This window comes from Enterobacteriaceae endosymbiont of Neohaemonia nigricornis (genome assembly GCF_012571795.1).
Lineage (GTDB): Bacteria > Pseudomonadota > Gammaproteobacteria > Enterobacterales > Enterobacteriaceae.
On sequence record NZ_CP046222.1, the window covers coordinates 58490 to 116160 of the forward strand.

The 57671-nt window shown below is 20.4% G+C and carries 57 protein-coding genes, 3 tRNA genes and 1 pseudogene (2 of these 61 running past the window's edge); 37 read left to right on the plus strand and 24 right to left on the minus strand.

Annotated features, from left to right (window positions below; all coding sequences use genetic code 11):
* Nucleotides 1-385 carry the start of an isoleucine--tRNA ligase gene (ileS, locus tag GJT85_RS00290; RefSeq protein ID WP_208754245.1) on the minus strand. Its footprint begins 2390 nt before the window's first position, so only the first 385 of its 2775 coding nucleotides appear in the window; it begins with the start codon at nt 383-385; the stop codon falls past the left edge of the window.
* 204 nt (nt 386-589) lie between these two features.
* On the opposite strand from ileS, the gene rpsT reads away from it, so the two are divergent.
* The 3 genes from rpsT to gpmA are packed head-to-tail and all read left to right on the plus strand — an operon-like array spanning nt 590 to nt 1947.
* Nucleotides 590-853 (plus strand): 30S ribosomal protein S20, encoded by a 264-nt coding sequence (rpsT, locus tag GJT85_RS00295; RefSeq protein WP_208754246.1) that lies wholly within the window; start codon nt 590-592, stop codon nt 851-853.
* Nucleotides 854-862: 9 nt separating this feature from the next.
* Nucleotides 863-1213 (plus strand): iron-sulfur cluster insertion protein ErpA, encoded by a 351-nt coding sequence (gene erpA, locus GJT85_RS00300; RefSeq protein ID WP_246212280.1) that lies wholly within the window; start codon nt 863-865, stop codon nt 1211-1213.
* A gap of 32 nt (nt 1214-1245) precedes the next feature.
* Nucleotides 1246-1947 carry a 2,3-diphosphoglycerate-dependent phosphoglycerate mutase gene (gene gpmA, locus GJT85_RS00305; RefSeq protein ID WP_208754596.1) on the plus strand — a complete coding sequence of 234 codons (702 nt, stop codon included), beginning with the start codon at nt 1246-1248 and terminating at the stop codon, nt 1945-1947.
* An 11-nt stretch (nt 1948-1958) separates the two neighbouring features.
* Here gpmA and pta read toward each other — a convergent pair whose 3' ends face one another.
* Both pta and GJT85_RS00315 read right to left on the minus strand, forming a co-directional pair.
* Complete coding sequence (gene pta / locus GJT85_RS00310) at nt 1959-4058, minus strand: phosphate acetyltransferase (RefSeq protein ID WP_211080549.1); 2100 nt, start codon at nt 4056-4058, stop codon at nt 1959-1961.
* Nucleotides 4059-4109: 51 nt separating this feature from the next.
* On the minus strand, nt 4110-5312 hold the full coding sequence (locus GJT85_RS00315) for an acetate kinase (protein ID WP_208754248.1): 1203 nt from the start codon (nt 5310-5312) through the stop codon (nt 4110-4112).
* A gap of 188 nt (nt 5313-5500) precedes the next feature.
* On the opposite strand from GJT85_RS00315, the gene GJT85_RS00320 reads away from it, so the two are divergent.
* A tRNA-Cys gene (locus GJT85_RS00320) sits at nt 5501-5571 on the plus strand.
* 21 nt (nt 5572-5592) lie between these two features.
* Nucleotides 5593-5679, plus strand: a tRNA-Leu gene (locus GJT85_RS00325).
* An 8-nt stretch (nt 5680-5687) separates the two neighbouring features.
* On the opposite strand, the gene truA is transcribed toward GJT85_RS00325, so the two are convergent.
* The gene (truA, locus tag GJT85_RS00330; protein WP_208754249.1) at nt 5688-6491 is read right to left on the minus strand and encodes a tRNA pseudouridine(38-40) synthase TruA; all 804 of its coding nucleotides are present in this window, start codon (nt 6489-6491) and stop codon (nt 5688-5690) included.
* 150 nt (nt 6492-6641) lie between these two features.
* Between truA and GJT85_RS00335 the strand changes: the two genes are divergently transcribed.
* The 3 genes from GJT85_RS00335 to lipA all read left to right on the plus strand — a co-directional run bounded on the left by GJT85_RS00335 (nt 6642) and on the right by lipA (nt 9454).
* Entirely contained in the window at nt 6642-7862 is a 1221-nt protein-coding gene (locus GJT85_RS00335) for a serine hydrolase (protein WP_208754250.1), read from the plus strand.
* A gap of 16 nt (nt 7863-7878) precedes the next feature.
* On the plus strand, nt 7879-8505 hold the full coding sequence (gene lipB, locus GJT85_RS00340; RefSeq protein WP_208754251.1) for a lipoyl(octanoyl) transferase LipB: 627 nt from the start codon (nt 7879-7881) through the stop codon (nt 8503-8505).
* 82 nt (nt 8506-8587) lie between these two features.
* Nucleotides 8588-9454: a lipoyl synthase gene (gene lipA / locus GJT85_RS00345; protein ID WP_208754252.1), complete on the plus strand. Its 867-nt coding sequence runs from the start codon at nt 8588-8590 to the stop codon at nt 9452-9454.
* A 185-nt stretch (nt 9455-9639) separates the two neighbouring features.
* Here lipA and cspE read toward each other — a convergent pair whose 3' ends face one another.
* Nucleotides 9640-9849 (minus strand): transcription antiterminator/RNA stability regulator CspE, encoded by a 210-nt coding sequence (gene cspE, locus GJT85_RS00350; RefSeq protein ID WP_208754253.1) that lies wholly within the window; start codon nt 9847-9849, stop codon nt 9640-9642.
* 193 nt (nt 9850-10042) lie between these two features.
* Between cspE and GJT85_RS00355 the strand changes: the two genes are divergently transcribed.
* From GJT85_RS00355 to GJT85_RS00365, 3 genes are all read left to right on the plus strand, one after another.
* Complete coding sequence (locus GJT85_RS00355) at nt 10043-10813, plus strand: enoyl-ACP reductase FabI (protein ID WP_208754254.1); 771 nt, start codon at nt 10043-10045, stop codon at nt 10811-10813.
* Nucleotides 10814-10920: 107 nt separating this feature from the next.
* Complete coding sequence (locus tag GJT85_RS00360) at nt 10921-12459, plus strand: Re/Si-specific NAD(P)(+) transhydrogenase subunit alpha (RefSeq protein ID WP_208754255.1); 1539 nt, start codon at nt 10921-10923, stop codon at nt 12457-12459.
* Nucleotides 12460-12474: 15 nt separating this feature from the next.
* Entirely contained in the window at nt 12475-13863 is a 1389-nt protein-coding gene (locus GJT85_RS00365; RefSeq protein WP_208754256.1) for an NAD(P)(+) transhydrogenase (Re/Si-specific) subunit beta, read from the plus strand.
* Nucleotides 13864-13921: 58 nt separating this feature from the next.
* Here the strand turns inward: GJT85_RS00365 and GJT85_RS00370 are convergent, their stop codons facing one another.
* Both GJT85_RS00370 and GJT85_RS02305 read right to left on the minus strand, forming a co-directional pair.
* Nucleotides 13922-14656, minus strand: a complete 735-nt coding sequence (locus GJT85_RS00370) for a helix-turn-helix domain-containing protein (RefSeq protein ID WP_208754257.1) — start codon at nt 14654-14656, stop codon at nt 13922-13924.
* 955 nt (nt 14657-15611) lie between these two features.
* Nucleotides 15612-17162: pseudogene (locus tag GJT85_RS02305) on the minus strand (Rne/Rng family ribonuclease); the annotation flags it as partial.
* A gap of 203 nt (nt 17163-17365) precedes the next feature.
* On the opposite strand from GJT85_RS02305, the gene GJT85_RS00380 reads away from it, so the two are divergent.
* The 12 genes from GJT85_RS00380 (at nt 17366) to GJT85_RS00435 (ending at nt 26626) form a co-directional block, all read left to right on the plus strand.
* The gene (locus GJT85_RS00380) at nt 17366-18328 is read left to right on the plus strand and encodes an RluA family pseudouridine synthase (RefSeq protein WP_208754259.1); all 963 of its coding nucleotides are present in this window, start codon (nt 17366-17368) and stop codon (nt 18326-18328) included.
* 81 nt (nt 18329-18409) lie between these two features.
* Entirely contained in the window at nt 18410-18589 is a 180-nt protein-coding gene (rpmF, locus tag GJT85_RS00385) for a 50S ribosomal protein L32 (protein ID WP_208754260.1), read from the plus strand.
* Between the two features lie 77 nt (nt 18590-18666).
* A complete protein-coding gene (locus GJT85_RS00390) occupies nt 18667-19110 on the plus strand; it encodes an ACP S-malonyltransferase (protein WP_208754261.1) in 444 nt (147 codons plus the stop codon).
* Entirely contained in the window at nt 19071-19625 is a 555-nt protein-coding gene (locus GJT85_RS00395; protein ID WP_211080550.1) for an ACP S-malonyltransferase, read from the plus strand. Before GJT85_RS00390 ends, GJT85_RS00395 begins: the two co-directional genes overlap by 40 nt.
* 16 nt (nt 19626-19641) lie before the next feature.
* The gene (fabG, locus tag GJT85_RS00400) at nt 19642-20379 is read left to right on the plus strand and encodes a 3-oxoacyl-ACP reductase FabG (RefSeq protein WP_208754263.1); all 738 of its coding nucleotides are present in this window, start codon (nt 19642-19644) and stop codon (nt 20377-20379) included.
* A 123-nt stretch (nt 20380-20502) separates the two neighbouring features.
* Nucleotides 20503-20739: an acyl carrier protein gene (gene acpP, locus GJT85_RS00405; protein WP_208754264.1), complete on the plus strand. Its 237-nt coding sequence runs from the start codon at nt 20503-20505 to the stop codon at nt 20737-20739.
* 72 nt (nt 20740-20811) lie between these two features.
* Nucleotides 20812-22056 (plus strand): beta-ketoacyl-ACP synthase II, encoded by a 1245-nt coding sequence (fabF, locus tag GJT85_RS00410; RefSeq protein WP_208754265.1) that lies wholly within the window; start codon nt 20812-20814, stop codon nt 22054-22056.
* A 70-nt stretch (nt 22057-22126) separates the two neighbouring features.
* Nucleotides 22127-23143 (plus strand): endolytic transglycosylase MltG, encoded by a 1017-nt coding sequence (gene mltG / locus GJT85_RS00415; RefSeq protein WP_208754266.1) that lies wholly within the window; start codon nt 22127-22129, stop codon nt 23141-23143.
* Nucleotide 23144: 1 nt separating this feature from the next.
* Entirely contained in the window at nt 23145-23765 is a 621-nt protein-coding gene (tmk, locus tag GJT85_RS00420) for a dTMP kinase (protein WP_208754267.1), read from the plus strand.
* 16 nt (nt 23766-23781) lie between these two features.
* Complete coding sequence (locus GJT85_RS00425; RefSeq protein ID WP_208754268.1) at nt 23782-24786, plus strand: DNA polymerase III subunit delta' C-terminal domain-containing protein; 1005 nt, start codon at nt 23782-23784, stop codon at nt 24784-24786.
* 38 nt (nt 24787-24824) lie between these two features.
* Nucleotides 24825-26279 (plus strand): PTS glucose transporter subunit IIBC, encoded by a 1455-nt coding sequence (ptsG, locus tag GJT85_RS00430; protein WP_208754269.1) that lies wholly within the window; start codon nt 24825-24827, stop codon nt 26277-26279.
* Nucleotides 26280-26287: 8 nt separating this feature from the next.
* The gene (locus tag GJT85_RS00435) at nt 26288-26626 is read left to right on the plus strand and encodes an HIT domain-containing protein (RefSeq protein WP_208754270.1); all 339 of its coding nucleotides are present in this window, start codon (nt 26288-26290) and stop codon (nt 26624-26626) included.
* On the opposite strand, the gene GJT85_RS00440 is transcribed toward GJT85_RS00435, so the two are convergent.
* The 13 genes from GJT85_RS00440 to GJT85_RS00500 form a co-directional block, all read right to left on the minus strand.
* Nucleotides 26623-28377 (minus strand): potassium/proton antiporter, encoded by a 1755-nt coding sequence (locus GJT85_RS00440; protein WP_208754271.1) that lies wholly within the window; start codon nt 28375-28377, stop codon nt 26623-26625. The genes GJT85_RS00435 and GJT85_RS00440 overlap by 4 nt on opposite strands.
* A gap of 240 nt (nt 28378-28617) precedes the next feature.
* Nucleotides 28618-29619 carry a type I glyceraldehyde-3-phosphate dehydrogenase gene (gene gap, locus GJT85_RS00445; RefSeq protein ID WP_208754272.1) on the minus strand — a complete coding sequence of 334 codons (1002 nt, stop codon included), beginning with the start codon at nt 29617-29619 and terminating at the stop codon, nt 28618-28620.
* A 44-nt stretch (nt 29620-29663) separates the two neighbouring features.
* Nucleotides 29664-31487: a signal peptide peptidase SppA gene (sppA, locus tag GJT85_RS00450; protein ID WP_208754273.1), complete on the minus strand. Its 1824-nt coding sequence runs from the start codon at nt 31485-31487 to the stop codon at nt 29664-29666.
* 40 nt (nt 31488-31527) lie between these two features.
* A complete protein-coding gene (gene xthA, locus GJT85_RS00455; protein ID WP_208754274.1) occupies nt 31528-32331 on the minus strand; it encodes an exodeoxyribonuclease III in 804 nt (267 codons plus the stop codon).
* Nucleotides 32332-32386: 55 nt separating this feature from the next.
* On the minus strand, nt 32387-33205 hold the full coding sequence (trpA, locus tag GJT85_RS00460) for a tryptophan synthase subunit alpha (protein ID WP_246212291.1): 819 nt from the start codon (nt 33203-33205) through the stop codon (nt 32387-32389).
* Between the two features lie 22 nt (nt 33206-33227).
* Nucleotides 33228-34406 (minus strand): tryptophan synthase subunit beta, encoded by a 1179-nt coding sequence (gene trpB / locus GJT85_RS00465; protein WP_208754275.1) that lies wholly within the window; start codon nt 34404-34406, stop codon nt 33228-33230.
* Nucleotides 34407-34442: 36 nt separating this feature from the next.
* Nucleotides 34443-35822, minus strand: a complete 1380-nt coding sequence (trpCF, locus tag GJT85_RS00470) for a bifunctional indole-3-glycerol-phosphate synthase TrpC/phosphoribosylanthranilate isomerase TrpF (protein WP_208754276.1) — start codon at nt 35820-35822, stop codon at nt 34443-34445.
* A complete protein-coding gene (gene trpD / locus GJT85_RS00475) occupies nt 35815-36858 on the minus strand; it encodes an anthranilate phosphoribosyltransferase (protein WP_208754277.1) in 1044 nt (347 codons plus the stop codon). Before trpD ends, trpCF begins: the two co-directional genes overlap by 8 nt.
* Before the next feature lie 22 nt (nt 36859-36880).
* The gene (locus GJT85_RS00480) at nt 36881-37459 is read right to left on the minus strand and encodes a glutamine amidotransferase-related protein (protein ID WP_208754278.1); all 579 of its coding nucleotides are present in this window, start codon (nt 37457-37459) and stop codon (nt 36881-36883) included.
* A 25-nt stretch (nt 37460-37484) separates the two neighbouring features.
* On the minus strand, nt 37485-39038 hold the full coding sequence (locus tag GJT85_RS00485) for an anthranilate synthase component 1 (protein ID WP_208754279.1): 1554 nt from the start codon (nt 39036-39038) through the stop codon (nt 37485-37487).
* A 173-nt stretch (nt 39039-39211) separates the two neighbouring features.
* On the minus strand, nt 39212-40255 hold the full coding sequence (ychF, locus tag GJT85_RS00490) for a redox-regulated ATPase YchF (protein ID WP_208754280.1): 1044 nt from the start codon (nt 40253-40255) through the stop codon (nt 39212-39214).
* A 3-nt stretch (nt 40256-40258) separates the two neighbouring features.
* Nucleotides 40259-40843, minus strand: a complete 585-nt coding sequence (gene pth, locus GJT85_RS00495) for an aminoacyl-tRNA hydrolase (RefSeq protein ID WP_208754281.1) — start codon at nt 40841-40843, stop codon at nt 40259-40261.
* 26 nt (nt 40844-40869) lie between these two features.
* Nucleotides 40870-41832, minus strand: coding sequence for a ribose-phosphate pyrophosphokinase (locus GJT85_RS00500; protein ID WP_208754282.1), 963 nt, complete (start codon nt 41830-41832; stop codon nt 40870-40872).
* 196 nt (nt 41833-42028) lie between these two features.
* Between GJT85_RS00500 and prfA the strand changes: the two genes are divergently transcribed.
* From prfA to tyrS, 10 genes are all read left to right on the plus strand, one after another.
* Nucleotides 42029-43105, plus strand: coding sequence for a peptide chain release factor 1 (gene prfA / locus GJT85_RS00505; protein WP_208754283.1), 1077 nt, complete (start codon nt 42029-42031; stop codon nt 43103-43105).
* A 9-nt stretch (nt 43106-43114) separates the two neighbouring features.
* Nucleotides 43115-43966, plus strand: coding sequence for a peptide chain release factor N(5)-glutamine methyltransferase (gene prmC / locus GJT85_RS00510; RefSeq protein WP_208754284.1), 852 nt, complete (start codon nt 43115-43117; stop codon nt 43964-43966).
* A gap of 105 nt (nt 43967-44071) precedes the next feature.
* On the plus strand, nt 44072-45316 hold the full coding sequence (thrS, locus tag GJT85_RS00515; RefSeq protein ID WP_208754285.1) for a threonine--tRNA ligase: 1245 nt from the start codon (nt 44072-44074) through the stop codon (nt 45314-45316).
* 41 nt (nt 45317-45357) lie between these two features.
* Nucleotides 45358-45873 (plus strand): translation initiation factor IF-3, encoded by a 516-nt coding sequence (infC, locus tag GJT85_RS00520; RefSeq protein ID WP_208754286.1) that lies wholly within the window; start codon nt 45358-45360, stop codon nt 45871-45873.
* 70 nt (nt 45874-45943) lie between these two features.
* Nucleotides 45944-46141 carry a 50S ribosomal protein L35 gene (rpmI, locus tag GJT85_RS00525; protein WP_208754287.1) on the plus strand — a complete coding sequence of 66 codons (198 nt, stop codon included), beginning with the start codon at nt 45944-45946 and terminating at the stop codon, nt 46139-46141.
* A 43-nt stretch (nt 46142-46184) separates the two neighbouring features.
* On the plus strand, nt 46185-46553 hold the full coding sequence (gene rplT, locus GJT85_RS00530) for a 50S ribosomal protein L20 (RefSeq protein WP_208754288.1): 369 nt from the start codon (nt 46185-46187) through the stop codon (nt 46551-46553).
* A 77-nt stretch (nt 46554-46630) separates the two neighbouring features.
* The gene (gene pheS / locus GJT85_RS00535) at nt 46631-47638 is read left to right on the plus strand and encodes a phenylalanine--tRNA ligase subunit alpha (RefSeq protein WP_208754289.1); all 1008 of its coding nucleotides are present in this window, start codon (nt 46631-46633) and stop codon (nt 47636-47638) included.
* A complete protein-coding gene (pheT, locus tag GJT85_RS00540; protein ID WP_208754290.1) occupies nt 47625-50090 on the plus strand; it encodes a phenylalanine--tRNA ligase subunit beta in 2466 nt (821 codons plus the stop codon). Before pheS ends, pheT begins: the two co-directional genes overlap by 14 nt.
* 58 nt (nt 50091-50148) lie before the next feature.
* Nucleotides 50149-50766: a riboflavin synthase gene (ribE, locus tag GJT85_RS00545; RefSeq protein WP_208754291.1), complete on the plus strand. Its 618-nt coding sequence runs from the start codon at nt 50149-50151 to the stop codon at nt 50764-50766.
* A 22-nt stretch (nt 50767-50788) separates the two neighbouring features.
* Nucleotides 50789-52081, plus strand: coding sequence for a tyrosine--tRNA ligase (gene tyrS, locus GJT85_RS00550; RefSeq protein ID WP_208754292.1), 1293 nt, complete (start codon nt 50789-50791; stop codon nt 52079-52081).
* A gap of 48 nt (nt 52082-52129) precedes the next feature.
* On the opposite strand, the gene GJT85_RS00555 is transcribed toward tyrS, so the two are convergent.
* Together GJT85_RS00555 and GJT85_RS00560 are read right to left on the minus strand one after the other, a co-directional pair.
* Nucleotides 52130-52203: transfer RNA gene (locus GJT85_RS00555), tRNA-Val, on the minus strand.
* Between the two features lie 40 nt (nt 52204-52243).
* A complete protein-coding gene (locus GJT85_RS00560) occupies nt 52244-53593 on the minus strand; it encodes an MATE family efflux transporter (protein WP_208754293.1) in 1350 nt (449 codons plus the stop codon).
* Between the two features lie 98 nt (nt 53594-53691).
* Here GJT85_RS00560 and grxD point away from each other — a divergent pair, with 98 nt between their 5' ends.
* Entirely contained in the window at nt 53692-54006 is a 315-nt protein-coding gene (gene grxD, locus GJT85_RS00565; protein WP_208754294.1) for a Grx4 family monothiol glutaredoxin, read from the plus strand.
* Nucleotides 54007-54010: 4 nt separating this feature from the next.
* Here the strand turns inward: grxD and rnt are convergent, their stop codons facing one another.
* Nucleotides 54011-54667, minus strand: a complete 657-nt coding sequence (gene rnt, locus GJT85_RS00570) for a ribonuclease T (RefSeq protein WP_208754295.1) — start codon at nt 54665-54667, stop codon at nt 54011-54013.
* 485 nt (nt 54668-55152) lie between these two features.
* On the opposite strand from rnt, the gene minC reads away from it, so the two are divergent.
* Together minC and minD are read left to right on the plus strand one after the other, a co-directional pair.
* Nucleotides 55153-55569, plus strand: a complete 417-nt coding sequence (minC, locus tag GJT85_RS00575; protein WP_208754296.1) for a septum site-determining protein MinC — start codon at nt 55153-55155, stop codon at nt 55567-55569.
* A gap of 34 nt (nt 55570-55603) precedes the next feature.
* Nucleotides 55604-56416, plus strand: coding sequence for a septum site-determining protein MinD (gene minD / locus GJT85_RS00580; protein WP_208754297.1), 813 nt, complete (start codon nt 55604-55606; stop codon nt 56414-56416).
* Nucleotides 56417-56628: 212 nt separating this feature from the next.
* Here the strand turns inward: minD and tsaB are convergent, their stop codons facing one another.
* Nucleotides 56629-57315, minus strand: coding sequence for a tRNA (adenosine(37)-N6)-threonylcarbamoyltransferase complex dimerization subunit type 1 TsaB (gene tsaB / locus GJT85_RS00585; RefSeq protein WP_208754298.1), 687 nt, complete (start codon nt 57313-57315; stop codon nt 56629-56631).
* A gap of 277 nt (nt 57316-57592) precedes the next feature.
* Between tsaB and hslV the strand changes: the two genes are divergently transcribed.
* Nucleotides 57593-57671 carry the start of an ATP-dependent protease subunit HslV gene (gene hslV, locus GJT85_RS00590; RefSeq protein WP_208754299.1) on the plus strand. It continues 449 nt past the right edge of the window, so the window shows 79 of its 528 coding nt (coding positions 1-79); its start codon is at nt 57593-57595; its stop codon lies off the right edge, out of view.

Here is a 57671-nt window from a genome sequence, read left to right on the forward strand (position 1 = left end):
CATATTTTCTACATGCTAATCTAAATTCCATATCAGATAATAACATATTATTATTTTTATATTTTTGTTCTATTTTATGTTCAATAGGCAATCCATGACAATCCCATCCAGGAATAAAATTAGTAAAATAACCATCTAAATTTTTGGATTTAATAATAATATCTTTTAAAATTTTATTAAATGCATGACCAATATGTATATTGCCATTAGCATATGGTGGACCATCATGTAAAATAAATTTTTTTTTATGTTTTGACTGATTTAAAATTTTTTGATATAAATTGTTTGTTTCCCATTCTTTTAATATAACTAACTCATTTATAGGAAGATTAGCTTTCATAGGGAACATGGTATAAGGTAAATTTAATTTAAATTTATTTTTCATATTTATATTTTATTTAGATAATTAAATTATTTATTAATTATAATATTTATATTTTTTATACATTATATGTAATATTTATTATATTACTTTTATAATATTTTTTATAGAAAAAATATTATTATTCATATGAATTTTCTCTATAATTATTTTTATAATTATATTATATTAGTGTTTAAAATATTTAAATAATTATAAGAATAATTTATGGCTAATATTAAATCATCAAAAAAAAGAATTTTAAAAACTATTAAACAAAGAAAACATAATATGAGTTATCGATCTATGTTAAAAACATTTATCAAAAAAGTTAAACAGAATATTTTAGATAAAAATAAGGATTTATCATTTTTATCTTTTCAAAAAATGCAATCTATTATAGATAAACAAGTAAATAAAGGTCTAATACATAAAAATAAAGCTGCACGTTATAAATCTAAGTTTTATATGAAAATTAAAAATATGAATTAATTATAAATTATGAACTATTTAAAAAATAATCAATTAATTACATTCACTAAACAAGCTATTAATAAAATTAATTTTTTTATATTAAATAATAATAATTTTAAAACAAAATTCAGAATATTTATTGTAGGTGGTGGATGTAATGGTTTTCAATATAAATTTATGTTAGATAATAAAATTAATGAACAAGATGTAATTATTAAAATATATAAACAATTTTCTATTATTACAGATAAAATTAGTATCCAATATTTATTTGGTAGTTGTATTGATTATGTTGAAAATATAAATGAATCTAAATTTATAGTCAAAAATCCTCAAGCAAAAATTACTTGCAATTGTGGTTCTTCTTTTGATATTTAACATAAAATTATTTAAAATTTATGAGGTTATATATTATGTCTAATAAATTAGTTTTAATAAGACATGGACAAAGTCAATGGAATAAAGAAAATCTTTTTACAGGATGGCATGATGTTGATTTATCAGAAGAAGGGAAAATAGAAGCTATAGAAGCTGGTAAAATATTAAAAAATTATAATTTTACATTTGATTATGCATATACTTCTGTATTAAAAAGAGCAATATATACTTTATGGTTAACTTTAAAAGAATTAAATCAAATGTGGATACCTATAATAAAAACATGGCAACTCAATGAAAGACATTATGGTGCATTACAAGGTATGAATAAGGATCAGATTGCAGAAAAATATGGTATAAAACAAGTACAAAAATGGAGACGTAGTTTTAATATTAATCCACCAGAATTAACAATAGATGATCCTAGATGTCCAAGATATGATTCTAAATACTCTAAATTAGAAGATTATGAATTACCATTAACAGAAAGTTTAGCTACTACTTTAACAAGAGTAGTAAAAATATGGAATGATCACATTATTCATAAAATAAATAATGGTGAAAGAGTTTTAATTGTAGCACATGGTAATTCTTTACGAGCTTTAATTAAACATATCGAACAAATTAGTGATAATGATATTATTAATTTAAATATACCAACAGGTATACCTATAATTTGCGAGTTTAATAGTCATATGCAATTTAAAAAACGATTTTATTTAAATAATATATGAAAATAAATATATTATTTTTCTGATTGTATAACAGTAGCTGCTATTGTATAAATTATATCTTCAACAGATGCACCTCTTGAAAGATCATTAACTGGTTGTTGTATGCCTTGTAAGATAGGTCCAATAGAGATTATATTTGATGATCTTTGTACAGCTTTATAAGTTGTATTGCCAGTATTTAAATCAGGAAATATAATAACATTAGCTGTTCCAGCAATATTAGAATTTATAGCTTTATATTTTCCAATGTTTTTATCTACAGCTGCATCATATTGCAAAGGACCATCAATTAAAATATGAGGATATTTTTTATGTACTAATTGAGTTGCTTTATATACTTTTTCAACTTCAATGCCTCTACTAGAATTACCTGTAGCATATGAAATCATAGCAATTTTAGGTTGAATATTAAAATATCTTGCAGTTTGTTCAGATTGAATTGCTATTTCTGCTAATTGTTTATAATTAGGATTAGGATTAATAGCACAATCACTATATATTAATACTTTTGTTGGTAATAACATAAAAAATATAGATGATATTAAAGAATATTGTGTTGATGTCTTAATAATCTGTAATGCAGGTCTAATAGTATTAGCAGTAGTTGTACTAGCACCAGCTACAATACCATCTACTTGTTTTTCTTTTAACATCATAGTTGCTAAAACCATATTATCTAATAATAATTTTTTTGCATCATAAATATTTAATCCTTTATGTTTTCTGATATCAACTAAAGCTTCAATATAATTATTACGAATTTTTGCAGGATCAATAATTTTAATATTATCATTAATTAATAAATGGTTTTTATTAATAATATTCAAAATTTCTGTAACATTGCCTAATAATATACATTTTGCAATATATTTTTCTCCACATATTAATGCTGCTTTAATAGTTCGTATTTCATTACCTTCTGGTAATAAAATAGTTTTATTCATTTTAGATGCTTTTTGTATTAGAAAATTTTTAAAAAATTCTGGAGAATCATAAGTATTATGTATAATATTTTTTTTATAAAAAATATTTTTAGGTATATATTTACTTAGATATTGAATAATTGGATTTAATAATTCTTCTTTTATAAAAATTGTATTATATATAGGAATTTTTTTTAACTTTTTATATAAGATCAAATTATTATCTGTTGTATAAGCAATATTAATATTTTTATTATATATAATCTGTTTTAATATAGTTTTATCATATTGAGAATTATGATTTATATCTGTTATTAAAAGATTTTTTATATATGTTGTATTAGATAATAAATCACATATTTTTTGTATTAATTTATTATTTTTAATTGATAAAATAAATAAATATTTATTTGCATATTGTTCATTAAATATTAATTCTTCATATATAAACACAATATTTTTTATATTATATAAAAAATGTACATTTATATTATAACATGATAAATATTTATATATTTGTTTAATAGTTAAACCTAAAACATTATTTTTATTAAAAGGAATATTATAAATATTAAATATATTATTTGTTTCTATAATATTTTCTTTATACAATTTTGTTTTGTGTTGTTTTAACAAATATTTTTTATTATATATATTAAAAAATAAATTATTATTAATATTAAAATTTTTAACAAAAATATATGTTTTATTAATATTAAAATCGTATATTTTATTCTTAAAAAGAATATTAATTTTTTTTATGATTAAATTATTGATTATATTATTTGGTTCAGCAGTAATAAATAATATTTCAACGCGAAAAATATTAGCAATTTTACAATTTAAATCAAAAATAAATTGTTTTAAACATATTGGAAAAATGCCTTCTATAAAAATAATATCTGTATTATCTTTATGTTGAGAAAAATTTATAATTATATTTTGAATTATTTCATTATATTGATTAATATCATCAAACATATTAATGCTTTTAACTGATATAGATTTTATACATTCTATATTATAATTATTACTGATAACAGTTTGTGTTTTATTTAAATTAAAATTTTCTATATAAGAAATAGGATTAAAAAACTTTAAATTATTATTATATGATTTGATATTTTTTATTAAACTAATATTAATATATTGAAAAAAATCTATATCTATATCAACAGGTATTGACATAATAATTCTAACCATAATTATATAATCCTATATTGTAATTTTTTTATGCAATTATATTTTTAATATTTGTGCAGTATGTTGCGCTATAACTAATTCTTCATTAGTAGGAATAACCATTATTGGAATACTATCTTGTTCATTAATATAATTTATTTGCTTTTTTTGTACTTTTTGATTAAGTTCTTTATTTAATTTAAAATTTAATATTGATAATTTTTTTATAGTTTTTTCTCTTATTAATATACTATTTTCCCCAATTCCTCCAGTAAATACTAAAGCATCAATTTTATTATGCATTAATATGCTATATGATGCTATATATTTAGCTAAACTATTAATAAATATATTTACTGCTGTTTTAACTTTTATATCAATTAAATAATTTTTTTCAAGATATCTAAAATCACTAGTAATATTAGTCAAACCTAAAACTCCAGATTGATTCATTAAAATATTACTAATATCATTTATACTCATATGTAATTGATTATACATATAAAAAATAACAGAAGGGTCAATATTACCACATCTAGTACCCATAACTAAACCTTCTAATGGACTTAATCCCATAGAAGTATCAATACTTTTACCTTTATAAATAGCTGTAACTGAAGAACCATTTCCTAAATGACATGTAATACCATTAAAATTTGTTAATGGTATTTTTAATAAATTAGCTGCTTGTTGAGATACAAATTGATGACTAGTACCATGAGCACCATATTTTCTAATTTTATATTTTGTATAAAATTTTAATGGTATTGCATATAAATAAGATTCTGGAGACATAGTTTGATGAAAAGATGTATCAAATACTGCTACTTGTTTATTTTTTAAATGTGGTAAAAGATTAATAATTTCTTTTATACCTAATAATTGTATAGGATTATGTAAAGGTGCAAATACTGATGCATTATGTATTTCTTCTATAATTTTACTATTAATAATTACAGGTTGTGTATATTTTTCACCACCATGTACAATACGATGCCCAACAGCTTTAATATTGATTAATATATTTTGATATTTTGTTAATATTTTAGTTATTAAATATTTCAATGCAAACCGGTGATTAATATTACAATTAAAATTAATTATTTTATGTTGTTTATTATAAAACCATTTAATATAAGCATTATTGTTAAATTTTTCAGATATTCCAGATAATATAATTTTTTGTGTTATAGCATTGATAAGAGAAAATTTTAAGGATGAACTACCACAATTAATAACTAATATAAATTTATAGCACATATATTAAACCTTTTAATAATATTATTTATTAATAAATAATATAAAATAACATTTTTATTATTAAAATGTATGATTTTTTTTATTAATTTTATTAATTAAAAAAAATAATAATATTTTTTCATATTTATTTTATTTTAATATATACAAACATAATTAATTATTTTATAATGATTTATAATAGATTTTATGGCGCATTGGCAGAATGGTTATGCAGAGGATTGCAAATCCTTTTATTTCGGTTCAATTCCGGGATGCGCCTTTATGATTATATATTATTTAGGCCCAGATGGTGGAATCGGTAGACACAAGGGACTTAAAATCCCTCGACACTAATATTGTTGTGCGGGTTCAAGTCCCGCTCTGGGTAATATATAATTATAATGTAAAAATATTATTATAAATATTATCAGGTATATTTAAATTTTTAGGATATGTAACTTTTACTAAATATAATCCATAAGGTTTAGCCGTAATACCTGCTTTTGTTCTATCTTTCGCATGAAGTAAATCCAATAACCAAGTAATTGGTTTATTGTTTTTACCAATCTCTAATAAACTACCTACAATATTACGCACCATATGATATAAAAATGAATTAGCTTTTATTTGGATAAAAATAAAAGATTGTTTTTTTAAAATACGACAATATATAATATTTCTTATAAAAGAATTAGATTGACAATTTTTAGATGTAAAAGATGTGAAATCATGTTCACCTACCAAAAATTGTGCAGCTTTATTCATATTATCTATATTAAGATGGTGTTTATAATGAGTAACTAAATAATTTAAAATACTGTTTCTATATGGGTAATTATAAATGACGTAATAATATTTGCGTGCTATAGCACTAAATCTAGCATGAAATGTATGATGTACTGGTATTATCCATTGAATAACTATATCATATGGCAATAAACTATTAATTCCTAAAATCCAAGATTGTATTTTTCTAAAAGTATACGTTTCAAAATGTATAACTTGTCCTGTACTATGTACTCCTACATCAGTTCTTCCAGCACAAAAAATTTCTACAGTATGATTTGCTATTCTAGATATAGCAAATTCTATATGTTGTTGTATAGTATTTATATTATGTTTTTGTTTTTGCCATCCATGATAATGGTAACCATTATATTCTACACCCATTGCAAATTTATATATTTTATTTATTAACATTATTGTATGTATCCAGAAATGTTTCTATATTCAAAAAAAAATTTTAGTTACATTTATAAAAAAATTATATAAGATAATTAATGTTAAATAAAATAAACTTGTATAATTTAAAATGTGTTTGTATTATTTATTAATAGAGTTATTAACATAATGAAAATAAAACATCAAAATAATAAATTTAATAAAATATATTATTTAAAATTATTTATATTTGTATTTTTAATGTTTTTCAAAACAATATATGGGCAAGAACATATATATACATTAAAAAAACCATCACCACATATTAATGCACCAGCATATATTTTAATAGATTATGATACTAATACTGTCTTACTTGAAAAAAACGCTAATGTTTTTCATAATCCTGCTAGTTTAGTGAAAATTATGACAAGTTATGTTATTGGACAAGTAATTAAATTAGGTTTAATTAATCGTAATGATATTGTAAAAATTGGTAAAAATGCTTGGGCTACAGGAAATAATCTTTTTCATGGTTCATCTTTAATGTTTTTAAAAGAAGGTGATTCTATACCAGTACATGATTTAATAAAAGGTATTATTTTACAATCAGGTAATGATGCTTGTGTCGCTATGGCAGAATATATTTCTAAAAGTCAAGATAATTTTGTGAATTTAATGAATTTATATGCTAAAGAATTAGGTTTAAATAATACATGTTTCAAAAATGTTCATGGTTTAGATGCATTAGGACAATATACAACAGCAAAAGATATAGCATTATTAGGTAGAGCTTTAATTCATAATTTACCTGAAGAATATTCAATATATAAAATTAAACATTTTACATTTAATAATATATATCAAACAAATCGTAATAAATTATTATGGGATAAAAATTTACATGTAGATGGTATTAAAACAGGACATACTGAAAATGCAGGATATAATTTAATTGTATCTGCTAAAAAATATAATATGAGACTAATTGCTGTAGTATTAGGTGAAAATTCTATAGAAAATAGAATGAAAGATAGTAAAACATTATTGTGTTGGGGATTTAAAAATTTTCATACAATACATCCATTAAAAAAACATCAAAAAATTGCATCTTTACCAATTTTATATGGCAAATATGGTTCTATAAAAATTGGTGTAAATGAAGATATTCATATTACATTTTTAAAAACACAAGAAAAAGATATAAAAATTATGTATCATATAAATAATAATAAAATTTTTGCACCAATTTATAAAAATCAAATATTAGGTTATATGTGTTTTATAATCAAAAATCATATTGTAAAAATTTATCCTTTAATTGCATTATATGATTTACCTGAAGGAAATATCTTTATAAGATTATTAGATTATATTCGATTATTGTTAAGTAAATGGTTACATCAATAATTTATGTATATTAATTATGTATAATAAAATTATTATTCGTTATCTTGGTATCGAACCGTGGAATATTACATATAATAAAATGTATAATTTTAATATTAATAGAACTAATAACACATTAGATGAAATATGGTTAGTAGAACATACACCAGTGTTTACAAAAGGCAAAACATCTGTACCAGATGATATGAAATTTAATAATCATAATATTCCAATATTTTTAACTGATAGAGGTGGTAAAATTACATATCATGCTCCAGGACAACAAATTATGTATATTTTACTAAACTTAAAAAAAAAAAATATTAATATCAAAAAAATCATTTTTATTTTAGAAAAAACAATTATTAATACACTATTATATTTTAATATTTATGCACAACAAGGTAGTATTATTTATAATAATCCAGGAATTTATTATAATACCAAAAAGATAGCTTCTATAGGATTAAAAATTTCTAAAGGATGTACACTACACGGATTAGCTTTAAATGTTAAAATGAATATGCGGCCATTTTCTTATATTAATCCGTGTGGTTTAAAAAATTTAAAAATGATACAAATAAAAAATTTTATTCCTAATATTAAAATGTTCACAGTAAAAAAAATATTAATACATGAATTTATTTCTTTATTATATAGTTAAATGTTATGATTAATATTATGATGCATAATATACTTTATATAAAATATTATATATTTTTAACATAAAAGTTCTAAATAAACGTATGAAGCAAAAATTTTTAAAAAAACCTAATTGGATTAAAATTAAATTTTCAGAAAAAAATTTTAAACAAATTACATATATTAAAAATATTATTAAAAATAATAATTTACATTCAGTTTGTGAAGAAGCATCTTGTCCTAATCTTATAGAATGTTTTGGTAAGGGACAAGTTACTTTTATGATTTTAGGTAATATATGTACAAGAAATTGTTCTTATTGTAATGTAAAACATGGTAGACCTATTATAAAAAAATATCATGATGAAGCATTAAACTTAGCTAATACAATTTTAAAAATGAAACTTAAATATGTAGTTATTACTTCGGTAAATCGTGATGATTTACATGATGGAGGTGCACAATATTTTGTTGATTATATTCATCAAATTAAAATCAAGAATCCAAATATTAAAATAGAAATTTTAGTGCCTGATTTTAAAAATAGTATAGAAAAATCTTTAATAATTTTAGGTAAAGATTTACCTCATGTATTTAATCATAATTTAGAAACAGTAAAAAGATTACATAAACAAATCAGACCAGGTGGAAATTATCATAAATCATTAATTTTATTAAATAAATTTAAATATTTATATCCACATATTTTAGTAAAATCTGGACTAATGATAGGATTAGGAGAATCATTTAAAGAACTTTATGAAACTATAAAAGATTTAAAAAATAATAATGTAGATATTTTAACTATTGGACAATATTTACAACCTACAAAAAAACATATTAATGTATATAAGTATTATAGTATAAAAGAATTTCAAAATATTCAAGAACAAGCTATGAGTATAGGATTTAAAAAAGTTATATGCGGTCCATTTATTCGTTCATCTTATAATGCAGAATATTATTCTTAACTTTAGTATTCTTTATATTTCTTATTTGCCTCTGAAAAGTTTATTTTTTAAATACATTTAGCTTTTTATATAAAATTAAATATATAATATTTTATTTATTCTAAATATTTTTAAATTTTTTAAACCCTCAGAGGCAGAAATTTATTATCTTATAAAAATTACATATTATTAATTATAACTACTAATTAAATTGTAATTACATTAGCAGCGGAAGGACCTTTAGCACCATTAGTAATTTCGAATTCTACTCTTTGACCTTCAGCTAAAGTTTTAAAACCACTACTTTGTATTGCAGAAAAATGTACAAAAACATCTTTACTACCATCTTCTGGTGTAATAAAACCGAATCCTTTAGATTCGTTAAACCATTTAACATTACCTTTAATTTTGGACATCAACTTATTACCTTTTAACATAAAAAATGACACTGAAAAGTGTGTCATAACAAAGTACATCAAGTAATTATAATTTTGTCTAGTGAAACAAATTAAAAAAGTGATCAAGATCTAATTTTTTTATAAAAAAAAATAATTTTTTCTATTATTAGTATAATGAACTTAATAATTAATTAATTATAGATAAAAACACATGTCATTATTGTTAGGGAAAAAGATACTTATTACTGGCATTTATAATAAATATTCTATTGCATATGGTATTGCACAAATAATGTTTAAACATAAAGCGGAATTGATTATTACTTATCAAAAAGAAAAATATAAAAACAAAATTTTAAGTTTAGTAAAACATATGACAAATAATCCAATTTTTAAATGTGATTTTTCACAAGATGAAGATATAAAAAAATTATTTAGAAATATTACAAAAATATGGACTAATTTTGATGGTTTTGTACATTCTATTGCTTTTATGCCTTTTTATAAAATAAACAATAATTTTATTCAAAATATATCTCGTAATAATTTTAATATAACTCATGAAATAAGTTCTTATAGTTTGTTAGGTATGATTAAAGAATGTATAAATATATTAAATGAACATTCATCTATTGTAGTTTTATCTTATTTAGGTGCACAAAGAGTTGTTTCTAATTATCATATTATGGGTTCAGCAAAAGCTTCTTTAGAGGCTAATATTCGTTATATGGCATGTTATTTAGGGAAAAAAAATATTAGAATAAATTGTATTTCTTCTGCACCTATAAAAACTGTATCATCAATGGCTATAAAAGATTTTAATAAAATTAAAAAATATTACAAAAAAAAAAGTCCTTTATCTTATCCAATAACAATATATCATATTGGAAATGTAGCAGTATTTTTAACATCTTATTTATCTGATGGCATTACTGGAGAAATTATACATGTTGATGGTGGATTTAATTTAATTGCCTTATAAAAATATTATTAAATATAATATAAATTTGAAAAATTTATAAATAAGTGATAATTTTTATATGTACATAAAACTTTTTAAAAAATATTTTTATACAAAGGATAAAAATAATGTTAATTGGTGTACCAAAAGAAACATTTTCTAAGGAAAATAGAATTGCTATTATACCTACAGCAATTCCACAATTAATAAAATTAGGTTTTAATGTTTATGTTGAAAAAGATGCAGGAAATAAATCATTTTTTCAAAATCAAGATTTTATTGATAATGGTGCTACAATAGTAGATAATCATAAGATATGGAATGTTGATATAATTATTAAGATTAATCCACCTAATCAAGAAGAAATAAATTTAATTAAAAGTAATACTATATTAATTAGTCTTATTTGGCCGATAAAAAATTATAATTTATTAAAAGTACTAGCTTTAAAAAACATCACGACTTTTGCTATGGATTATGTACCTAGAATTTCTCGTGCTCAATATATAGATGTATTAAGTTCTATGAGTAATTTAGCAGGATATCGTAGTGTTATTGAAGCAATATATTTATTAGCCAAACCATTAAATAGTCAAATTACAGCAGCAGGAAAAATCCAACCTGCTAAAGTTATGATTATAGGTGCAGGAGTAGCAGGATTATCTGCAATTGCTACAGCTAAAAGTTTAGGAGCATTAGTTGTTGCATATGATCCACGAAAAGAAGTCAAAGAACAAATTAATAGTATGGGTGCTAAATTTTTAGAATTAAAAAATAATACTAATGTAAATATGGTAAATAATAATTTAATATTAGATAAAGCAATTATATCAAATGAATTATATAATACTGATATTATTATTACTACAGCATCTATTCCTAACAAAAAATCTCCTATTTTAATAGATAAACAAATGTTAAACAAAATGAAAGCAGGTAGTATTATCATTGACTTAGCTATTGAAAATGGAGGTAATTGTGAATTAACAGAAATAGATAAAATTATTACTACAAATAATAATGTTAAAATTGTAGGTATTACAAATATATCTAGTAAAGTACAAGTACAAGCATCAAAATTATACAGTAATAATATGATTAATTTCATTAAATTAATATCTAAGGACCATTTTGGCCATGTAAATTTAAATAGTAAAGATGATATTATAAATCATATGCTTGTAACTTATAAAAAAAAAATTACTTTATCCAATAAAAAAGTATCCATTACACCAACAATAAATAAAAAATCTGTTATATCAAAATCATTAAATAATGATAAACAGATTATTAATAGTCATGTAAATAAATCTGTTTGTAACAATAAATTATTATTAACAGGATTATATGTATTAAGTTTTATATTAATAACATATATATCGAAATATATCACTCAAATAGCAATATTACATATTATTATCTTTATTTTATCTTGTATAATAGGTTATTATGTAGTATGGAATGTAAATCATAAATTACATACACCATTAATGTCAGTTACTAATGCTATTTCAGGTATTATTATTATAGGTGTTATTTTACAAATAAAAAATAATTTATTAATAGTTAATATTCTATCATTTATTAGTATTTTAGTATCTAGTATAAATATTTTTGGTGGTTTAACTATTACTAAACGTATGTTAACAATGTTTTGTAAAAATTAAGAAAAGGACACATTAATGTCTGATAAATTAATATCACTTATATATATTATATCTGCAATATGTTTTATATTTAGTCTAGCATATTTATCGCAAAAAAAAACAGCGCATATAGGTAATTTATTAGCTATAAATGGCATGATGATTGCAGTTATTACAACTATTTTATTTAATGCAACATTATATAATACAATATATATTGTAATAGCAGTTATTTTAGGTGCTTTTATTGGGATAAAGATATCAAAAAATATTAATATGACTCAAATTCCGCAATTCATAGCAATTTTACATAGTTTTGTAGGACTAACTGCTGTTATAGTAGGATTAAATAGTTATATATTAGTACATACATATCTTTCTAATATTCATATTATACAATTAATAGAAATTTTTGTTAGTATTTTTATTGGTACAATAACATTTATCGGTTCTATTATAGCATTTGGTAAATTATCTGGATTATTATCTACAAAAACATTAGTAGTAAAATATAAATATTTGATTAATATATTTATGATAATTATTACATGTATATTAATGTTTATGTTTTTAACAAATAATTCTTTTATATCACAAATTGTTATATTAGGATTAATGATTTGTGTATCTTTAATTTTTGGATTTTATTTGATTATGGGTATTGGTGGTGCAGATATGCCTGTAATTGTATCTATGTTAAATTCATATTCAGGTTGGGCAGCAGCAGCTTCTGGTTTTATTTTAACTAATGATTTATTAATTATTACAGGGGCTTTAGTAGGTGCGTCAGGAGCTATATTGTCATATTTAATGTGTAAAGGTATGAACAGATCTTTTTGGCAAGTGGTTTTTGGCAGTAATTATTATCCAAAAAATATTAATCATAGTAATAATATTAAACAAAAACATCAAGAAATAAATATTGAAAAAACTATTAAAATTTTAAAAAATTCTAATAATATTATTATTGTTCCAGGATATGGATTAGCAGTATCCCAAGCACAATATTTATTATCACAAATGATATATAAATTAAAAAAATATAATATTAATATTAGATTGGCTATTCATCCTGTAGCAGGTAGATTACCTGGACATATGAATGTATTGTTAGCAGAAGCAAAAATACCATATAATATGGTTTTTGAAATGGATGAAATTAATAAAGATTTTTCTACAACAGATACAGTATTGGTGATAGGAGCAAATGATACAGTAAATCCTTTAGCACAACAAGATCAAAATAGTCCTATTGCAGGAATGCCTGTTTTAGAAGTATGGAAATCTAATAATATTATTATTTTTAAAAGAAGTATGGGGCAAGGTTATTCTGGTATAAATAATCCTTTATTTACAAGAAAAAACAGTTATATGTTGTTTGGAGATGCTAAAAATAATATTAATAAAATTTTAAGTAATATATAAATATTAAAGTTTACTCATTATGTATAATAAAATACATATTGAGTAAACTTTGTTAAATTTAGTAATGTACTAATTTTAATAATTTTAAATAATTATTAATTAAAATATATTTACCATGAATTACTAATATTTTATTTTTTTTAAATTTATTTAAAATTCTACTAATTGTTTCTATTGTTAGACCTAAATAATTACCAATATCATTTCTACTCATAGATAATTTAATCTTATTTGTAGATATTCCTTTCATTCTAAAATTTTGAGATAAATTATATATAAAAGTCGCTATTTTTTTTTCAGCATTACGTTTAGATAAAAGAAAAATTAACTGATAATTTTTCTTCATTTCTTTACTCATAATATTAATAATATAGGAACTTATTGAAGGTATTTTATCACATAAAAATTTAAATATATTTAATGGTATTATACATAAGATGGATTTATCTATTACTTGACTAAAACTATTATAATAACCACTATTAAATCCATCTAATCCAAATAAATCTCCAATATAATTAAATTTAATAATTTGTTCTTCACCATGCTTAGTAATAAAAAAGTTTTTAATTATACCAGAACACAATATATATAAATATTTAACAGTATCTTTTTCTTTAAAAATAATAGATCCCTTTTGTAATATTTTTCTTTTAATAAAAACTTTATTAAATTTTGTGATTTTACTATGAATATAATTCGATATACATTGTTTATATATAAAACAATCTTGACAATTAAAATTATTAATATTTAAACTAATATCTTTATTATATTGTTTTTTTAAAATCATTATTTTGTCTCTAAAATAATAAAAATTATGTTTAATAAATATTTATTTATAAATATATACAAATGTACTTATTATTTTGATAATAATTTTATGGACGTTTAACAGGTGAAGTAGCATATTGTTTAGCAATATGTCCTCCGGCACCCTTATTATTTTTATTGATATTAAATTTAGTATGTATTATATTATGAATATTTTTGTTTGTATTTGCAATATGATTTAATTTATCATTATTATAAATTATTTTTTTATATGCATAATTATTATTTTTAATATTAATTAAATTAAAAAAATTATTAATATTAAAATATATTTTGTTAAATTTATATATATTACTAATATGATTAGTACTATAATGATATTTATATTTATATTTAATTTGATATATTAAATTATATTGAGCATAATAAGACCATAATTTCCATTTATATTTTTGAGTAATATTTGTAAATGTTACTAATTTATATTTTTTTTTTAAACAAATATTATTTTTTGGGTTTTTTAAAAAATATATATTATTTAAAAAATTTTGATGAAAATTATTATAATTATTAAAACCATATAAAAATATGTTGTTTAATTTAAATGATTTTTTAAATAAATTAAAATTATTGTTTGTTACTAAAAAATATTTATTTTTAGGTAAAATATAATAATTATTAAAAGTAATAATATGACTCAAATTATTATTTTTTATTGATTTATATGTTTTACTATATATAATATTTTTTATAAAAAAAATATTATTAATGATCCAATGCATACTATAGATCATATTATTAAATAAATTATTAATCATATTAAGTAATAAATATATATATTGCTTATTTAATTTAAACATAAATTTTAATAATAATATTACTTTATGCAAAAAAAATTTTTTATTACTAAATAAAGTATATTTATTAAAAATATTATAATCAAAAAAATTATTGTGTAATAAAAAATCTTTATTATACTGATCATTACTATTTTTTTGTATATTAGATTTTTTTTTAGATAAATAATGTATATTTTTTATATTTGTACTATGTTTTATTCTTGTTAAATGATAATTAGGAGTATTTAATTCATTATTAGGTATGATAAATACTTTTATATTTCTATTTTCAATAGTATTAATAACCTCTTTTTTAATATTTAATAAATAGAAAGCAATTTTTGTTGGTACAATAACATGTATTTCTTTTGTTCTGTCTTTAAAAGATACTTCTTCTATTAATCTTAAAATAGATAGAGATAAAGATTTATTATTTCTTATAATACTATTACCAGAACATCTAGGACATGTATAATAATTAGATTCTTTTAAAGATGAACTTAATCTTTGTCTAGACATTTCTAATAATCCAAACTTAGAAATTTGATTAATTTTTATCTTGGCTCTATCATCTTTTATTTGTTCTTTTAATCTTTGTTCTATTGCTCTTTGATGTTTAACTGGTGACATATCAATGAAATCTATAACAATTAAACCTCCTACATCACGTAATCTTAATTGTCTGGCAATTTCATCAGCAGCTTCTAAATTAATATTAAAAGCTGTTTCTTCTATATCTGATCCTTGAGTAGCTTTAGATGAATTAACATCAATAGACGTTAATGCTTCAGTAGTATCTATAATAATAGATCCTCCAGAAGATAATTTTACCTTTCTTTGAAAAGCAGTTTCTATTTGTGTTTCAATTTGATAATAACTAAATAATGGTATTGTACCATTATATAATTTAAGTTTATGAGATAATTCAGTACGACCTAATAAATTAATATATTTTTTAGCTAATTTAAGTATTGTAATATTATCAATTAAAATTTCATGTATGTCTTTACTTAAATAATCTCTTAATGCACGAATAATAATATTACTTTCTTGATGAATTAAAAAGGGTGCAGGATTATTATTAGAAACTTTTTTTAAAAAATTCCAATGTTTTAATCTAAATTTTAAATCTGTTTTTAATACTTTTATATCTTGTCCTAATCCTGCTGTACGAATTATTAACCCCATATTATCAGGTATTGGTAACAAAGATAGTATATCTTTCAATGTATTCTTTTCGCTTTTTTTAATTTTTTTAGAAATACCTCTAATATGTGGATTATTAGGTAAAAGTACTAAATAACTGCTTGCTAAACTTAAGAATGTAGTTAGTGAAGCTCCTTTATTACCACGTTCTTCTTTATTAATTTGGACAATAATTTCTTTTCCTTCTACTAATATATTTTTAATTAGTAAATTATTATTCATAACATCATTATGTATATAATCTGGTAAATATTCTTGTGAAATTTCTTTTAAAGGTAAAAAACCATGTTTTTCCATTCCATAATCTATAAATACTGCACCTAAACTAGGTTCGAAATGACTAATTTTACCTTTATATATATTAGATTTTTTTTGTTTATGTTGAGTATCTTCTATGTCTAAATCATGTAATCTTTTACCATAAACTATTGCAATACGTATTTCTTCTTTTTGAGTGGCATTTATTAACATTTTTTTCATAATAACTTACTCGTTATATATTTAATATATATATTTATTTTATTAAATTGAGAAGTAAAAATTCTTTAATTATTTATAATATTATTTAGTAAAAATTATTATCCTAAAATATAATATACAATAATATTATAACAAAATTATATATAATTTTGTTATAATATTAAAATTACTTATCATACTGCATATTTATTAATGGTTAAAAAATGTATAGTAATATAGGAAATCAGTTTATTAATATATCTGATGATATGTATAATCAAAGAATTGATAATTTTTTGATTAAAATATTAAAAAATATTCCTAAAAGTATTATTTATAAAAATATTAGAATAGGTAAAATTAAAATTAATAATAAAAAAATATTACCTAAATATAAATTAAATATTAATGATATATTATATATTCCTAATATATATATAAACAAAATAATAAAAAAAAAATCTAATCTTAATATTAATAAAATTAAATTTTTAAAAAATATTATACTTTTTGAAGATAAATATATTTTAGCTATTAATAAACCAACAGGCATAGCTGTTCATGGTGGTAGTGGTATTAACTATGGGATAATAGAAAATTTACGTTTTATATATAAAAAAATTAAGTTTTTAGAATTAGTACATAGAATTGATAAAGATACTTCGGGGATATTATTAATTGCAAAAAAAAAATATGTTTTACAAAATTTACATAAACAATTAAGAGAACAAACTATTCAAAAAGAATATTTAGCTTTAGTAAAAGGTAATAGTCAAGAAAAAAAATATTTATATATTAAAAGTTTTTTATTAAAAAATTTTTCTAATAAAAAAAATAAAGTTATTGTTCATGATACTAAAGGAAAATTTTCAATAACTAAATATAAAATTATAAAAAATTACAAAAATACTATGTTAGTTAAAATAATACCATTAACAGGACGAACACATCAAATTAGAGTGCATATGGCTTATGTTGGACACCCTATAGTTTATGATCAACGTTATGGTGATAATGAATTTAATATACAATTAAAAAATAATATAAATTTACAACGATTATTTTTACATGCTTATAAAATCAATTTTATTCATCCAATTACTAATAAAAACATTAATCTTTGTGCACCTCTTGATGAATTATTAATACAGTATTTAGCAACATTAAAAAAAATTACTCATGATTGACTTAGTTGAAAATCTTATCATTAAATTATATAATAATCATGTATGTAATATTTTTATATAATTATATAGGATACGTAAATTATGGCAGTACAAAAACAAAAAAAATCCAGAGCAAAAAGAGGCATGCGTCGTTCTCATCAGTGTATTTCACTAAATAAAATTCTTTTGGTAGATAAAAGAACAGGTAAAAAAAATTTATATCATCATATATCCATAGACGGATATTACCGAGGTAAAAAAATTATTAACACATCTTCTTAAAAATATAAATATTATATATTTATATTTTTTAAATTATTTATATAATTAAATAAAATATATTTCTAAATATAAAAAACATGATTAAATTTGCCGCTATTTTCCCAGGACAAGGTATTAAACATATTAATATTTTATCTGATTTGTATAAACGTTATAAAATTATTCAGCAAACATTTGATAATGCATCTAATATTCTTGGATATAATTTATGGCATTTAATAAAATATGGTCCACAAGAAAAATTAAATATCACATATTATGCTCAACCTGCTATACTTACCACATCTATAGCATTATATAAATTATGGATCAAACAAAGTAATTGCATGCCTCAAATTACAGCTGGACATAGTTTAGGAGAGTATAGTGCATTAGTTTGTAGTAAAGTTATTAATTTTCATGATGCAATTAGACTTGTTGAATTAAGAGGTAAATTAATGGATACAGTTACAAAATCCTTTAATGATTATCATCATAATGGATGTTATATGCAAGTAATAATAGGTTTAAAAAAAAAATAGTGGAAAATATTTGTAAGAATATCTCTCAAAAAAATATAATTTCCATAGCATGTGTTAATACACAAAAACATATTACAATTAGTGGTAATAAATATGCTATAACAAAAGCTATAAAAATATTTAAAATATTAGGAGCAAAAATTATACCATTAAATATAAATATACCTATACATTGTATATTAATGAAACCTATAATTAAACAATTTCATAATTTATTAAACACTATTAAAATTAAAAAACCTATTATACCATACGTTAATAATGTAGATGTAAAATTTGAAACACATCCAGAAAAAATAAAAAATGCTTTAATTCGTCATATATATTGTACAGTGCATTGGTACAATTGTATGAAATATATAGAAAAAAAACATATATTTAATTTCATAGAATTTAATACCTGTAATATTTTAAATAAATTTTCTCAACATATAACCAAAAAAAATAATGTTATAACACTTTATAATCAACAAATGTTAGATATTGCATTAAAAAAATATTTGTTTAAAACATAAAGGAAAAAATTAATAAATGAATTTTACAGGACAAATAGTTTTAATTACAGGAGCTAATAGAGGTATAGGATTTAATATTTCTAAAACATTAGCAAATTTTGGTGCATATGTGATTGGCACTGCTACTAGTGAAGATGGTGTAAAAATTATTAATAATAATTTAGGTACAAAAGGCATTGGAAAAATATTAAATTTTATAGATGATACATCATCTATTATAAATATAGTTAAATTTATTATTAAAAAATTTAGAAAAATTGATATTTTAATAAATAATGCAGGTATTATAAATGATAACTTATTAATAAAAATGACAGATCATGAATGGGAAAATGTTTTAAAAATTAATTTAACTTCTGTTTTTAAAATATCTAGAATAGTTATAAAATATATGCTAAAGAAAAAATTTGGTCGTGTTATTACTATTGGATCAGTTGTAAATTTTATAGGTAATATTGGACAAATTAATTATTCAACATCTAAAGCTGGTATTATTGGTTTTAGTAAAACATTAGCTAAAGAAGTCGCATCTCATGGTATTACTGTCAATGTAATTGCACCAGGTTATATAAATACTGATATGACTGCGAATATATCTAAAAACAAAAAAAAAAAAATTATAGATCAAATTCCTATTAAACGGTTTGGTAATGTTAAAGAAGTAACAAATGTTGTACTTTTTTTAGCTTCCAAAAAATCATCATATATAACTGGAGAAACAATTCATGTTAATGGTGGTTTATATATGTCATAATTTATTCTACAATATTTATTAAATAACATACCAAATAATATTAATTAATATTCAACAATATTTGTACAAAATATTAATGATATAAATTTATCATTGATTAGTTTGATAGGAAAATATACTAATATGAGTAGTTCTATTGATAAACGTGTAAAGAAAATTATTATTGAACAATTAGGTGTTGAACCACAAAAAGTTATTGATAATGCTAATTTTATTAAGGATTTAGGTGCAGATTCTTTAGATACTGTAGAACTTATTATGGCTTTGGAAGAAGAATTTAACACAGAAATTTCAGATGAAGAAGCAGAAAAAATTACTACTGTACAATCAGCTATTAACTATATTAATAATCATTTATAATAATTAAATAAGATATTTAGGAATGAAATATTATCTTCATTCCTAAAAAATATAAATATATTTTAAAATATTATGTGTAAACGTAGAGTAGTAATTACTGGATTAGGTATTATTACACCATTAGGTTTAGATATAAAAAGTAATTGGTATAATATTACTAATGGTAACAGTGGTATTAGATTAATTAATGATTTTGATACTTGTCAATATAAAACTAAAATTGGAGGTATAATTAAAAATTTTACTTACGTAAATAATTTTACGAATAAAAAACGTTATATAGATTTTTTTATACAATATGGATTAATAGCCTGTGAACAAGCAATGTTAGATTCAGGTTTAGTATCTTTTTATAAAAATAATAATACTAATAGATTTGGAGTTGCCATGGGTTCTGGATTAGGTGGTATACAAACAATAGAAAAAAATTGTATTAAATTATATAATTTTGGACCTAAAAAAATTCATCCGTGTTTTATACCAGCATCTATTAATAATATGTTAACAGGTTATATAGCTTTAGATTTTAAATTAATGGGTCCTAGCATTTCTTTAAGTACTGGATGTGCTTCAGGTATTCATAATATTGGTTTAGCATATAAAATGATATCATATAATGATGCAGATATAATGATAGCAGGAGCAGCAGAAAAATCTATTACACCTTTAATTATAGGAGGTTTTAATGCTATTAAAGCATTATCTACAAGAAATAATGAACCAAAACAAGCTAGTAGACCATGGGATAAAGATAGAGATGGTTTTGTTTTAAGCGATGGAGCCGGTGTATTAATTTTAGAAGAATATTATCATGCAAAAAAACGTAATGCAAATATTTATGCTGAAATTATAGGTTTTGGTATAAATAATGATGCATATCATATTACTGCGCCTTCTAAAGATAATAAAGGAGCTAAATTATCAATGTATAATGCATTAATTGATGCTAGAATTAATATTGAACAAATTAATTATATAAATGCACATGGCACATCTACTAAATTAGGTGATTTAGCTGAAGTATGTGCTATTAAATCAGTATTTAAACATTGTTGTTCTAAATTAGCTATTAGTTCTACTAAATCTATGACCGGCCATTTATTAGGTGCAGCTGGAGCAATAGAATCTATCTATTCTATATTAGCTTTAAAATACCAAATTATACCACCTACAATAAATTTATATAATCCTGATGAAAATTGTAATTTAGATTTTATTCCTAATATAGCTAGAGATACACATAATATGAAATATGTATTATGTAATTCTTTTGGTTTTGGAGGAATTAATACATCATTAATTTTTAAAAAAATATAAATTATGTGTAATATAGCTCATACATATTTATGTATGTTATTAAACTTTTAATATATTATGTGAGTTTTAAATGCCAAAATTTAATATAAATAAAATAATTTATACAATATTTTATATAATATATGTAATAATTTTACATTGTTTTTTTCAATTATATGGAACAATTTATTCATATATTAATGTAAATCAAAAAATTATAACATATATAATACCTCCTGGTAGGGGTGTAAATAATGTTTTATATGATTTACAAAAAAAACATATTATTAATAAAAATATTTGGTTATATTTATTTTTACAATTACAACCATATTTAAAAAATTTTAAAGCTAATATTTATCATTTAAAACCACATACATATGTTATTAATATGTTAGAATTATTCAACTCTAATAAAGAAACACAATATGCTATTACTCTTTTAGAAGGTGAAACATTACAACATTTTCTAAAAAGATTAAATGAAAATGGATATATTAAACATACATTTAATTGTCAAGATATAGTGTTACTTAAGAAAAAATTAAATATTACAGATGATTTTCCATTAGAAGGAAGATTTGCTCCTAATACTTATTTTTATAATGCAAATACTACCGATCTAGAATTATTACAATCTATGTATTGTGCAATGAAAAATAATGTAAAATTTATTTGGGAACATAGAGCAAAAAATTTACCGTATAAAAATATATATGATTTAATCATAACAGCATCTATTATTGAAAAAGAAACTAGTAATAAACAAGAAAAAAAAATTATTGCTTCTGTATTAGTAAATAGATTAAAAAATAATATAAAACTACAAATAGATTCAACTATTATATATGGTATGAATAATAACTTTAATTTAAAATTATTGCCAAAAATGTTAAAACATAAAAATAAATATAATACATATATAATTTTAGGATTACCACCTAGTGCTATTGCTACTCCAAGTATTAGTTCATTAGAAGCAGCAGCACATCCTATAAAAAGTAATTTTCTATATTTTGTAGCAAACAATAATCATACTCATATTTTTACTGAAAATTTTAATGCACATAGACTTATTATTAAACAATTACATAAGAAATCCCATTAAAATGAAATTAAATAAATTTATTGTTGTAGAAGGTATTGATGGTTCAGGTAAAACAACAATATGTAATTATATTATTTATTTATTAAAATGTTGGAATATAAATAATATTATTCGTACACATGAACCTGGTGGAACTATTCTTGCTGAAAAAATACGTAATTTAATAAAAAATTCTTATAAAGAATTTTTTTCATATAAAACTGAATTGTTACTTTTATATGCAGCTAGATTACAATTATTAGATAATATTATTAAACCTAACATTAAAGATTATTGGATTATATCTGATAGATATGATTTATCATCTTATGCTTATCAAATAGGTGGCAGAGGTATACAAAAAAAAGATATATTATTTTTACAAAAATTTATTAATAATAATATTATACCTAATATAGTTATTTATTTAGATGTTAATCCTTTAATTGGATTACAAAGAATTAAAAATAGAAATAAAGATAGAATTGAAAAAGAATCAATTAAATTTTTTACTAATGTAAGAAAATATTATTTAAAAATAGCAAATAATAATAATATGATAAAAATAATTGATGCTAATAATAATTTATCAAATGTTAAATTATTAGTAAAAAAAATATTATTTAATTTTATAAAATCATAGGAATATTTATAATATAATGTGTGAATTACAATTAATTCCTGATTACCCTTGGTTAAATATATTTTATAAAAATATTATATATCAGTTTACTAAAAAAAAGAATCATCATGCTTTTATTATATGTTCTATACATGGTATAGGAACTATATTTTTAATTAATAAGATAATTCAATGGTTATTATGTACAAATAAAAACAATTATTATAGTTGTAATATATGTAAAAATTGTACTTTATTAATACAAGGTTATCATCCGGATGTATATATTATTAAAAAAGATAAATTAAATTATAATATTAGTATTGAAAAAATTAGGGATATTATAAAATTTATTAATATGAAAGCATATCAAGATATGGGTAAAATAATTTGGCTTCCAGATGCTAATATGTTAAATATATCTTCTAGTAATGGTTTATTAAAAATTATAGAAGAACCCTTACAAAACACTTGGTTTTTTTTACAAAGTAATCATATTAATACATTATTACCTACTATAACTAGTAGATGCCAAATTTGGCATATATGTCCTCCAAATGAATATATTGGATTATCATGGTTACAAAAAAAGTTATATCCAACTACATATAATATTAATGAATTATTAACAGCTCTGAGAATTAATTATTATGCTCCTATTAATGCTTATAAGTTATTAAATAGTATTTTTTGGGATAATAGAAAAAAATTATATACAACTTTTATTATTGCAATTAAATGTGATATATTAAAACTATTAAATATATTAAATAATGTAAATATTTTATTATATTTAAATTGGATTTATATATTATTTATTGATATTATAAAAATTCATTGTAATATTAATACAAATTTTATATATAATTTGGATCAAATAGATTTAATATATAAAATATCTACTATAATAACAAAAAAACAAATTTTATTAATGATAAAAAAAATATTATATTATCGTAATATTGTTATTAATATAAATAATATTAATCGTGAACTTATAATTGTTCAATTATTATTATCATTAGAAAAAATTTTAAAATAATATTTAATAAATTTTTAAAAATTATTATTAGGATATTTATGTTTAATAATACATTTTCTTATATGCAAAAAATAGGCAAATCTTTAATGTTGCCTGTTTCTGTTTTACCAATTGCTGGTATATTATTAGGTATAGGATCTGCAAATTTTTATTGGTTGCCTACAGTTATTTCTGATATTTTAAGTAAAACAGGCGGTTCTGTATTTAATAATATGCCATTAATTTTTGCAATTGGAATTTCTTTAGGATTTACACAAAATAATGGAGTATCTGCTTTAGCATCAGTAGTATCTTATGGAATTTTAACAAAAACTGTAGAAGTTATTATACCAATATTATTAGATGGTAAAATAATACAACATAATAATATTATACAACAACATTTAACTAATACAGGTGTATTAGGTGGTATAATTGCTGGTGCTATATCTGCTTATATGTTTAATCGTTTTCATAATATTAAATTAGTAGAATATTTAGGTTTTTTTTCTGGCCAACGTTTTGTACCCATTATTTCTGGATTAACAGCTATATTTATAGGATTATTATTATCTTTTATATGGTTACCTTTAGGTAAAATTATACAAAATTTTTCTTATTGGGCTGCATATCAAAATCCTATATTAGCTTTTGGTATATATGGTATGGTAGAAAGAGCTTTATTACCTTTTGGATTACATCATATTTGGAATGTTCCTTTTCAAATGGAAATAGGTTCATTTACTAATGTAGTAACTAAACAAATATATCATGGTGATATTGCTAGATATATAGCTGGTGATCCTACTGCTGGAAAACTAGCTGGTGGTTTTTTATTTAAAATGTATGGATTACCAGGAGCTGCTATTGCTATATGGCATTCTGCTAAAAAAGAAAATAGAAAACATATTGGTAGTCTTATGTTATCTGCAGCTTTAACTTCTTTTTTAACAGGAATTACTGAACCTATTGAATTTTCTTTTATGTATATAGCACCATTATTATATTTAATACATATGATATTAGCTGGTTTAGCTTTTCCTATTTGTATATTATTACAAATGAAAAATGGCACAAGTTTTTCACATGGATTAATTGATTTTATTATTTTAAGTGGTCATAGCCACAGATTATGGTTGTTCCCTATTATAGGAATATTTTATTCTGTATTATATTATATAATATTTCGAATATGTATATATATATTTAATTTACAAACTCCAGGCAGAGAATATAATCAAGAAAAATTTAATAATAAAAAAAATATAATAAATAATTATGGTGAAAAATTAGTACAAGCTTTTGGAGGTAAAAAAAATATTATAAATTTAGATGCATGTATAACTAGATTACGTATTACTGTGCTTGATACAACAAAAGTAAACATATCAGAATTAAAAAAAATGGGTGCATTAGGTGTTATTATTTCTGGTAATGGTGTACAAGCTATTTTTGGCACTCAATCAGATAATTTAAAAACAGATATGCATAAGTTTTTACAAAAAAAAGATTAATATAAAATATGAATATATTTAAAGATATTGTATGTGGAAAAAAAAAAATTCATCTTGAGTATGAAGATGAATTTATTATAGCTTTTAATGATATTAATCCAAAAAGTCCAGTACATATTTTAATTGTACCTAAGTTCTTTATACCTACATTAAATGATGTAACACATCAACATGAAAATATATTAGGTAAAATGATAATAGTAGCTAGTAAAATAGCAAAAAAAAAACATATAAATCATGATGGTTATAGACTAGTAATAAACTGTAATGATAATGGAAGACAAGAAATATTATATTTACATATGCATTTATTAGGTGGAAGAAAAGGTACGAATATTTTTTTTTAATTTTTGTTTAAAATATGTTTAAGTTGTTTTTTTGTACTGCTAATACCAATTTTAGTAATTTTTTCGTTTTCTTTTTCTGCAATAGTCCAAATAAAATTATTCCATTTTATTTGGTCTCCAACTATAGGAACATGACCAATTAAATTTATTAAAAATGTTTCAATTGATTGATATTTATTAATGTTTTTATTTAAATTAAATCCATATATTTTAGCAATATCATTTATAGATGTATTGCCATGAATAATAAAATCACCAAAAAATTTTTGATTTTGCAATAATTTTGTAGATTGACTAAATAATTTACCTAAATCTTGTATATTACATTCATTACCTATAACACACACAATATCTTTAACTTTTAATATTAGATTATTAGCAGGTTTAATTATTTTATTATTTCTTATTAATACATTAATAAAAGTATTTTGTGGCATATATAAATCACGTAATGTTTTTCCTATACACCATTGATCTTCTGTCATTATATAAATAAATTGTTCCCATTGTATAGAAGTATTAATACCTAAGTGAATTCTATGTATCGGTGTAAGAATAGTTGGTATTGTAATATTTGCTATTCTTGCCACATAATACAATGTACAACCTTGAATAATTAAAGACATTAATACAATAAAAAAAGCTATATTAAAAAATAATGCAGCATGATTTAAATTAGACATTATAGGAAATACAGCTAAAATAATGGGTACAGCACCACGTAATCCCATCCAACTAATACAAAAACGTTCTCTATTATTAAATCTAAAAAATGGCATTAGACCTATTATTACTGATATTGGACGTACAAAAAATATCATCCATAAAGACAATATAATAGCAGGTATTGCTATATATAATAAATCTATAGGTTTAACTAATAATCCTAAAAGTAAAAACATAATGATTTGACTACACCATGCAATACCATCAAATGTTTGTATAATTTTATAACGATAATAAATATTATTATTATTTCCTATAATAAAACCATATAAATAAATTGCTAAAACACTACTTCCATCTAATAAAAATGTTATAGAAAAAGTAAATATACCTATAATTAAGGCTAATAATGGATATAGTCCACTAACTAGTATTATACGATTAATAATTTTTTTAAATATCCACGCACCAATATAACCTAATATAATACCTAATATAAATTGTTGCAAAAAATGTTTAAGAAACAGAATAATATGAAAATATTGTTGTTTTTTTTTTATAAAATTAATAAATGTTGTTGTTAAAAATACTGCCATAGGATCATTAATACATGATTCCATCTCAACAGTAGAAGTAACTCTTTCATTTAAATCTTTACTGTATGATAAAGAAAAGATTGCAGCTGCATCAGTTGATGCTACTATAGAACCTACTAACATCCCTTCTATTAAATGTATATGAAATAATATTTTTACCATTATTCCTGTTAAAAATGCTGTTATTAATATGCCTATTGTTGCTAAAGACAATGCCGGATATAAAGCTATTTGCAAAATTGAACGTTTAGTTCTCATCCCACCATCTAATAATATTACTGCTAAAGATAAATTACTAATAATATTTGCTAGTGCATAATTACTAAATGGAATTTTACCAATTCCATTAATTCCTGATAACATACCTAAAAATAAAAACATTAATAAAACAGGTATACCTATTCTAGAAGATATAGAACTTAATAAAATACTAATTAATACCAATATACATCCTATAATAGATAAAATCAGTACTGCTCTTAAATCCAATGGATTATACTCCTATGTTATTAAGTATTTTACTTATAAAAATTGGATGAATTAATGAACAATACATATTGTATATATATTTGTCAAATGATAATTTATAACTTATGTAAAGACAATTATGAGGGATAATATCTATATTATATAATAATTATTTCATGTTAATTAAATATTTAAGCTGATCTATATTAATCAGCTTAAATATTATTTTTCTAAATTATAAAAAATGTTAAAATATTTATTTTATGACATAATACATGTTACTAAATCAAGTACTTTATAAGAATAACCAGTTTCATTATCATACCAAGCAATTAATTTAAAAAAATTATTTCCAATATATATACTTGCTTTTTTATCAAAAATTGAAGTAAATATAGAACCATTAAAATCACTTGAAACTACGTCATCTTTTGTATAACTAATAATATCTTTCATACTATTTTGAGCATAAAATTTAATATTTTCGTAAATTTCATTTAAATTTGTTTTTTTATAAACTTGTACAGTTAAATCTACAACAGAAACATTAGACACTGGCACTCTTAAAGATATACCTGTTAATTTACCTTTTAATTCTGGTAAAACTAATCCTACTGCTTTTGCTGCCCCTGTGCTAGAAGGAATAATATTTTGATAAGCACCTCTGCCTCCTCTCCAATCTTTTTGTGAAACACTATCTACTGTTTTTTGTGTGGAAGTAACAGCATGTACAGTAGTCATTAATCCTTGATTTATAATATATTGATCATGTATGATTTTTGTTAATGGTGCTAAACAGTTAGTTGTACATGAAGCATTTGAAACTATTTGTTCACCATTATATTTATGAAAATTTACACCTTTTACATACATTGGTATAGAATTATCTTTAGGTGGTGCTGTAATAACAACTTTTTTTGCACCAGCTATTATATGTTTAATAACTAATTCTTGTGTTAAATATATACCTGTAGATTCTATTACTACATCAATATTTAATTTATTCCACTGTAATTTAATAGGATCTTTTTCAGTACAAACAAAAATTTTATTTTTATTAACCATTAAATAATTTTTATCTATTACTTTAATCTTACCATTAAAACGTCCATGAGTTGAATCAAACTTTAACATATAAGCAACATAATTTATATCTAATAAATCGTTAATAGCAACTATTTTTATATTATTAAAATTTTGAGCAGCCCTAAATACCATTCGACCGATTCTACCAAAACCGTTAATAGCAACTTTAATAGACATTAATTATCCCCCACCCCATAAAATTTATAAATATATTATTTGTTTTAATAAATATGTTCTGTACAAATAGAATATATATTTTTAAAATATGTAATATAATTTGTTAAAATAATATTTGTTTTAAAAGTATCAGAAAGATTATTTATATTTGATAATGATAATATTTTATTATATAAAAAAATATTTTTATGTATTTTTGTTATTATATCAAAAAAATACATAGGATTTTTTTGATAATCATTATTAAACTGTAACTTTATATATTTTAAATGTGTTAATTGAGCTATTTTATTAATAGCATCATCAAAATCACCTAATTTATCTACTAAACCGTATTTTTTTGCCTCATAACCTAATATTACCATGCCATTAGATATTTTTTTTACATTTTGTATTGATTGTTTTCTATAATGAGATATTGTATAAATAAATTGATTATATATGTTTTCCATACTTAATTGTATGATTTGTTTTTGTACACAAGATAATGGTTGAAAAAACATATCATTAGATCTTTGAGAAATATTAACACCATCTGTATAAATACCAAAATTATTTAAGGTTTTATCTATAGTATTTACAATACTAAAAACACCAATTGAACCAGTTAATGTCATAGGATCACTAATAATATAATCAGCAATAGTAGAAATAAAATAAGCACCAGATGCTGCCATAGAATCCATTATTACAACAATAGGTTTATTTATATTTTTTAGAGTTTTTAATTCGTCAAAAATTAATTGAGATGCTAGTACACTACCCCCAGGACTATTAATTTTTAATATTAATCCTTTTATATTAGGATTTAAATAAACATAATGAATATTATTAATAATATTATGTAATTTATCATTAAATTCTATAATACCGTTAATATTAATAACCGCAATATTACCTAAACTATTTTTTTTATACATGAATATATTATGGATATAATTATCTATATTAATATGTTTATATGTAGTATGTGTATTATCCCAACCAAATTTTTTAATCATCCTATTTTCAAAAATAGTATTAGTCAATAACTTATCTACTAAATGAGTTTTAAGTGCATATAATGCTAAATTACCATGATATATTTTTAAAATATTAATAAATTTTTCATCAGAAAAAAATATATTTGATGATTTTATATGTCTATTATATGAAATAGAATTTAAAAAATGTTTCCATAAAGTATTAATTAATTGAGTAAAAAAAATTTTATTTTTTATTGACATGTTATTATTTGAAAATGATTCAATTGCTGATTTATATTCTCCTATTTTAAAAATATTTGATGTAACATTAAAATTATTTAAGAATTTTTTATAATAAAATCTATTTATACTTAATCCATGTAAATCTATATAACCATGAGGATTTAATATAATTTGATTTGCAAAACTTGCAATATAATATTGTTCTTGTGTATATATATTACCTATAGCATATATAGGTTTACCAGATTGTTTAAACTCTTTTAAATATTTACCTAAATAATGCAATGCTGATATATCATCTATAACTAAATCATTCATTTTTAGTACAATACCAGTAATATTTTTATCATATTTGGCATGTTGGATAGATTTAGCTATATAAAATATAGCATTTGGATTATAATTATTTGAAAAATTATGGAATATATTTGATATTTTATTATTATTTATAGTATCAGAAAAATTTTTTTGAAAATTAATTTCTAATATTGTTTTAGTATATGTATTATTATAATTTTTATAATAATTATTATAAAAATATATACTAGTGAATAATACTACTATTATAAATAATAAATTAAAAATAAAAATTCTAATAAAATTAATAATTGAACAAATACAACAACATAAATATTTTAGTAGCTTCAACAAGCTAATCATTTTTACACCTAGTTATATAAAATAATAATATAAAATAATATTAAATTTTAAGTTCAATCCAAATTGGGGCATGATCCGAAGGTTTTATCATATTACGAATATTATAATCTATATCAGAATTTACATAATATTTTTTTAAACTTTTGCTAATAAAAATAACATCAATACGCAATCCAATATTTTTAATATTACTTTTAAATCTATAATCAAACCAAGAAAACTTATTATTAATATTTGGATGCATTATTCTCCAAATATCATATAATCCCCATTTTATTAAACGATATACACATAATCTTTCTTCAGGTAAAAAAGAACACTTTCCTAATTTTAACCATTTTTGACGATTATATGTATTAAAACCAATATCTAAATCAGTAATACTAACATTAATATCTCCCATCATAATAATATGATCAGTAGGTTTTAAATTATTAACAAAAAATTTATATAAATTATTAAAAAAATATATTTTTTCATTAAATTTGATTGTATTAAATCGATTATCTCCTTGAGGAAAATAACAATTAATAATTTTAATATTACCAATAGCACTATTTATTTCCATCATAATAAATCTTTTTTGATCAATATTAAAATTAAAATTTTTTTTTTGTATATTAAAAGAATTATAACGACTTAATAAAGCTACACCATGATTTTTTTTTTGTCCATGTACATATATATTATATCCTAATTTTATGAATTCTTCTTTAGGAAACAAAGTATTTGTAACTTTTGTTTCTTGTAACCCAATAATATCAGGATTTTTTACTTTTATTAAATATTTTACTTGATGTAAATGTGCTCTAATTCCATTAACATTAAATGAAACAATTTTCATATTTATAATAAACATAAATTATATTTAAATTATAATATAATATATATTATTTTAATTATACATATAATGTAGCATGTTTAAAATTAATAACTATATTTTTTAATTTTTTGAATAAATATTCAGGATTATGTTGATACTTATTAATTTTATTAATAATAAATGATCCGACTATGACTCCTTTAACACCATTTTTAATAGCTTGTTTAATATAATCAGTATTATAAATACCAAATCCTTGTACTGGTACAGATTTATGATATTTAAATATCTTTTTACATATTTGTTTTGTAGATAATAAATCATTATTTTTTATATTATATCCAGTAATACCAGATCTAGAAACTACATAAATGTATGCACATTGAAATAACACTATTTGATTCCAAAAATTATTATCAGCATTAGGCGGGCATAATAAAACTGGTAATATATTATATTTTTTAGAAAATTGATAATATATTTTATATTCTATTAAAGGAATATCTACTATTAATATAGAATCAATGCCAGCATTATAAGCTTGTTTATAAAAATCATTTATTCCATAGGAACAAATGATATTAGCATATATTAAAATGCCAATTGGTATATTTATATATTTTTTTCTAATTTGTTTAATAATTTTAAAACACATAATAATATTTATGTTTAATTTTAATACTCTATTATAAGATTTCTGAATAATTAATCCATCAGCTATTGGATCAGAAAATGGTATACCTAATTCTAATGCATCAGCACCATTATTAATTAATATATCAATAATATGCATAAATATAGTTATTGATGGATCTCCTATAGTAACAAAAGGTATAAAAGCAACTTCTTTTTTTTTTTTTAATATTTTAAACATATTATTATAGCGATTATTCATATGCATGTGCTAACTTCTCCATTTAAGATATATAATTATGTACTATATTAGTATCTTTATCACCTCTACCAGAGAGATTGACTACTAATATTTGTTTTTTTTTAATATCTCTTTGTATAATTTTTAAAGCATAAGCTAATGCATGTGATGATTCTAATGCAGGGATAATGCCTTCTTTTTTACACAAAATTTTAAAAGCTTGTACTGCTTCATTATCAGTAACAGTTACATATTTTACTTGTTTCGTATGATATAAATATGCATGTTCAGGACCAACTGCAGGGAAATCTAATCCTGCTGAAATAGAATATGAATTTAAAATCTGGTGATCTTTATTTTGTAAAATATTAGTTTTCATACCAAAATATATTCCCTTTGTGCCATGTGTTATTGCAGCACCATGTTTATTGGTATGAATACCCATACCTCCAGGTTCTACACCAATTAATTGTATAGATTTATTTTTTAAAAAATGTGAAAAAAAACCAATAGCATTAGAACCACCACCTACACATGCAATCATTATATTAGGTAATTTATTTTCTAATAAGATTATTTCTTTTTTTATTTCTTTACTAATAATACTTTGAAATGTATGTACCATAGTAGGATATGGATGTGGTCCAGCAGCTGTTCCTATAAGATAATGACTATGTTCATAATTATTTGACCAATAACGTATAGCTTCATTACATGCATCTTTAAGTGTACTATTAGGTGATTTTACTTCAATTATTTTAGCACCTATCAGTTTAATTTTAATAACATTATCATTTTGTCTTTTTATATCTTTACTACCCATAAAAATTTTGCATTTTAGACCTAACAAAGCTGAAACTATAGCAGTTGCTATACCATGTTGTCCCGCACCAGTTTCAGCTATAATTTCTTTTTTACCCATATTTTTTGCTATTAATGCTTGTGCTAATGCTTGATTTATTTTATGTGAACCACTATGTAATAAATCTTCTCTTTTTAAATAAAGAGTTGTATTTGTTCCCATAGTTAAATTTTTACATAATGTTAATGGACTTGGACGTCCTACATAATTAGTTAATAATGTGTGTAATTGTTTATTAAAATTAGGATCTTGTTTATATTTCATAAAAGCTTCTTCTAATTTTAATAAAGTTGGGACTAGTATTTGTGGCACAAACATTCCGCCAAATTTTCCAAAATAGCTGGGCATTAAAGTTTTCATTTTATTTACCTCATATAAATAATATGATATTACATATTAATTATTACGTATTTTTTGAAACAACTTTTTTATTTTTATATGATCTTTAATACCAGGTTGTGTTTCTACACCTGAATTAAAATCTAATCCATAACAATTAATATTTTTTGCTATACTATAATTATGAATATTTAAACCTCCAGCTAGTAAAATATTATTAGTATTTATATTTTTTAATAAATTCCAGTTAAAAGATTTGCCTTGTCCAGATATATAATAATCATATACAAATAAATCTATATTAAAAAAATTATTTTTAGGAATAAAATTATTTATTTTATATGTTTTCCAAATTTTTATTTTTGACGAAATTTTCTTTTTTAAATGATTAATAAAATTTTGGTCTTCATTTCCATGTAATTGTAATCCATATAATGGTATAAGTTTAGTAATACGTAATATATCTGCTATAGAATTATTACAAAATACACCAATATATAATAAATTAGGTATATTATATATAATATGTTTTGCATATATAGATTTAATATATCTAATAGATTGTTTTGTAAATATTAAACCACCAAAAACACTACCATATTTATCAGAAATCATAGCATCTTCAATAGTTCTTAATCCACAGACTTTATTATTACCAAAAATTATTTTTTTTATGCTTAATAAAATATTATTTTGAGAGGTAATAGCTGAGCCTATTAAAAAACCATTAACTATTTTATTTAATTGATTAATTTGCATATGATTGTTAATACCTGAAGCACTAATAATAATAGTATTTTTAGGAATATAATTTTTATATATACTTAATATATTTTTTGTTGTGTTAATATTAACAGTAAAATTATTTAAATTTCTATTATTAATACTAATAATTTTAGCTTGTAAATTAATAGCTCTTTTGAATTCTTGAATATTATTAACTTCTGTCAGAATACCCATATTTAATTTATGAGCAATATTAGATAATATATTATATTGTTCATCATTAATAATAGATAATATTAATAATATAGCATCTGCACCATGTAATCTTGCAAAATATATTTGATATGAACTAATAATGAAATCTTTACATATAATTGGTTGTGATACTATATTTCTAACTACCTTAATATAATTAAAATTACCTTGAAAATATTTTTCATCTGTAATAATAGAAATTGCTGTAGAATATTTTTGATATATATTAACTAAATTAATAATATCAAAATTTTTACAAATTATTCCTTTAGTTGGAGAAGCTTTTTTACATTCTAGAATAAATATTTTTTTTGTACATTTTAATATTTTATAAAAATTAAATTGTGTTTTTTGAATATTTTGTTTAATATATTCTATAGATATTTTTTTTTTGTGTATATCTATCCACATAATTTTATCTTTTATAATTTTTGTTAAAATATTGATATTAGACATAATGGTTTTTTATATATCCTTGATTTATTAACTCAGCAATATAATTATAACTTGATCCTGAGTATATTTGATCTATTGCTAATCTAGTATTGGCAATTAAATTGTCATAACCATTTAATTTTAATAAAAATGCAACATTAGCAGCTACAGTATTTATATAACTAATATTTTGACACTGTCCTTTTAATAATTGTATAAGTTTTTTAGTATTATCTTTAATTGATATGCCTATTAAGTCTTTAATAGAAATATAATTTAATCCAAAAGACTTAGGTGTTAATATATAATTATGAATTTTTTGATTATATAATTCAAAAACAATAGTATCATTATGTAAAGAAATTTCATCCATACCTCTACAATATACAACTGCTGCTCTATAATATTGTAAATATTTTAGCGTATAAATCATTGGTTTTAAGAGTCTAGGATCAGATACACCTATTAAAATTATTTTAGGTTGGAATGGATTAATTAATGGACCTACTATATTAAAAATAGTATATGTTTTTAATTGTTTTCTCACTGCCATAATATCAGAAAAAAAACTATAATATTTTTGTGCAAATAAAAAACATAAATTATAATTATTTAATAATTTTTGTGCATCTATAAAAGAATGATTTAATGGATAACCTAATAAAGATATAATATCAGCAGAACCAGCAGTACTAGATACACAAGAATTTATATGTTTTGCAATTTTAATACCACATGATGCTGCAATAAAAGCACTACTTGTAGAAATATTTAAAGTATGTAGATTATCTCCGCCAGTACCAACAATATCTGAAATAATATTTTTTGATGATGTTATATTGTATATTTTACTATTTGTATAATTACGAATAGTATTAACAGCTCCTATAATTTCTTCTGTATGTATACCTTTCATTTTTAGTGAAATTAAAATAGCTACTAACTGACTATGATTAACTTTTTTATTTATAATCATAGAAAATATGTGACTAATTTCTTTTTTAGATAAATGACGAAAATTATATAATTTATTTAAAATATTTTGTAAAATTAACATTATTATGTTCTTATATTAAAAATTAATTTAATATCCAGGAAATAGTTTGTTGTAATAGTATATGTCCATAGGGTGTTAAAATAGATTCTGGATGAAATTGATATCCACATATATTATCTGCTTTATATCTAAAGCTCATAATAATATTATTAAATGTAGAATTAATAATAAAATTATATGGTATATTTTTTGCTATTAAAGAATGATATCTTGCAACATACATAGGATTAGGAATATTAGAAAACATAAATTGATTATCATGTATAATAGGTGATGCTTGACCATGTAATATATTATGAGAAACAACAATATCACCACCATATAATTTGATAATAGCTTGATACCCTAAGCATATACCAATAATAGGTATTTTTTTTATTAAAATTTTTAATAAACCGAACATATTTCCAGCTTTATGTGGCATGCCAGGACCAGGGGATAATATTAAAATAGGATTATTAATTTTACTAATTATTTTTAATAAAAAATTAATTGGGAGATTATTTCTATATACAACAATACTATGTCCTAATAATCGTAATTGATCTACTAGATTGTATGTAAAAGAATCAAAATTATCTAATATAAATATATTTGACATTTAAATAAATTAATCCTCTTAATTTTTAAGTAGTGTAAGTTATTGCATTTAATACCGCTTTTGCCTTATTAAAACTCTCATGAACTTCTAATAATGGTTGTGAATTTAAAACTATACCTGCTCCTGCTTGTATAATAGCTATTTTATTTTGTATATAAGCAGAACGTATAATAATACATGTATCTAAATCTCCATTAGCTGTTAAATATCCTATAGAACCTCCATAACTACCGCGTTTTTGATTTTCTACATAAGAAATAATTTCCATAGCACGAATTTTAGGTGCGCCAGTTAACGTACCCATATTCATACATGCACGGTAAGCATGTAAAGCATCTAAATTATTTTTTAAAATACCTACTACTCGTGAAACTAAATGCATAACATATTTATAACGATCTACTTTAGTTAGATCAGCAACATACCTACTACCTGGTATACATATTTTAGCTAAATCATTTCTTGCTAAATCAACAAGCATTAAATGTTCTGATAACTCTTTTTGATCAGTTCTCATTTCTAATTCTATTTTATTATCTAAATCTAAATCTAATTTTCCATTAATAAATCCTCTAGATCTAGTTCCAGCTATTGGATAAATTTCAATTTCTCTAGTATATGCATTAAACTTTAATGAACTTTCAGGTGAGGCACCAAATAAGATAAAATCTTGATCTTGCATATAAAACATATATGGACTTGGATTAATTTCTCGTAATACTTTATACGATTTTAAAGGATTTGCACATTTTATATAAAATTTTCTAGAAGGAACTACTTGAAAAATTTCACCTAATTTTATTTTACTCTGCATTTTTTCTATAATTTTATAAAATACGTTATCATTATAATTACATGTATAAAATATTTTATTCAAATTATTATTTGTTAATTTAAATAAATGTTTAATAGATGAAATTTGTTGATCAAGTTTGTTAATTCTAGTATATAATCTATTATATTCTTTTTTATTAGGTACATACAGACTACTTTGTATTTGTGATACTTTTTGTTTATGATCTACAATTAATAATGTTTCAGCAAGATAAAAACAATAATCAGGACATACTGGTTTTTGATTAATTTTGGGTAATTTTTCAAAATTATATATTAAATCATAAGAAAAAAATCCTCCTAAAAACATTGCATATTTTTGATTTAAAGGTATTTCAATTAATTTTAAAATATATCTTAATATATCTAAAACAGATAATTCTGTTAAACGTGTATCTTCATCTAAATATTGTTTATAAGATTGTCTTGGTAAGATTAATAATCTATGATTAGTAGTTTTTTTATTTAAAATATTTTTAGGTAAATTATTATCTAATAATAGCAATAATTGATTACCATTATCCGTATATGAATCAATATTAACAATATTATTTAATGCTTCAATTCTTAAACTGCTATCAATAATCAATAAGCTTTTTAAATGATTCTTACTAATTATATCTACTGATTCTAATAATAAAGTATTAATTTTATCATGACATATGTTGTTAAAAATATTTATAAGATTTTTATTATATATAATGTTTTTTTTTATAATTTGTAATATAGGTTTTTTTTTAAACATATTTATATTGTTAAAATAATAATTTTGGTATATATATTGTAAAATTATTATTAATTAATTTTATATAAATATATACTAAACAATTTTATTAATATTGTCATATTATTTTATAAATAATTATGTATTTTAAATATCTTTTATTATATAAATATCAAATATTATTGCATAAAAATTTATATATTAAATAAAAAATGTATTATATCGCTATCTCTAATAATATAATTTTTACCTTCTATTTTTATTTTACCAGCTTTTTTAATTTTATACTCACTTTTATAAAATATATAATCTTCATAAGATATAACTTTTGCTCTAATAAAACCCTTTTGAATATCACTATGAATTTTTTTAGCTGCATAAAATGCTGTTGTACCTTTAACGATACTCCATGCTTTTACTTCTTTAATACCAACAGTATAAAATTTATGTAAATTTAATAAATTAAAACTATATTGTATAATATCAATTAAATATTTATTTTGTAATTTTATATTAGATAAATTTTTATTTAATATTAATTTAACATCTAATTTAATTGTTAAAAATTTTTTAGAAATATTATTAAATTGATTTAATAAAATATTATTTTGATAAAAATTATCATCTATATTTGCAACAATCATTACTGGTTTAATAGTTAACATTTTAAATTTTTTTAAAAGTATCACTTCTTCAATATGAAAATTAACTTTATTTAATAATTGATTATTATTTAAATATATTAAACATTTTTTTAATAAATTTATCTGTATATTTTGTATAGTTTTTTTATTATTTAATAATTTTAATATTAAATTTTTACATAAACATATATCAAACTGTATAAGTTCATGAAAAATAATATTTATATCTGTATCTGGATTATTAGAAGATAAATTTAATATTTCATTATTATTAAAAAATTTTACTACATGTAATATTGCATCAACTTCAGATATATAGGATAAAAATTGATTGCCTAATCCTTCTCCCTTAGAAGCACCTTGAATTAAACCTGCAATATCAACAAAAGTTACTGTAGTTTGTGTAATTTTGCGTGTTTTAATTAATGAACCTAATTTTATTAATTTTAGATCTGGTACAGGCACAATACTTGTATTTGGTTTAATAGTACAAAAAGGATAATTTAATGCATCTACATTAGAATTTGTTAATAAATTAAATAAAGTTGACTTGCCTATATTAGGTAATCCTATAATCCCACATTTTAAACTCATATTTTAATCCATAATTTTTTTATGTAAAAAATTCATAGCTAAATTATAATTGTTTGTATTAATTAAAATATCTATAGCATATAAACTTCTTTGAAGTGCTAAATTAATATTTTTTATTTCATTTATATTTGGTTTATTTAATACAAAATTATTTATTTTATTTTTATTATTTGGTTTACCAATACCTATTCTTAATCTATAAAATGATGAATGTTTAAAAACATTAATAATACTTTGTACTCCATTATGTCCACCACTACTACCACCATATTTAAATTTTGCAATACCTGGTAATAAGTCTAATTCATCATGTATTACTAAAATATTCTCTAAATTAATTTTATAAAAATTAGTGATATAAAATATAGATTTACCAGAATTATTTATAAAATCATCTGGTATAAATAAAATAATATTATGTTTAGTAATCTTCCCAATATAACCTGATAAGGTATTACTTTTTTTAATATTTACATTAAATTTCTTAGATATTTGATAAATATAATCTGAACCTATATTATGTCTTGAACCTATATATTGATTACCAATATTGCCTAACCCAATAATTATTTTGATATTATTATTCATTATAATATTATATCCTTACAGAATATTTATTCAGATATATTTTTTTTAAACATCATAGATAATGATTCTTCATTATTCAAACGTCGAATAGCTTCTGCTAATGTCATTGATAATGTTAATGTTTTTATATTATTAAGTTTTTTTATTTGTTTAGATAAAGGTATACTATCACATACAATTATTTCATCTATTAATGAATTATTAATATTATTAATTACATTGCCAGAAAAAATTGGATGTGTAATATAAGCATAAACATGTTTAGCATTATTTTGTTTTAAAATATTTGCTGCTTGACATAAAGTTCCACCTGTATCAATTATATCATCTACTAAAATGCAATCTCTATTATTAATATCACCGATAACATTCATAATTTCTGTAACATTTGGTTTAGGTCTTCTTTTATCTATAATAGCTATATCAGTTCCAGAAAATAATTTTTCTGCTAAAGTTCTAGCACGAACTACACCGCCAATATCTGGAGATACAACAATAGGATTTTCTAATTTTTTTTTATATATATCTTGTAAAAAAATAGAATTGCTTAATATATTATCAACTGGAATATTAAAAAAACCTTGAATTTGTTCAGCATGTAAATCTACAGTTAATATTCTGTTTACTCCAACATTAGATAAAAATTCTGCTATTACTTTAGCAGTAATTGGCACTCTAGCAGAACATATTCTACGATCTTGTCTAGAATATCCAAAATAAGGAATAATAGCTGTAATTCTGCCAGCAGAAGCTCTTTTAAAAGCATCAATCATAATTATTAATTCAATTAAATTATCATTAGTAGGATAACATGTTGATTGAATAATATAGATATCATCTCCACGTACATTTTCATTAATTTGTACTGATATTTCTCCATCACTAAATTTACCAACAAAAATATTACCAAGATTCATATATAAAGCATGTGCTATTTTTTGTGATAATATAGGTATAGAATTACCAGCAAATAATTTCATATTAAACATATTATTTCCTATAAAAATAATTCATAATTATGTATTATATAAAATACTTTTTAAATATATATATATTTTATAAAAAAGTAAAAAAATATATTGGTTATATTTTTTTTATGTATATAATTTATATATTCTAATAAATTTAACAATTAATTAAATTGCATAATTTATATTAATTATTAAATATATAATAATATTACATATGGATTATTTTATTCTTAAAAAATTAAAAATTTTATATAATAAATATAAAAATATTGAACAAAAACTGACAATAAATACGTCATCTAATGATATTGAAAATATTAAATATCTTTCAACAGAATATGCAAAATTATCTCATATAATTACATTATTTTCAAAATGGAAAAAATTAAAAATAGAATTAGAGAATAATACATTATTATTACAAGATAAAGAAATGCATGATATTGCTTTAGAAGATATTAATAATATACATATTGTAAAAAATGATATAGAAAATCAAATTAAGATTCTTGTATTACCTCAACTACATAATAAAAAAGATAATCGTAATTGTTTTTTAGAAATTAGATCAGGTTCAGGAGGTAAAGAATCTGCTATATTTGTTAGTGAAATTTCTAGAATGTATATTAGATATGCAGAATCTAAAAAATGGAAAATAGATATTATACATATTCATTATTGTGAATATGGCGGTTATAAAGAAATTATTTTGAAAATTATTGGTAAAAATGTATATGGTAAATTAAAGTTTGAATCTGGAGGACATAGAGTACAAAGAGTACCAGAAACAGAATCTCAAGGGCGTATACATACTTCTACTTGTATTATTGCTGTTATGCCTGAATTATTAAAAAAAGAAATGCCTGTTATTAATCCGCAAGATTTAAAAATTGATACATTTAGATCTTCTGGAGCTGGTGGACAACATGTTAATACAACAGATTCAGCAATAAGAATTACACATTTACCAACAGGTATAGTAGTAGAATGTCAAGATGAAAGATCACAACATAAAAATAAAGCAAAAGCTTTATCAGTATTAGCTTCTAGAATTAATGCCATTAAAATAGCTAAACAAAATAAAAATAAAGCGCATAAAAAGAAAATGTTATTAGGTACAGGAGAACGTTCAGATAGAATTAGAACATATAATTTTATTCAAAAAAGAGTAACAGATCATCGTATTAATTTAACTATTTATAAATTATCTGAAATAATGAATGGCAAACTTGATATTTTAATTAATCCTATAATAAAAAAATATTATGATAATATTACTCAATCAATATAAAAATTATTTATGATTATTGCAGAATGGTTAAAAGATGCTAGTAATTTTTTACAAAAAAATAATATTAAAAACCCGCAATTAGAAGCAATAATTATTTTATCTTTTTTTTTAAAAAAGTCTAAAACATGGATTTATGGTTTTAATAATAAAAAAATTAGTTTATATCAGATAAAAAAATTAAAAATATTATTAAAAAGAAGGGCAAATAAAGAACCTATAGCTTATATATTAGGTTATCGTGAGTTTTGGTCATTAAATTTATATATTACACCTGCTGTATTAATACCTAGAAAAGAAACAGAAATCTTAGTACTAAATACATTACAAAAGATATCTTATAAAACAAAAAATATACTAGATTTAGGTACTGGTAGTGGTGCTATAGCTTTAGCTATTGCTAAAGAACATAAGTATTTAAATATTACAGCAATAGACTTATCTATAAAAGCAATAAAAATTGCTAAATATAATTCATATAGATTAAATCTATACAATATAAATTTTATACATAGTAATTGGTTTGATCAATTATATAATCAAAAATTTGATATTATTGTAAGTAATCCACCTTATATAAGTAATAAAGAATATTTGTTTTTATATAAATATTTAAGATATGAACCTTATAAATCTCTTGTAACAAAACAAAAAGGTTTATACGATTTAAAATATATAATTATTAAATCTGCAAATTATTTATATAATTTTGGATGGTTAATACTAGAACATGCACCACATCAAATATTATATCTAAGAAAATTTTTAAAAAAAAATCATTTTTATAATATACATTCATATATGGATTTAAACCAACAATTTCGCGTAATTTGTGCACAGAAAATTTTTAATAAAAATCATTAAAGTTTAATTATTTATTAAAACTTTAATAATTTATTTATAGATATTTTATATTATAAATTATAAAATAATATTTTATTTTTATATAAAACAATATAAAAGAAAAATATGCAACATTATAATAATAAAACTAATAATTCACAAAAATTATTGGCTAGAGATCATAGAATCATTGGCAAACAATTAGATTTATATCATTTTCAAGATGAAGCTCCTGGAATGGTTTTTTGGCATCATAATGGTTATATTATTTTAAAAGAAATAAAAAAATTTTTAAGAATTAAATTAATAGAATTTAAATATCAAGAAGTTAAAACTCCAATTATTACAGACAGTATTATTTGGAAACATACAGGTCATTGGAAAATTTATAAAGATGCTATTTTTATAACAGCATCTGAAAATAGAAAATATTGTATTAAACCTATGAATTGTCCAGGACATATTCAAATTTTTAAACAAAAACGTAATTCATATAAAGATTTACCTATAAGATTAGCAGAATTTGGTATTTGTCATCGTAATGAACCATCAGGATCATTACATGGTTTAATGAGATTACGTAATTTTACTCAAGATGACGCACATATATTTTGTACTATTAAACAAGTAGCTCATGAAATAGAAAATTGTATACAAATGATGTATAATATATATCATACATTTGGATTTAAAAAATTTGTAGTTAAATTATCTACTAGACCAAATAATCGTATTGGAAATGATGATGTTTGGGATTATACAGAAAATATTTTAGAAGAAATTTTACATAAATTAGGTATTATATTTCAATATCAATCTGGCGAAGGTGCTTTTTATGGTCCTAAAATAGAATTTTCGTTTTTTGATTGTTTAAATAGAGAATGGCAATGTGGGACAATACAATTAGATTTTACATTACCTAAAAATTTAAATATATTTTATATTGATAATAATAATCAACATCAAACCCCTATCATTATTCATCGTGCTATTTTAGGATCTTTAGAACGTTTTATTGGAATTATTATTGAAGAATATTCTGGATATTTACCTATTTGGTTAGCACCATTACAAATAATTATAATTAATATTAGTGAAAAACATACTGATTATGTTATAAAAGTTTTTAATTTAATTAAAAAACATAATATAAGAGTACAAACTGACGTAACAAATCAAAAAATATCATTTAAAATTAGACAATATACTATTTTACATATACCCTATATTCTAATATGTGGTGATAAAGAAATACAAAATAATATGGTTACAGTAAGAGATACTTTTGGTAAAAATTTGGGAATTATGAAAATTCATGATATTATTAATAGAGTAAAAACAGAAATTAATAATTATCATATTTGTTATTAGGAGAATAGGATATTAAAATTGGAAAAAAAACACTACAATTAATGCATCCTAATAAAATTAATAATGAAATTAGGAGCAAAAGTGTAAGACTAATAGGATTAAAAGGTGAACAGATAGGAATTATAAAATTACAAGATGCTTTAATACAAGCAAAAAGTATCGGTTTTGATTTAGTAGAAATTAGTCCTAATTCTGTTCCTCCTGTATGTCGTATTATGAATTATGGAAAATTTTTATATGCTAAAAATAAAACTTTAAAAGAACAAAAAAAAAAACAAAAAATTATACATTTAAAAGAAGTAAAATTTAGACCCAGTACTGATATAGGAGATTATCAAGTTAAGATTCGTAGTCTTATACGTTTTTTAAAACAAGGTGATAAATTAAAAGTAACTCTTAGATTTAGAGGTAGAGAAATGATGCATATTAATATTGGTTTAAATATGTTGCATCGTATAAAAAATGATTTACAAAACTTAGCTATAGTAGAATCATTTCCTTCTAAAATTGAAGGAAGACAAATGATTATGATCTTAATACCTAAAAAAAAAAATTAGTAATATTAATTATGTATATTAAAATAAATATTTATATATTATGATTTTTTATATATGGATAAAATTTTATATGTTAAAAATGAAAACTGTACGTAGTTTTTCTAAAAGATTTAAAAAAACAGGAACTGGACGTTATAAGCATAAACAAGCTAATTTAAGACATTTGTTAACTAAAAAAACTTCTAAAAATAAACGTTCATTAAGACATAAAAAAATTGTTAATAAAGGAGACACATATTCTTTAAAAACATGTTTGCCATATTTATAAACTAAATATTTAGAATATTACCATAAATAGAGGATTTATTTTTATGACTCGCATTAAAAGAGGTATTACTGCACGTGCAAAACATAAGAAAACCTTAAAAAAAGCAAAAGGTTATTATGGTGCAAGATCACGTACATATAGATCAGCTAATCAAGCTGTTATTAAAGCAGGACAATATGCTTATAGAGACCGTCGTCAACGTAAAAGAAAATTTCGTCAATTATGGATTACAAAGATTAATGCAGCTACTCGTAAAACAAATATTTCTTATAGTTGTTTTATCAATGCTTTAAAAAAATCTAATATTATAATTAATAGAAAAATTTTATCTGAAATAGCTGTTACACATCCAGAAAATTTTACCTATTTATTAAAAGATACTTTAAAAATTAATTCTTCATTAAATCATTAATAAATATTACTTTTTATAATAAATATATTTTGTATATAAAATTTAATATTTATCTTTTAAAAAAGATATTTTATAAAATGTTATCTAATAATATAATTTCTATTATAGAAAAAAATATTAATTTAATTACTAATTTACATGATCTAAATTTATTAAAAAATCAATATTTAGGTAAAAATGGTTATATTAGTAAACAATTTAAGAAATTAAAAAATCATAATCTAGAAGATAAAATTAAAAAAAGTATTATTTTACATAAATACAAAAAAATAATTACTAAAATATTTATAGAATATAAAAAAAAACTAGAAAATATAGATATAAATCAAAAACTGACTAAACAAAGTATTGATATAACATTACCTGGAAGAATAAATAGATTAGGTTCTATACATCCTATTAATAATATTATTAATAAAATTAAGTATTTTTTTATAAAATTAGGTTTTCAACATATTTGTGGTCCTGAAATAGAAAATAATTATTATAATTTTGATGCATTAAATATTGAATCATATCATTCTATTAGAACACAAAAAGATACATTTTGGATTAATAATGATATTTTATTAAGGACACAAACTTCTAATATACAAATTAGAATTATGAATATGATACCACCGCCAATTCGTATATTAACGTTTGGTAAAGTATATCGTCATGATTATGATAATACGCATACCCCAATGTTTCATCAAATGGAAGGATTATATATAAATAATAATGTAAATTTTACAGATTTAAAAAATATTTTATTGAACTTTGTACAATATTTTTTTAACAAAAAAATAAAAGTAAGATTTAGACCTTCATATTTTCCATTTACTGAACCTTCTCTCGAAGTAGACATAATGAATAATAAAAATAAATGGATAGAAATTCTAGGGGCAGGATTAGTTCATCCAAATGTATTAAAAAATGTTAATATTGATGCTAACACATATACTGGTTATGCGTTTGGCATTGGAATAGAAAGATTAACCATGTTATATTATAATTTACAAGATATTCGTGTGCTTTTTGAAAATGATATACGTTTTTTACAACAATTTAATTATATAACATATAAATATGATAAAGTTTAGTGAATTATGGTTGCGTAAATGGATTATATGTAATAAAAAATTACAATTTTTAACTGATACATTAACCATGACAGGTTTTGAATTAGAAAATATAGAATATTTATATAAAAAAAATATAGATAATATAATAGTTGGGGAAATACTCAATATTAATATATCTGATTATAATAATAATATTTATGATATAATTATTGATATAAAGCATAGCAAACTTAAAGTTTTATCATGTTATAATATTAATTATATAAAAAATATGAAAGTTATTATAGCAACCAAACAATCTTCTCTATATAAAAAATTAGTTCAAATACCAAAATATAATTTTTTATTATATTCTGAAGGAATATTATGTAATAAAGAAATATTACCATTAGATTATGTAACAAATTATAATAAAAATTATAAAATATATTTACCTAATACGGCTATAAATGGAAATGATGCTAATAGTTTTTTAAAATTTCCAGATAAAGTAATAAGTATTAATATACCTTATAATCGTCATGATTGTTCTCATATCATGGGATTAGCAAGAGATTTGTCTTCTAACAATAATATTAATTTTCAAATCCCATATGATTTTATTTTTAATAAAACCCCAAAAATTAATAATATACATATAAAATTAAATAAATTACAGTTAAAACAATATTTATATAATTATAAATATTGTTTTATTAAAAATTTAAATTTAAAAAATAAACTTCCTGGATGGTTAATAGAAAAATTATTAATATCAGGAATATCTATTATTAATAATAATCCTTTATTAAATATTAGTAATTATATATTACTTGAATTAGGATATCCTATTCATTTTTATGATTTTAATAAAATTACAGGTAATATTTATATCCAAAAAAATCGTATTCCATGTAAAGTTATCACACATGCACAACAAGAAATTAATATATATGAAAATATTATTACTGTTTGTGATGAACAAAAAATATTATCTGCATTAGGATTAATGCAAAATTATGATGTTCTTACAAATTTAAAAACAACTAATATTTTTATAGAATGTATGTGTTTCAATACAAAATATATACAAATTCTTTCACAAAAATATTATAATTTTACTAATTTTACTAATTTATATATAAAAGGCTTAGATCCATATTTTCAACAAAAAGTTATGATTAGAACAATAAATCTAATTACTAAAATTTTTGGTGGACAAATATATAATATTAATTCTATCAATATTAATAATATTATTTATAAAAATAAAATTATTAAATTAATTTATAGTAAAATATTTAAATTATTAGGATTTAATATACCTATTAAAGAAATTCATAATATTTTAAAAAAAATACATATCAAAATTTTTAAAAAAAATATTGACTATTGTGATATTCAAATTCCTAGTTGGCGTTTTGATATTAATAATATAGAAGATATTATAGAAGATATTATACGTATATATGGATATAATAAAATACCTAACAAATTAATTAAATTACCCATTAATCATCATCAAATTAAAAAAAAACAATTAATGGCAATTTTTATAAACTTATATCATTCTATTAATATTAATAATATGAAAAACATATTAATTAATAGAGGATATTATGAAGTTATTAATTATAGTTTTATTAATTATAAAATGCTATCAATGTTTTCCATAAAAAATAATTTTATTAAAATAATTAATCCAATATCTAAAGATATGTCTGTAATGCGTGATTCTTTATTTTATGGATTAATTAATAATATTTTATATAATCAAAATAGACAACAAAAAAATTTACGTTTATTTGAATATGGTATATGTTTTAATATTAATAATAAACCAATATTATTAGAAAATATTATTCAACAATATTTTTTTAGTGGTATAGTTAATGGTAATATTTTAGATAATAATTGGAGTTTACAAAATAGAAAAATAGATTTTTATGATGTAAAAGGTGATATAGAATGTATTTTAAATCAATATAATAATATAAAATTTAAAAAAAATAATACTATATTTTTTTTACATCCACATCAAAGTGCATCTATTTATTTAAATAATATTAATATTGGATATATGGGAGTTGTACATCCTAAAATAATACAATTTTTAAATATAAAACATGATACGATTTTTTTTGAATTATTTTGTAATAAAATTAATAATACACATCAAACTAAAATAGATAATATTTCTAATTTACCTATTAATAGACGTGAAATATCTTTTATAATAAATAAAAATATTTTATATGATGAAATTATTCAATCATTAAAAAACATGAATATAAAAGAAGTTATAAATATAAAATTATTTGATGTATATGAAGGACAAAATATTCCTACAGGATATAAAAATATAACATTAAGTTTAATTATACAACATATGCAATATACATTAAATGATGATAAAATCAATGGTATTATACAACAATATGTACAATATCTAAAAAATAAATTTAATATAATATTACGTGATCAATATTAATATATATTTTTATAAATAATATTTTTGTAAGATTATTTTAAATTAAGGATTTAAATATATGTTTAGTGGCATCATTCAATGTATAGGAAAAATTATAAATATAATTACAAAAAAAAACATAATTACTATTTTTGTACAAACACCTAAAGATTTTACTTTAGATCTTAAAATAGGTGATTCAATTTCTAATAATGGCTGTTGTTTGACTATAATAAATATAATAAATAATATAATAATATTTAATATAATTAAACATACCTTATCTATTACAACTTTTAAAAATATTAAAATTGGTGAATTATTAAATTTAGAAAAACCATTAAAAATTAATGAATATATTGGTAGCCATATTATTTTAGGACATATTACAAATATAGCTTTAATCACTAAAATTGTTAATTATACAAATTATATTACATTATGGATGAAACCTTATCACATTAAATATATGAAATTTATTATAGAAAAAGGTTCTATTTGTATAGATGGTATAGGACTAACTATAGATAAAGTATTAAGTAATCAATTTAGTGTAAATATAATTCCTATTACTTTATATAAAACTACATTACGCACCAAACACGTTAATCATAATGTTAATATTGAAATTGATATATATACTAAAATTATAGTTAATAAAATAGAAAAAATTTCAAAATATTTTAATATAAATTAAATGTATAAAATAAGAGAATAAAATGTGTAATAAAAAAAATAATATAATAGATATATTAGAACAACGTGATATTCTATATCAAATTACTGATAAAACAAATTTATACAAATTATTATTATATAATAATATAAATTTATATTGTGGTTTTGATTTAACAGCAGATAGTTTACATATAGGACATCTTATACCTATTATTACTTTAAAATATTTTCAAAAACTTGGTCATAAACCCTATATTATATTAGGAGGTGCTACTAGTTTAATAGGTGATCCTAGTTTTAAATCTAAAGAAAGAGAATTTAATTCACTAGATTTAATTAATCAATGGTATAAAAATATTTATTCACAACTATATAATTTTTTAGAATTTAATAAAAATTATAATTCTGCAGTAATAATTAATAATTATGATTGGTTCAATAAAATAAATATTTTATTTTTTTTAAAAAATATAGGTAAATATTTTTATATAAATCAAATGATGCATAAAGATGCAATAAGAAATAGATGTACAAATAATTATAATATTAATGGTATTTCTTTTACAGAATTTTCATATAATTTATTACAAGCTTATGATTTTTTACATTTAAAAAAACAATTTAATGTTGTATTACAAATAGGCGGATCAGATCAATGGGGAAATATTATATCTGGTATTGATCTTATTAAAAAAATTTATAAAGATAAAGTATATGGTTTAACTACAAATTTAATTCTTAAAAGTGATGGTACTAAATTTGGTAAAACAGAAAAAAAAACAATATGGTTAGATAAAAAAAAAACAACACCATATACATTTTTTCAGTTTTGGTTAAATATTAGTGACGATATTGTTTATAATTTTTTAACAATGTTTACAGATATTGACAAAAAATTAATTCGTAATATGAAATATGATAATAAAAATTCATTAAAAACAAATAGTGCACAATATTTATTAGCTGAATATATGACAAAAATGATTCATGGTGAATCAGAATTAATATTAACAAAAAAAATAACAAATTTATTATTTAATAAAAAATTTGAATCTTTATCTAAAGATGATTTCAATTTTTTAATAAAAAATAATATACAACACATTATTTTAGAAAATCATACGTATGATATAAAAAAGATTTTAATATTAAGTAATTTTGTTTCTTCTTATAATAAAGCAATTAATCTTATTCAATCTAATTCTATTTATATAAATAATAAAATTATTAATGATATAAATTTTATGTTAAATAAAAATATACATGTTAAATTTAATCATTTTATTTTACTAAAGAAAGGAAAAAAAAATTTTTGTTTAATTTATTGGAAGTAAATTTTTTAATTATAAAAAATATAAAATAAATATTTTAAAAATTTATTATGCGTTCTAGAGGATTTGAACCTCTGACCTTCACCTTGTCAAGATGATACTCTAACCATCTGAGCTAAGAACGCTAAATTAATGGTATATTTCTATCATAAAAAATACGAAAAATCAATGTTTTTGTTGTACTATAATAATACGATATATAGTAAGTACTGATGATATAGTTAATGCAACAACAAATCCAACCCAAAAACCTGCAGGACCCATAGGATTATTTGTTAATAAATGTGTTAAAGATAAAATATATCCTATAGGTAATCCTATAATCCAATAGGAAAGAAAAGTTATTAAAAATATAGATATAGTATCTTTATAACCTTTTAAAATGCCTATTCCTATAATATGTATAGTATCTGGTATTTGATATAATACCGATAACAAAACTAATTTTGATGATAAATTAATAATATTAATATCTTGATTATATAAAGATATAATATTTTTTCTAAAATAAATAATAACACTAGAAATTAGTATAGTAATTACCATTCCTACTATTTGAGTAATCCAACTAATTTGTTTTGCTTGAATTTTTTTATTATAACCTAAAAAATATCCGATTCTAATAGTAACTGCTGTACTTAAAGAAAAAGCAATAATAAATATAAATGAACTAATATTTAATGCTATTTGATGGCTAATAATTTGTTCTATACCCATAGAATAAATAAATAAAGATACTATTGTAAATAATGTTACTTCAAAAAATATAGAAAGTCCAATAGGTAAACCTAATATCAGTATTTTTTTAAAAATAGTAAAATTAGGTTTAGTTATGAATTTAATAGTAAAAATATTTTTAAAAGATTTTGATATAATAAACCATATTAATGCCATAATACACATTATCCAATATATTATTACTATAGATAAACCACATCCTAATCCGCCTACTCTTGGTATAAAGTAAAATCCATATATAAACATAAAATTTAAAGGAATATAACACAACATGCCTAGAAAACTTATAATCATCATAGGAATTGTAAATGTTAATCCTTCAAAAATACAACGTAAAATTTGTAAAAATAAATAAGCTGGTGTTGACCATAAAATTATTTTTAATAAAATAGATACTTTATAAAATAATAAATGATGAGTATTCGGTATATATTTTATATATATACTAATTATATATATAATTAACATTATTATAAATGATAATAATATAGATAATAAGTATACTTGATGAATTTTATATTTTATATAAATAAAATTCCCTACTCCATATAATTGTGAAATGATAGGTATCAAAGATAATAGAATACCATGTCCTAATAATATTATAGGAAACCATATAGATATACTAATAGTAAAAGCAATAATATCTATATTACTAAAATGTCCTAAAATAAGATTATTAATTACATTAATAGATATTTGTGTTATTTGTGTAAATAATACAGGTATAGCTAGAATAAATAATGCTTTAATTTCTAATAATATTTTTTTATACATATAATCCTTTAAAATATATTATTTTATATATAATTATTGTATAATAAAAATTAATTTAATTAAAAATATATTATTTAACTTATATATATAGCTTACAAATGAATATATTTAAACAAATAAAAATACAAATAAAAACAAATCCTTTTATTTTATATATGAAAGGAACACCAAATAATCCACAATGTGGTTTTTCAAATAAAACTGTACAAATAATTATGTTATATAATATAAAATGTAAATATATTGATGTTTTAGAAAATATTGATATTCGTATTTATTTACCAAAATATGCTAATTGGCCAACATTTCCCCAATTATGGGTATATGAAGAATTAATAGGTGGATATGATATTATTTCTAGTCTACATAAAGATAATAAATTACATGATATTCTAAAATATAAAAATTTATAAAATATTATAGATTTTTTACTAATTTTATATTATTTAATGGCCAATATCCTATTTTTTTCCATATATTTACTAATTTACAAAATAATATAGCAGTACGATTAGTATCATATAAAGCTGAATGAGCTTGATTATTGTCAAATGGAATGCCTAAAATTTTACATGATTTTGCTAAAACTGTTTGTCCTAACATTAATCCACTTAAAGTAGCAGTATCAAACATCGCAAAATTATGAAATGGATTAGTATCTTCCATTTTGATACGTTTGATTGTTTCTATTATAAAACTATGATCAAAACTAGCATTATGTGCTACTAAAATAGCTTTTTTACAATTATTTTTTTTAACATATTTCCATATTTTACTAAAAATTATAGTAAAAGCTTCATGTTCAGTAATAGCTCCTCGTAAAGCAGAATAAATATTAATTTTATTAAAAGTTATAGCATCATGTGAAATATGTGCACCTTTAAAAGGTGAAATATGAAAATGTAATGTTTTATTAATGGATAACCATCCATGTATCATTTTTAATGTGATTAAACTAATTTCTAAAATAGCATTTTTTTTAGAATTAAATCCTGAAGTTTCTATGTCAACTACAACAGGGCATAAACCTCTGAATCTATGAGACAATAAATCAAATTTAGATAAAATATTCATATTTTGATATCTTTTATATTATATATATTTTAAATATTTTATATTATATTTTTAAATATCTTGCATAATGTATATTATATAATAAAAATTACGTATAAAATTAATGAATTATATTAAATATATAAATTAATATATTAATAAATAAAAAGTATAATTTAAACAACATAATTTTATATTTTCTATGATATATTTATACCAAAATTAATCAAAAATTACAAAAACCATAAAAAAATACAAAATAATTCCATATTGTAAAATATTACAAAAATAATAAATATTTTTTTAAAAATATTAGATACAAATTAACAATATATTTATAAAATTATTTGATAGATAATATGTATATTATATATTAATAATCATTTGAATTTTAATAATATAAAAATTATTAATTATTACATTAATTACTATACTGAATTAGTGTAATATATTATTTAATATAAACAATTATTCAATATTTTTTATAAAAAAAGATAATAAATATTATGGAAAATAATGAAAAACTACAATCTTTAATAAAAATTATTAAACAAAAAAGATCATACAATAATATAGATAATAATATTTGTTATGCTAAAAGTATAATTATTAATTATCATATACGTTCTGGGCAACAAATTTATGCTAAATATAGTGATTTAATTGTTGTTAATAATGTTAGTAATGGCGCTGAATTAATTGCAGATGGTAATATTCATATTTATGGATATATGAGAGGTAAAGCTTTATCAGGGGCAAATGGTGACAAAAATTGTCAAATTTTTTGTAGTAAACTTTATGCAGAATTAATATCTATAGCGGGAGAATATTTAGTAAAAGATGAAATAGACAAACAATTTATTGGTCAAGCATCCAGAATATTTTTAAAACGTAATTTAATAACTATAAAACAACTAAGTTAAATAACTTAAATTATATTTTTAAGGTAAATAATATATGATGCGTATAATTGTAGTAACATCAGGGAAAGGTGGTGTAGGAAAAACAACTTCTAGTGCTGCTATAGCTATAGGATTAGCACAACAAGGTAAAAAAACCGTTGTCATAGATTTTGATATTGGTTTGCGTAATTTAGATTTAATTATAGGATGTGAAAAAAGAGTAGTTTATGATTTTATTAATGTTTTACAAGGAGAAACTACTTTACATCAAGCATTAATTACAGATAAACATATTGAAAATTTATATATTTTACCTGCATCACAAACAAGAAACAAAAATGCTTTAACATATAAAGGTGTTGAAACAATTTTTAAAAGTTTTAATATTATGAATTTTGATTTCATTATATGTGATTCTCCAGCTGGTATAGAAACAGGTGCTTTAGTAGCATTATATTTTGCTGATGAAGCTATTATTATAACAAATCCTGAAATTTCTTCTATTAGAGATTCAGATAGAATATTAGGTATATTATCTTCTCAATCTAATAGAGCTAAAAATGGTGAAGAACCTATTGTTGAACATTTATTATTAACAAGATATAATCCTGAAAGAGTATATTGTGGAGATATGTTAAGTTTAGAAGATATTATTGATATTTTAAGAATTAAAATTATTGGTGTTATACCAGAAGATCCATTAGTATTAAAAGCATCCAATAAAGGTCAAAGTATTATACTTTATAAAAATTCTGAAGCTGCTCAAGCATATAATGATACTGTTAAACGATTATTAGGTGATAATATACCATTAAGATTTATAAATCAGAAAAGAATGAATTTCTTTAAACGTTTTTTTTGGAAATAAAATATGATTAAAATTAATTTATTATAAAAAAATAACAAATTATTTTTTAACAAAATTAAATTTAATTACATTATGAAATATTTAAGATTAATATATTAAAATTATACCAATAATAGTTCATATTCTTTATGATAAATTCATCATATTTTATAATATATATTATTTTATTACAAAATAATAAATAATAAATAATAACTTTATTAATTTAATATTTAAAACATATTATTAAGATAATTAGCTTTATATTGTTTGTTTATTATACTATGATTAAGTATAATATTATTAATAATATATATTAAATCATATTTAGAATATGATATTCTATTTAAGTAATGTAATTTTAAATAATGATTTATATATTGTTTTTTAATATTTATTTTAAAAATATTATAATCTATATTAGAAATCATTAACCATATTCCTTTTAATGATAAAATTTTACGAATAATATTATTATAATGTAATATACATTCACTATTCTGTCCAATCCATAACCCTTTTTTATTTCTTTTATACAAAGCAAAGTATAAATGATGATTATTATATTTTATAATACTAATAATATTAGTAATTTTAGTAATTTGCCAAGCTTGTTCTGCTATAATCATTAAATTAGATATGCCAATTTTAGGAATATTTAATGCAAATGATATTCCTTCAATAATTGACATACCAACTCTAATACTGGTAAAATTACCAGGACCTAATGCATAACCTAATAAATGTATATCTTTTAAAGATATATTATTTTTGTGTAAAAGTTTATTAATTAATATTAATATAAATTGTGTGTGATTATTAGGACAATACTTATTAATATAAGTAAGTATATTATTGATTTTTAATGAAATAGTACAATTCTCATGACAACTATTAATAGTTAGAATATTTTTATACATATATAAATGTTTATGTTAAAAAATAAGATTATATATAAAATTATTGTTTTAAGCAAAAATTATGTTATAATTATTTTTAATAAAATATTTATTAATATTTTAAATTAATTATTAGTAAAACCATATGATATATTCTATCAGATTATATATTTTTATATATACGTCTTTCTATCTATAATAAAGATGTTACTAATTTATATAAAACTATATTTTACTAATATAATATGTTATATATAGTGTTTATTATTTCAAAGTTGAAATAATCTTTGAGGTTTCCATGACGACTATAGTTTGTGTAAGAAGAAATGGAGAAGTTGTTATTGGTGGTGATGGTCAAGCTACACTTGGCAATATTG

Excerpts from the sequence above, each read along its gene's own strand:
- rpsT (WP_208754246.1), top strand. The coding sequence starts at position 590 with ATGGCTAATATTAAATCATCAAAAAAAAGAATTTTAAAAACTATTAAA.
- erpA (WP_246212280.1), top strand. The coding sequence starts at position 863 with ATGAACTATTTAAAAAATAATCAATTAATTACATTCACTAAACAAGCT.
- pta (WP_211080549.1), bottom strand. The coding sequence starts at position 4,058 with ATGTCAATACCTGTTGATATAGATATAGATTTTTTTCAATATATTAAT.
- GJT85_RS00315 (WP_208754248.1), bottom strand. The coding sequence starts at position 5,312 with ATGTGCTATAAATTTATATTAGTTATTAATTGTGGTAGTTCATCCTTA.
- truA (WP_208754249.1), bottom strand. The coding sequence starts at position 6,491 with ATGTTAATAAATAAAATATATAAATTTGCAATGGGTGTAGAATATAAT.
- GJT85_RS00335 (WP_208754250.1), top strand. The coding sequence starts at position 6,642 with ATGAAAATAAAACATCAAAATAATAAATTTAATAAAATATATTATTTA.
- lipB (WP_208754251.1), top strand. The coding sequence starts at position 7,879 with ATGTATAATAAAATTATTATTCGTTATCTTGGTATCGAACCGTGGAAT.
- lipA (WP_208754252.1), top strand. The coding sequence starts at position 8,588 with ATGAAGCAAAAATTTTTAAAAAAACCTAATTGGATTAAAATTAAATTT.
- cspE (WP_208754253.1), bottom strand. The coding sequence starts at position 9,849 with ATGTCCAAAATTAAAGGTAATGTTAAATGGTTTAACGAATCTAAAGGA.
- GJT85_RS00355 (WP_208754254.1), top strand. The coding sequence starts at position 10,043 with ATGTCATTATTGTTAGGGAAAAAGATACTTATTACTGGCATTTATAAT.
- GJT85_RS00360 (WP_208754255.1), top strand. The coding sequence starts at position 10,921 with ATGTTAATTGGTGTACCAAAAGAAACATTTTCTAAGGAAAATAGAATT.
- GJT85_RS00365 (WP_208754256.1), top strand. The coding sequence starts at position 12,475 with ATGTCTGATAAATTAATATCACTTATATATATTATATCTGCAATATGT.
- GJT85_RS00370 (WP_208754257.1), bottom strand. The coding sequence starts at position 14,656 with ATGATTTTAAAAAAACAATATAATAAAGATATTAGTTTAAATATTAAT.
- GJT85_RS00380 (WP_208754259.1), top strand. The coding sequence starts at position 17,366 with ATGTATAGTAATATAGGAAATCAGTTTATTAATATATCTGATGATATG.
- rpmF (WP_208754260.1), top strand. The coding sequence starts at position 18,410 with ATGGCAGTACAAAAACAAAAAAAATCCAGAGCAAAAAGAGGCATGCGT.
- GJT85_RS00390 (WP_208754261.1), top strand. The coding sequence starts at position 18,667 with ATGATTAAATTTGCCGCTATTTTCCCAGGACAAGGTATTAAACATATT.
- GJT85_RS00395 (WP_211080550.1), top strand. The coding sequence starts at position 19,071 with ATGTTATATGCAAGTAATAATAGGTTTAAAAAAAAAATAGTGGAAAAT.
- fabG (WP_208754263.1), top strand. The coding sequence starts at position 19,642 with ATGAATTTTACAGGACAAATAGTTTTAATTACAGGAGCTAATAGAGGT.
- acpP (WP_208754264.1), top strand. The coding sequence starts at position 20,503 with ATGAGTAGTTCTATTGATAAACGTGTAAAGAAAATTATTATTGAACAA.
- fabF (WP_208754265.1), top strand. The coding sequence starts at position 20,812 with ATGTGTAAACGTAGAGTAGTAATTACTGGATTAGGTATTATTACACCA.
- mltG (WP_208754266.1), top strand. The coding sequence starts at position 22,127 with ATGCCAAAATTTAATATAAATAAAATAATTTATACAATATTTTATATA.
- tmk (WP_208754267.1), top strand. The coding sequence starts at position 23,145 with ATGAAATTAAATAAATTTATTGTTGTAGAAGGTATTGATGGTTCAGGT.
- GJT85_RS00425 (WP_208754268.1), top strand. The coding sequence starts at position 23,782 with ATGTGTGAATTACAATTAATTCCTGATTACCCTTGGTTAAATATATTT.
- ptsG (WP_208754269.1), top strand. The coding sequence starts at position 24,825 with ATGTTTAATAATACATTTTCTTATATGCAAAAAATAGGCAAATCTTTA.
- GJT85_RS00435 (WP_208754270.1), top strand. The coding sequence starts at position 26,288 with ATGAATATATTTAAAGATATTGTATGTGGAAAAAAAAAAATTCATCTT.
- gap (WP_208754272.1), bottom strand. The coding sequence starts at position 29,619 with ATGTCTATTAAAGTTGCTATTAACGGTTTTGGTAGAATCGGTCGAATG.
- sppA (WP_208754273.1), bottom strand. The coding sequence starts at position 31,487 with ATGATTAGCTTGTTGAAGCTACTAAAATATTTATGTTGTTGTATTTGT.
- xthA (WP_208754274.1), bottom strand. The coding sequence starts at position 32,331 with ATGAAAATTGTTTCATTTAATGTTAATGGAATTAGAGCACATTTACAT.
- trpA (WP_246212291.1), bottom strand. The coding sequence starts at position 33,205 with ATGAATAATCGCTATAATAATATGTTTAAAATATTAAAAAAAAAAAAA.
- trpB (WP_208754275.1), bottom strand. The coding sequence starts at position 34,406 with ATGAAAACTTTAATGCCCAGCTATTTTGGAAAATTTGGCGGAATGTTT.
- trpCF (WP_208754276.1), bottom strand. The coding sequence starts at position 35,822 with ATGTCTAATATCAATATTTTAACAAAAATTATAAAAGATAAAATTATG.
- trpD (WP_208754277.1), bottom strand. The coding sequence starts at position 36,858 with ATGTTAATTTTACAAAATATTTTAAATAAATTATATAATTTTCGTCAT.
- GJT85_RS00480 (WP_208754278.1), bottom strand. The coding sequence starts at position 37,459 with ATGTCAAATATATTTATATTAGATAATTTTGATTCTTTTACATACAAT.
- GJT85_RS00485 (WP_208754279.1), bottom strand. The coding sequence starts at position 39,038 with ATGTTTAAAAAAAAACCTATATTACAAATTATAAAAAAAAACATTATA.
- ychF (WP_208754280.1), bottom strand. The coding sequence starts at position 40,255 with ATGAGTTTAAAATGTGGGATTATAGGATTACCTAATATAGGCAAGTCA.
- pth (WP_208754281.1), bottom strand. The coding sequence starts at position 40,843 with ATGAATAATAATATCAAAATAATTATTGGGTTAGGCAATATTGGTAAT.
- GJT85_RS00500 (WP_208754282.1), bottom strand. The coding sequence starts at position 41,832 with ATGTTTAATATGAAATTATTTGCTGGTAATTCTATACCTATATTATCA.
- prfA (WP_208754283.1), top strand. The coding sequence starts at position 42,029 with ATGGATTATTTTATTCTTAAAAAATTAAAAATTTTATATAATAAATAT.
- prmC (WP_208754284.1), top strand. The coding sequence starts at position 43,115 with ATGATTATTGCAGAATGGTTAAAAGATGCTAGTAATTTTTTACAAAAA.
- thrS (WP_208754285.1), top strand. The coding sequence starts at position 44,072 with ATGCAACATTATAATAATAAAACTAATAATTCACAAAAATTATTGGCT.
- infC (WP_208754286.1), top strand. The coding sequence starts at position 45,358 with ATGCATCCTAATAAAATTAATAATGAAATTAGGAGCAAAAGTGTAAGA.
- rpmI (WP_208754287.1), top strand. The coding sequence starts at position 45,944 with ATGTTAAAAATGAAAACTGTACGTAGTTTTTCTAAAAGATTTAAAAAA.
- rplT (WP_208754288.1), top strand. The coding sequence starts at position 46,185 with ATGACTCGCATTAAAAGAGGTATTACTGCACGTGCAAAACATAAGAAA.
- pheS (WP_208754289.1), top strand. The coding sequence starts at position 46,631 with ATGTTATCTAATAATATAATTTCTATTATAGAAAAAAATATTAATTTA.
- pheT (WP_208754290.1), top strand. The coding sequence starts at position 47,625 with ATGATAAAGTTTAGTGAATTATGGTTGCGTAAATGGATTATATGTAAT.
- ribE (WP_208754291.1), top strand. The coding sequence starts at position 50,149 with ATGTTTAGTGGCATCATTCAATGTATAGGAAAAATTATAAATATAATT.
- tyrS (WP_208754292.1), top strand. The coding sequence starts at position 50,789 with ATGTGTAATAAAAAAAATAATATAATAGATATATTAGAACAACGTGAT.
- GJT85_RS00560 (WP_208754293.1), bottom strand. The coding sequence starts at position 53,593 with ATGTATAAAAAAATATTATTAGAAATTAAAGCATTATTTATTCTAGCT.
- grxD (WP_208754294.1), top strand. The coding sequence starts at position 53,692 with ATGAATATATTTAAACAAATAAAAATACAAATAAAAACAAATCCTTTT.
- rnt (WP_208754295.1), bottom strand. The coding sequence starts at position 54,667 with ATGAATATTTTATCTAAATTTGATTTATTGTCTCATAGATTCAGAGGT.
- minC (WP_208754296.1), top strand. The coding sequence starts at position 55,153 with ATGGAAAATAATGAAAAACTACAATCTTTAATAAAAATTATTAAACAA.
- minD (WP_208754297.1), top strand. The coding sequence starts at position 55,604 with ATGATGCGTATAATTGTAGTAACATCAGGGAAAGGTGGTGTAGGAAAA.
- tsaB (WP_208754298.1), bottom strand. The coding sequence starts at position 57,315 with ATGTATAAAAATATTCTAACTATTAATAGTTGTCATGAGAATTGTACT.